This is a genomic window from Catalinimonas locisalis (assembly GCF_038039535.1).
Lineage (GTDB): Bacteria > Bacteroidota > Bacteroidia > Cytophagales > Cyclobacteriaceae > Catalinimonas.
Genome location: NZ_JBBPHP010000041.1, coordinates 1 through 57,671 on the forward strand (window position 1 = coordinate 1; position 57,671 = coordinate 57,671).

42 protein-coding genes, 1 pseudogene and 1 riboswitch (1 of these 44 running past the window's edge) are annotated in these 57,671 nt (G+C 40.8%); of the genes and pseudogenes, 9 read left to right on the forward strand and 34 right to left on the reverse strand.

What is annotated here, in order from left to right:
• On the reverse strand, nucleotides 1-1,319 hold a 1,319-nt coding region (locus WJR50_RS28070; protein ID WP_341296643.1), incomplete at its 3' end, for a PAS domain-containing protein.
• A 796-nt stretch (nucleotides 1,320-2,115) separates the two neighbouring features.
• Between WJR50_RS28070 and WJR50_RS28075 the strand changes: the two genes are divergently transcribed.
• The gene (locus WJR50_RS28075) at nucleotides 2,116-2,658 is read left to right on the forward strand and encodes a YfiT family bacillithiol transferase (RefSeq protein WP_341296644.1); all 543 of its coding nucleotides are present in this window, start codon (nucleotides 2,116-2,118) and stop codon (nucleotides 2,656-2,658) included.
• A 31-nt stretch (nucleotides 2,659-2,689) separates the two neighbouring features.
• On the forward strand, nucleotides 2,690-3,076 hold the full coding sequence (locus tag WJR50_RS28080) for a VOC family protein (protein ID WP_341296645.1): 387 nt from the start codon (nucleotides 2,690-2,692) through the stop codon (nucleotides 3,074-3,076).
• A gap of 161 nt (nucleotides 3,077-3,237) precedes the next feature.
• Here WJR50_RS28080 and WJR50_RS28085 read toward each other — a convergent pair whose 3' ends face one another.
• From WJR50_RS28085 to WJR50_RS28100, 4 genes are all read right to left on the reverse strand, one after another.
• Nucleotides 3,238-5,142 (reverse strand): amidophosphoribosyltransferase, encoded by a 1,905-nt coding sequence (locus WJR50_RS28085; protein WP_341296646.1) that lies wholly within the window; start codon nucleotides 5,140-5,142, stop codon nucleotides 3,238-3,240.
• Nucleotides 5,143-5,185: 43 nt separating this feature from the next.
• On the reverse strand, nucleotides 5,186-6,760 hold the full coding sequence (locus tag WJR50_RS28090) for an NADH-quinone oxidoreductase subunit N (RefSeq protein ID WP_341296647.1): 1,575 nt from the start codon (nucleotides 6,758-6,760) through the stop codon (nucleotides 5,186-5,188).
• Nucleotides 6,761-6,766: 6 nt separating this feature from the next.
• Entirely contained in the window at nucleotides 6,767-8,527 is a 1,761-nt protein-coding gene (locus WJR50_RS28095) for a complex I subunit 4 family protein (protein WP_341296648.1), read from the reverse strand.
• A gap of 217 nt (nucleotides 8,528-8,744) precedes the next feature.
• The gene (locus tag WJR50_RS28100) at nucleotides 8,745-9,392 is read right to left on the reverse strand and encodes a carboxypeptidase-like regulatory domain-containing protein (protein WP_341296649.1); all 648 of its coding nucleotides are present in this window, start codon (nucleotides 9,390-9,392) and stop codon (nucleotides 8,745-8,747) included.
• A 161-nt stretch (nucleotides 9,393-9,553) separates the two neighbouring features.
• On the opposite strand from WJR50_RS28100, the gene WJR50_RS28105 reads away from it, so the two are divergent.
• The gene (locus WJR50_RS28105; RefSeq protein WP_341296650.1) at nucleotides 9,554-9,943 is read left to right on the forward strand and encodes an ArsR/SmtB family transcription factor; all 390 of its coding nucleotides are present in this window, start codon (nucleotides 9,554-9,556) and stop codon (nucleotides 9,941-9,943) included.
• Here the strand turns inward: WJR50_RS28105 and WJR50_RS28110 are convergent.
• Nucleotides 9,940-11,430 (reverse strand): sodium:solute symporter, encoded by a 1,491-nt coding sequence (locus tag WJR50_RS28110; protein WP_341296651.1) that lies wholly within the window; start codon nucleotides 11,428-11,430, stop codon nucleotides 9,940-9,942. The two genes, WJR50_RS28105 and WJR50_RS28110, sit on opposite strands and share 4 nt — an antisense overlap.
• A 73-nt stretch (nucleotides 11,431-11,503) precedes the next feature.
• Here WJR50_RS28110 and WJR50_RS28115 point away from each other — a divergent pair, with 73 nt between their 5' ends.
• Nucleotides 11,504-11,800 (forward strand): ATP-dependent Clp protease adaptor ClpS, encoded by a 297-nt coding sequence (locus tag WJR50_RS28115; protein ID WP_341296652.1) that lies wholly within the window; start codon nucleotides 11,504-11,506, stop codon nucleotides 11,798-11,800.
• A 47-nt stretch (nucleotides 11,801-11,847) separates the two neighbouring features.
• Nucleotides 11,848-12,462, forward strand: a complete 615-nt coding sequence (recR, locus tag WJR50_RS28120) for a recombination mediator RecR (RefSeq protein ID WP_341296653.1) — start codon at nucleotides 11,848-11,850, stop codon at nucleotides 12,460-12,462.
• 1 nt (nucleotide 12,463) lies between these two features.
• Here recR and WJR50_RS28125 read toward each other — a convergent pair whose 3' ends face one another.
• Together WJR50_RS28125 and WJR50_RS28130 are read right to left on the reverse strand one after the other, a co-directional pair.
• Nucleotides 12,464-12,838, reverse strand: a complete 375-nt coding sequence (locus WJR50_RS28125) for a DUF423 domain-containing protein (RefSeq protein ID WP_341296654.1) — start codon at nucleotides 12,836-12,838, stop codon at nucleotides 12,464-12,466.
• A gap of 3 nt (nucleotides 12,839-12,841) precedes the next feature.
• Nucleotides 12,842-13,519 carry a YggS family pyridoxal phosphate-dependent enzyme gene (locus WJR50_RS28130; RefSeq protein WP_341296655.1) on the reverse strand — a complete coding sequence of 226 codons (678 nt, stop codon included), beginning with the start codon at nucleotides 13,517-13,519 and terminating at the stop codon, nucleotides 12,842-12,844.
• A gap of 115 nt (nucleotides 13,520-13,634) precedes the next feature.
• Between WJR50_RS28130 and WJR50_RS28135 the strand changes: the two genes are divergently transcribed.
• Nucleotides 13,635-14,219 (forward strand): DUF6992 family protein, encoded by a 585-nt coding sequence (locus tag WJR50_RS28135; protein WP_341296656.1) that lies wholly within the window; start codon nucleotides 13,635-13,637, stop codon nucleotides 14,217-14,219.
• A gap of 11 nt (nucleotides 14,220-14,230) precedes the next feature.
• Nucleotides 14,231-16,024 carry an excinuclease ABC subunit UvrC gene (gene uvrC / locus WJR50_RS28140; RefSeq protein WP_341296693.1) on the forward strand — a complete coding sequence of 598 codons (1,794 nt, stop codon included), beginning with the start codon at nucleotides 14,231-14,233 and terminating at the stop codon, nucleotides 16,022-16,024.
• A 63-nt stretch (nucleotides 16,025-16,087) separates the two neighbouring features.
• Here the strand turns inward: uvrC and porN are convergent, their stop codons facing one another.
• The 15 genes and pseudogenes from porN to WJR50_RS28220 all read right to left on the reverse strand — a co-directional run bounded on the left by porN (nucleotide 16,088) and on the right by WJR50_RS28220 (nucleotide 33,683).
• On the reverse strand, nucleotides 16,088-17,026 hold the full coding sequence (porN, locus tag WJR50_RS28145; protein WP_341296657.1) for a type IX secretion system ring subunit PorN/GldN: 939 nt from the start codon (nucleotides 17,024-17,026) through the stop codon (nucleotides 16,088-16,090).
• A 24-nt stretch (nucleotides 17,027-17,050) separates the two neighbouring features.
• Nucleotides 17,051-18,637 (reverse strand): type IX secretion system motor protein PorM/GldM, encoded by a 1,587-nt coding sequence (porM, locus tag WJR50_RS28150; protein ID WP_341296658.1) that lies wholly within the window; start codon nucleotides 18,635-18,637, stop codon nucleotides 17,051-17,053.
• Between the two features lie 42 nt (nucleotides 18,638-18,679).
• On the reverse strand, nucleotides 18,680-19,489 hold the full coding sequence (gene porL, locus WJR50_RS28155) for a type IX secretion system motor protein PorL/GldL (protein ID WP_341296659.1): 810 nt from the start codon (nucleotides 19,487-19,489) through the stop codon (nucleotides 18,680-18,682).
• 49 nt (nucleotides 19,490-19,538) lie between these two features.
• Nucleotides 19,539-20,588, reverse strand: a complete 1,050-nt coding sequence (gene porK, locus WJR50_RS28160) for a T9SS ring complex lipoprotein PorK/GldK (protein WP_341296660.1) — start codon at nucleotides 20,586-20,588, stop codon at nucleotides 19,539-19,541.
• A 161-nt stretch (nucleotides 20,589-20,749) separates the two neighbouring features.
• The gene (locus tag WJR50_RS28165; protein WP_341296661.1) at nucleotides 20,750-21,709 is read right to left on the reverse strand and encodes a PorP/SprF family type IX secretion system membrane protein; all 960 of its coding nucleotides are present in this window, start codon (nucleotides 21,707-21,709) and stop codon (nucleotides 20,750-20,752) included.
• Nucleotides 21,710-21,851: 142 nt separating this feature from the next.
• Complete coding sequence (locus WJR50_RS28170) at nucleotides 21,852-22,637, reverse strand: uroporphyrinogen-III synthase (protein WP_341296662.1); 786 nt, start codon at nucleotides 22,635-22,637, stop codon at nucleotides 21,852-21,854.
• 123 nt (nucleotides 22,638-22,760) lie between these two features.
• A complete protein-coding gene (locus WJR50_RS28175) occupies nucleotides 22,761-23,864 on the reverse strand; it encodes a DUF4271 domain-containing protein (RefSeq protein ID WP_341296663.1) in 1,104 nt (367 codons plus the stop codon).
• Between the two features lie 173 nt (nucleotides 23,865-24,037).
• The gene (locus WJR50_RS28180) at nucleotides 24,038-25,783 is read right to left on the reverse strand and encodes a BamA/TamA family outer membrane protein (RefSeq protein WP_341296664.1); all 1,746 of its coding nucleotides are present in this window, start codon (nucleotides 25,781-25,783) and stop codon (nucleotides 24,038-24,040) included.
• 145 nt (nucleotides 25,784-25,928) lie between these two features.
• Entirely contained in the window at nucleotides 25,929-26,882 is a 954-nt protein-coding gene (locus WJR50_RS28185) for an ABC transporter substrate-binding protein (RefSeq protein ID WP_341296665.1), read from the reverse strand.
• A gap of 132 nt (nucleotides 26,883-27,014) precedes the next feature.
• Nucleotides 27,015-27,953, reverse strand: a complete 939-nt coding sequence (locus WJR50_RS28190; RefSeq protein ID WP_341296666.1) for an ABC transporter substrate-binding protein — start codon at nucleotides 27,951-27,953, stop codon at nucleotides 27,015-27,017.
• A gap of 78 nt (nucleotides 27,954-28,031) precedes the next feature.
• Nucleotides 28,032-30,326 (reverse strand): TonB-dependent receptor, encoded by a 2,295-nt coding sequence (locus WJR50_RS28195; protein ID WP_341296667.1) that lies wholly within the window; start codon nucleotides 30,324-30,326, stop codon nucleotides 28,032-28,034.
• 54 nt (nucleotides 30,327-30,380) lie between these two features.
• A riboswitch (TPP riboswitch) is annotated at nucleotides 30,381-30,477 on the reverse strand.
• A 26-nt stretch (nucleotides 30,478-30,503) separates the two neighbouring features.
• Nucleotides 30,504-31,019 (reverse strand): AAA family ATPase, encoded by a 516-nt coding sequence (locus WJR50_RS28200; protein WP_341296668.1) that lies wholly within the window; start codon nucleotides 31,017-31,019, stop codon nucleotides 30,504-30,506.
• A pseudogene (locus WJR50_RS34280) lies at nucleotides 31,003-31,634 on the reverse strand (Uma2 family endonuclease). The gene WJR50_RS28200 and the pseudogene WJR50_RS34280 overlap by 17 nt, the downstream one beginning before the upstream one ends.
• Before the next feature lie 34 nt (nucleotides 31,635-31,668).
• Nucleotides 31,669-32,259 (reverse strand): nicotinamide riboside transporter PnuC, encoded by a 591-nt coding sequence (gene pnuC, locus WJR50_RS28215; protein ID WP_341296671.1) that lies wholly within the window; start codon nucleotides 32,257-32,259, stop codon nucleotides 31,669-31,671.
• Complete coding sequence (locus WJR50_RS28220; RefSeq protein ID WP_341296672.1) at nucleotides 32,232-33,683, reverse strand: pyridoxal phosphate-dependent decarboxylase family protein; 1,452 nt, start codon at nucleotides 33,681-33,683, stop codon at nucleotides 32,232-32,234. Before WJR50_RS28220 ends, pnuC begins: the two co-directional genes overlap by 28 nt.
• Before the next feature lie 133 nt (nucleotides 33,684-33,816).
• On the opposite strand from WJR50_RS28220, the gene hemW reads away from it, so the two are divergent.
• Together hemW and WJR50_RS28230 are read left to right on the forward strand one after the other, a co-directional pair.
• Nucleotides 33,817-34,947 carry a radical SAM family heme chaperone HemW gene (hemW, locus tag WJR50_RS28225; protein ID WP_341296673.1) on the forward strand — a complete coding sequence of 377 codons (1,131 nt, stop codon included), beginning with the start codon at nucleotides 33,817-33,819 and terminating at the stop codon, nucleotides 34,945-34,947.
• 152 nt (nucleotides 34,948-35,099) lie between these two features.
• Complete coding sequence (locus tag WJR50_RS28230) at nucleotides 35,100-35,657, forward strand: outer membrane beta-barrel protein (RefSeq protein ID WP_341296674.1); 558 nt, start codon at nucleotides 35,100-35,102, stop codon at nucleotides 35,655-35,657.
• Nucleotides 35,658-35,764: 107 nt separating this feature from the next.
• Here the strand turns inward: WJR50_RS28230 and WJR50_RS28235 are convergent, their stop codons facing one another.
• From WJR50_RS28235 to WJR50_RS28285, 11 genes are all read right to left on the reverse strand, one after another.
• Nucleotides 35,765-37,156 (reverse strand): NAD(P)/FAD-dependent oxidoreductase, encoded by a 1,392-nt coding sequence (locus WJR50_RS28235; protein WP_341296675.1) that lies wholly within the window; start codon nucleotides 37,154-37,156, stop codon nucleotides 35,765-35,767.
• A 163-nt stretch (nucleotides 37,157-37,319) separates the two neighbouring features.
• Complete coding sequence (locus WJR50_RS28240) at nucleotides 37,320-41,417, reverse strand: CARDB domain-containing protein (protein WP_341296676.1); 4,098 nt, start codon at nucleotides 41,415-41,417, stop codon at nucleotides 37,320-37,322.
• A 162-nt stretch (nucleotides 41,418-41,579) separates the two neighbouring features.
• Nucleotides 41,580-43,508, reverse strand: coding sequence for a hypothetical protein (locus WJR50_RS28245; RefSeq protein ID WP_341296677.1), 1,929 nt, complete (start codon nucleotides 43,506-43,508; stop codon nucleotides 41,580-41,582).
• A gap of 41 nt (nucleotides 43,509-43,549) precedes the next feature.
• Nucleotides 43,550-44,317, reverse strand: a complete 768-nt coding sequence (locus WJR50_RS28250) for a porin family protein (protein WP_341296678.1) — start codon at nucleotides 44,315-44,317, stop codon at nucleotides 43,550-43,552.
• A 699-nt stretch (nucleotides 44,318-45,016) separates the two neighbouring features.
• Nucleotides 45,017-47,890, reverse strand: coding sequence for an excinuclease ABC subunit UvrA (uvrA, locus tag WJR50_RS28255; protein ID WP_341296679.1), 2,874 nt, complete (start codon nucleotides 47,888-47,890; stop codon nucleotides 45,017-45,019).
• A 477-nt stretch (nucleotides 47,891-48,367) separates the two neighbouring features.
• Nucleotides 48,368-49,375, reverse strand: a complete 1,008-nt coding sequence (locus WJR50_RS28260) for a lytic transglycosylase domain-containing protein (RefSeq protein WP_341296680.1) — start codon at nucleotides 49,373-49,375, stop codon at nucleotides 48,368-48,370.
• A gap of 7 nt (nucleotides 49,376-49,382) precedes the next feature.
• A complete protein-coding gene (locus tag WJR50_RS28265) occupies nucleotides 49,383-50,162 on the reverse strand; it encodes an LOG family protein (RefSeq protein WP_341296681.1) in 780 nt (259 codons plus the stop codon).
• Nucleotides 50,163-50,325: 163 nt separating this feature from the next.
• Nucleotides 50,326-51,237: a TIGR01777 family oxidoreductase gene (locus WJR50_RS28270; protein WP_341296682.1), complete on the reverse strand. Its 912-nt coding sequence runs from the start codon at nucleotides 51,235-51,237 to the stop codon at nucleotides 50,326-50,328.
• A gap of 209 nt (nucleotides 51,238-51,446) precedes the next feature.
• Complete coding sequence (locus WJR50_RS28275; protein ID WP_341296683.1) at nucleotides 51,447-52,415, reverse strand: beta propeller repeat protein; 969 nt, start codon at nucleotides 52,413-52,415, stop codon at nucleotides 51,447-51,449.
• Between the two features lie 120 nt (nucleotides 52,416-52,535).
• Complete coding sequence (locus tag WJR50_RS28280) at nucleotides 52,536-55,460, reverse strand: TonB-dependent receptor (RefSeq protein WP_341296684.1); 2,925 nt, start codon at nucleotides 55,458-55,460, stop codon at nucleotides 52,536-52,538.
• A 95-nt stretch (nucleotides 55,461-55,555) separates the two neighbouring features.
• Nucleotides 55,556-57,671 carry the 3' portion of a beta-helix domain-containing protein gene (locus WJR50_RS28285; protein WP_341296685.1) on the reverse strand. The gene runs 17 nt beyond the window's last position, so only the last 2,116 of its 2,133 coding nucleotides appear in the window; its start codon lies beyond the right edge, outside the window; its stop codon occupies nucleotides 55,556-55,558.

Below are 57,671 nucleotides of genomic sequence, written 5' to 3' on the forward strand. Positions count from 1 at the left end.
CCCTTAATCGCTGTGATATCCGTTGCGATCTTGATCACTTTCACAATATTGCCAACAGAATCCCGTACCGGGGTGTAGGACGCACTTAGCCATATTCGTTTTCCGCTTTTCGTAACACGTTCAAATTCTCCAGCATTAGTATTACCTTTTGCGAGATCTATCCAAAAATTCTCGTATTCTGCTGACCTTACATATTCCTGATCACAGAAAATCCGATGGTGTTTGCCTACAATTTCATTCTGGTCGGTATATCCTACGGTTTGAAGAAAGTTATCATTGGCCTTAAGGATAGTACCATCCGGGGTAAATTCAATAGCGGCAAAGCTGGTGTCTACTGCCTTTTGAATTTGTTCTGACTCTGCTTTTGAAATTTGAAGTTCCTCTTCCTTAAGCACTTGCTCAGTAATATCATACCTGACACCAATGTATTTAATAGGCTTTCCATTAGGCCCCATTACAGGCGCAATGATAGCATCTACCCAATAAGGATTACCGTCTTTCTTCCTGTTTTTGATAACTCCTCTAAAAATGTTACCTCTACCGATAGTAGACCACATTTCTTTAAAGATTTCTTTTGGAGAGTCAGGGTGACGAAACAAGCTATGAGGCTGCCCCATACATTCTTCGAGACTGTATTGGGTTACCTCTAAAAGTTTATCATTAACGAAGGTGATATTGCCTTTCAGATCAGACTCAGATACCAGGCAGGCTACGTTGATCTGGTCCATGCGCGTTTCCAGTTCAACCTTCAGGTGCTCCTGTGCGTCAATGTAGTTCTTTTGTTCAGTAATATCCTTAATAAAAGCAGTGTATTGGTAACTTTCTCCTACTTTCACCTTGCTTAAAGACAGATTGCCCCAAAACTTACTTCCATCCTTACGCACCATTTCCAGATCACGACCTTTGCCTACTACTTTGTTTTCCCCAGTTTTAACATTGGAATCCACATATTGGTCGTGCACACCTTTATGCTCCATGGGCACGATCATCTTCACATTCTGCCCCATCACTTCTTCACGTGTATAGCCAAACATGCGCTCAGCCGCTGCATTGTAGAAGATAATTTCTTTGGATGAGTTGATGGTTATTACTGAGTCTACTGCCTGCTCCAGTATTTCATTATTATTATTTCTGGACTGCTCTATCTCAAACTTAGAGGCCATAATTTGGTCCTGTAACTCACCCATTTCCTGTAGACGCCTCTCAAGCTCTTCTTTCTGAGCTTTCAATGCTTTAAGTTCTGAAGAGGGCTCAATATTTTTACCCTTAGCTTTAATTGTTGTCTTAGCAGCTTCTTTTTTACGTGATGCAGTTTTCATTACTATGTGGTTTTGAGAAGTTCACAAAAGCCTTAAACACTGATGAATAAAAGCCTAAGTTTCCTATAGGAAAAAAGTAGTTCTACCCGTTTAAGCTCTTCTATGTTGAGCAAACTTATTGCTAATTTCCTCTCACAACGGTATGATAATAACTGCTTATGCCACAGATGTAATGATGCGTTTATTTCCCACCAAGTCTTTCTTAAATAAGCAGAGATTTGAGACAGGATACAGTTTTCATTCGGCTCATACGTTTAATATTTTAATAGAACATTTAAACATGGGAATTGCGCTCAATGTTAATTGAAGACTTTGGATGAAGTGTTAAATTTTTAGATTTTATGTCTCTTTTTCTAGCTAGTGCTAGCTATAAAGATTTACGGGTTTTGCTTTTTGTTTAAGAAGAGAGGTGGTAGTCTTAAAAAAGGACAGGAACGAGCGATATTCAAATATTAACAATCCTCTACTTATAGATATCAATACTTAAGTATAAATTTCATTTAACTTCTTATAATTAATTGTATTTTCAAAATCTTCATTACATACTTCTTTTAGTTTCTTAATCATTTGCTTAAAATTCCATAATTTCAAGATTCAAAAAAATATAAATAAAACCATATTGATGATTTATTAAGTTATATTTTTTTAAGGTCCTTCCTCTCTCATTTAGCTTAAGTATACATCAATTAAGTATTAACTCTGCTTACCTACCTATTACTAATTATCTCAGGCTCCAAGTATAAAAGTGACAAGAATATGTTATTTTTAGTCATTAAAACCGCTAATATTAATCTTAATGACAAATAATCAGGAATCTCTACGTTACCCAATAGGAACATTTGTGAAGCCCAGTGCCATAACTAGTATGCATAGAGAGGAGTGGATAAAAGCAATAGCTCAATTTCCCGATGCTCTTGCTTCCGAAACAGCAGAGCTTACTGATAATGAGTTACTTTGGCCATACAGACCCGAGGGATGGACGATACAGCAAGTCGTACATCATTGTGCGGACAGCCATATGAATTGCCTGATGCGTTTCAAATTGACTTTGACCGAAAGTCAGCCTGCTATTCGTCCTTATGAAGAGGCATTATGGGCCCAACTTGCAGATACTACCGAAAGCCCCATCGTCTGGTCTTTGCAATTGTTGGATGGATTGCACAAAAAGTGGGTATTTATATTAAAAAGTATGAGTGATGAAGACTTTGAACGTTCATTTGTACACCCCGAACATGGCAAAGTTTTTACTTTAAATGAAGCCCTGGGAATGTATGCCTGGCACTCTAATCATCATCTTGCTCATGTACGACAAGCTAAAAAGTATAAGGGCAACTTTTAGAATTAGTGCGAAACTCACAATAAAAATATCCATGATCAAAATTGAGCACATAGCCCTCTGGACAAAAGACTTAGAGCGTTCCAGAGATTTCTACATAAAGTATTTCGGGGCAAAGAGCAATGACAAATATTTTAATCCCAAAAAAGGCTTAGAAACTTACTTTCTGGAGTTTGGCTCAGGTGCCCGACTGGAAATTATGAAGAGACCAGAAGTACACCACACAGAAGACCTGACTTTCCATGCTGGCTTTACTCATCTGGCTTTTTCGTTGGGAAGTAAAGAAAAAGTAGATGAACTTACTGTAAGGCTGGTAAAAGATGGATACAAGAAAATGGATGGCCCACGTACTACCGGGGATGGATATTACGAAAGTCAGATTCTGGACCCGGATGGCAATCCGATAGAGCTTACCGTTTAATTTTTCATTTTTAGTTTTTGCATTGAGGTTGTGTAGTAGTTCAAATCCTGAATATAGAAGTTAAACACTTTACGCCAAATATACTTTATAGAGAAAAAAGAAAAGCCATCCTCTATAATTGAGAAGATGGCTTTACGATATTTGAAACTTACTTATTCACTCTAATAAGCACGCACCGCTTTGCCTTCCATAAAGTTGACAAAAGCTTTATTCACCACTTTATTACCACCGTGAGTCGGGTAATTACCGGTAAAATACCAGTCGCCTTTATGATCAGGGCAAGCCTTATGCAGGTTTTCTACCGTTTGATATACAATCTCCAGATCAGCTTTAAGATCATCAGGACGCACAATTTTGCCAATCATCTCAGACACCTGCTCGTAGCTAAAGGGCGAGTATAGTTCTTTTACAAAGTTAGGCGCTCCTTTTTTAGTACCTTCCGCTACACACTGTTCGTACACATCATCAATCAGATTTTCCATATGTGCTTCCTTAAGCAAGGCCAGCACTGCTCTGAAGGCTACAAAATCATTCATCTTGGACATATCAATGCCGTAGCAGTCGGGGAAACGAATCTGCGGTGCAGAGGAGGCGATAATAATTTTCTTAGGCTCCAGTCTGTCCAGCATGCGCAGTATACTTTTCTCCAGCGTAGTACCGCGAACGATAGAATCATCTACCACTACGATGTTGTCTACGCCTTTCTTGATCACCTCATAAGTAGTATCATAAACGTGGGCTACCAGATCATCCCTATGGTCATCATCGGTAATGAAAGTCCGCAGCTTAGCATCTTTTACAACCAGTTTTTCTACTCTTGGCCGGAAAGACAGCAAACGGGTGATGTAAGACTCATCAATATTATCTCCTTTTTTCTGAGCTTCCCGTATCGCCATGATACGCTCATTACTCAAATGGTCTTCCAGTCCCTGCAGAATACCCAGAAATGAAGTTTCAGCGCTATTAGGAATATAAGAGAAAACCGTATTCTGCAAGTCATAATCAATACCTTTGAGAATCTGCGGAATGAGGTGTTGACCTAATTTTTTACGCTCATGATAAATATCGGGGTCAGAACCACGGGAGAAATAGATGCGCTCAAAGCTACAGGAGCGTTTTTCCAGTTTTTCAATAAACTGCTGCTCGCTGTAGTTACCTTTTTTATCAATGATCAGGGCATGCGCAGGCTCAATTTCTTTGATACTATCGTAAGGTACATTGAATGCAGTTTTGATGGCAGGTTTCTCTGAAGCTACTACTACCACTTCATCATCGGCATAGTAGTAAGCAGGACGAATACCCGCCGGATCACGCGCTACAAAGGATGAACCACTACCGATGAGACCAGCCATAGCGTAGCCTCCGTCAAAGTCTTTACAAGAGCGCTGTAGAACCCTTTGCAGATTTAGAGTATCTTCAATGATCTCAGTAACCTGCTGATTGGTATGGCTGAATTTGTACTGGTCAAAAAGCTCCTGGTTCTCCTGGTCCAGAAAGTGGCCAATCTTCTCCATTACCGTCACAGTATCTGCCTTTTCTTTAGGATGCTGCCCCAACTTCACCAGGATATCAAAAAGCTCATCCACATTGGTCATGTTGAAGTTACCAGCTACCACCAGGTTACGGCTGCGCCAGTTGTTTTGCCGAAGCATGGGGTGGCAGTATTCTATAGAATTTTTGCCGTGCGTGCCGTAGCGAAGGTGGCCCAACCAAAGCTCGCCGGTAAATGCTACGTTCTTTTGAAGCCAGGCAGCATCTTTGAGCTTTTCACTTCCGTACTGCTTCTTCGCTTTCCTGAACTTCTTATTGATCTTCTTGAAAACTTCCGCGATAGGCCGCTCTGCTATAGAACGATACCGACTGATATAGCGGGAACCCGGAGGCACATCAATTTTAATATTGGCAACGCCTACACCATCCTGCCCACGGTTGTGCTGCTTCTCCATCAACAAATAGAGCTTGTTGACGCCGTAGAGGGGAGTACCATATTTGTCAATATAATACTGCAGAGGCTTCCGCAGACGGATCATCGCGATGCCACATTCATGTTTAATGATATCGGTCATAACAGACTTTTTAGCGCTTTATGTTAAAATACGAAACCTACGGTCAAAAGTGAATAAAATTTATCAGTTCCATCAACCAGTTGGCTTTGAAGAACAGTACCAACAAGGGTATCACCAGTACAAAAGCTAACACCGTATCCCCGGTATTTATCATCCTCAATGAGCCTGAATACCCTTTTTGTGTCTGTTGTATTTCCTCACCATGCTTCTCTTTTTGTTGAAAAAACATGTAATAAGGAATTTTCAAATAATAGAATAATGAAACCACAGTATTTAGCAACCCTATCAACAACAGCAACACCATAATAGTGCTATCTGATGCCTGATAAGTTTGCCACAAAGAGGAAAAAATAAAAAGCTTTGCTGTAAATCCGGCAGTGGGAGGAAGGCCGGTCAACGAAATCATGACAATGAGCAACAGTACACCGATTACAGGAAACTCTGTTCCTAAACCTTTATAGTCTTTAATATACTCATAGCCTGTCTTGCGGCTGATCATTTTGATCAAAAGAAAAGCTGCAAAATTCATGAGCAGATACATCGCTCCATAAAACATGATACTATTAGTACCAAATTCTGAGTACGCCACTATACCTACCAGCAAAAAACCTGAATGTGCGATGGAGGAATAAGCCATCATACGTTTGGCATTAGGCTGAGATAAGGCGGCAAAATTACCCACCACTATAGTGACGATTGCAATTATTCCAGCCACCCATTGCCAATCTATCATCACCACTTGTGATTGTAAAGCTTCAAAGAAGCTGCTAAAGTGGATAAGTACTGCAACTCCCGCCAATTTTGGCACAATGGAAAAAAGAGCTACGATAGGAGTAGGCGCCCCTTCGTATACATCGGGTGCCCAGATGTGGAAAGGTACCGCGGAAACTTTAAATAATAATCCGGCAGCCACTAAAAGCAAAGCAGGAATTAAGGCAAAAGGGGGTATTTGTCCCAGGCTACTTATGAAGTCAGGGTCATTCCATAACAGGGAGCCGCTGAAGCCATATAATAAGGAGATACCATACAGTAATAATCCTGAAGCTACTCCTCCAAAAAGAAGGTACTTCATGCCTGCCTCTGCACTCTTTTTATCAAAGTTAAAGTTTGTAAGGATGTAGGAGGCGATGGATACAATTTCAATAGCGAGATAGAGCATCAGCAGATTGGCTGACATCACCATCAGAGAAGCACCCAGCAGCAAGCCATACAATATTACATAAAACTCACCTAATTTTTTCAGAGCTTCACTCTCTACGCCATCCGCACCACTGCGGTAATGCAAACTTAGCAATACTGTGAAAATTCCTGCCAGAGAGAATAAAGCTTTGAAAAAGACTCCTATGCCATCCAGACGAATCATGTCTAGCAATAATGGAGGTTCTTGCAGCACTGCGAGCATCTCCCACTGTTGGAAAAGCATAAACAGATGCGCACCAAAACCTATCAAAGATAAGCTGATCAGCCAATAAGTACCTTTACGACCTGCAATAAGATCTACCAACAACAGCAATAGCAGGAAAGCGGTAAGCACCGCCTCAGGCATCAGATAGCCCAGGCTCCCTGTTATTTCGCTAAGCTTCTGCGCTAGTAGTCCGGTATCTGTCGTTTGCTGCACGTAAATTTATCTGAATATGAGCTGTAAATTTTCCTGACCTGTAGTGTTTACGTAGTACACAAAGTTACTTACGGTAGTGTCTATCATATCTATCAAGATTTGGGGAAAGAGACCAAAAGCTATAATGGCTAATGCTAAAGGAACTAGCATAATATATTCTCTGGCATTCAAATCTTTGAGTTTGGGGGTCCAACTGCTATCCCGAACATAGTAAACTCCGAAAAACATCCGCTGAAGCGTCCAGAGATAGTAGGCGGCTCCCAGTATTAGTCCAAAGGTGGCTAAGATAGGCATCCAGCGAGGAAGCAACTCATTGAGAGTAGCTGAGTTGAATGCACCCAAAAATATAAGTACTTCTGCCACAAAGCCTGAGAAGCCAGGCAGCCCCAAAGAAGCAAAAAAAGCGATTACTACCAGACCAGTAAAATAAGGCATACGCGATGTCAAGCCTCCGTAGTGTGCAATCATCCGGTCATGGGTCCGGTCATAGAGGACTCCGGCGATAAGAAAAAGCATGGAAGAGATAAGACCGTGACTAAACATCTGATAAATGCTACCGCTGATACCTTCCACAGTAATAGAAGCCAAACCCAGGAGGACAAAACCCATATGCGATACCGAAGAGTAGGCGATCAGCTTCTTCACATCTTTTTGTGCCAGGGCATTCATTCCACCATAGATAATAGCGATCAGGCCAAATAACCCTATCCACCAGGCATAATAAACGGCTCCTTCAGGAAAAATACTGTAAGCTGTACGGAGTATACCATAGGCACCTATTTTTAGTAGTATTCCTGCCAAAACCACTGATATAGGCGTGGGTGCTTCCACATGTGCATCGGGTAGCCAGGTATGCAATGGCACTGCAGGTAGCTTTATGGCAAAACCTATTAGGAGAGCAAGAAAAGCCCAGAGCCTAACAGAAGTCCCTAAGAGAGTAGATTGGCTTAGCAGACTAAGTATGGTGCCAGGAATGAAATTGGCAGAGTCAGTCATTGCCGCCATACTGAAGGTCCGCACCAAATTTTGCGAGGCAATTTGTCCTTCTGCCAGCATGTTTTGTACCTGCTCAATAATCTGCGGCGTAACGGATTCAATATTAGAGGCGAGCCCCAGAGAAACTGCTGTTTCAATAGGGTCTATTACGCTTACGTATAACCCAATTATGGCTATGAGTATAAATATGGAGCCTAATAATGTATATAAAAAGAACTTGATCGCTGCATATTCTCTTCTAGGTCCTCCCCACATCCCTATCAGGAAGTACATGGGGAGAAGCATAAACTCAAAGAATAGGTAGAATAGGAAAAAGTCCAATGCGATGAAGCAACCTACTACTGAGGAACTGAGCAAAAGGTAAAGCAGGAAATACCCTTTAACATTACTATGGATTTTCCATGAAGAAATAGCGCCTATCGTCAATACCAGTACTGACAATAGTACCATACTGATGCTCAGCCCGTCTATTCCAAGATTGTAATCTATGGAAAGTGTACCCAGGTTCCCCATCTCTAGCTGTATCCATTCTACTCTTTCCGATAGCTGAGCATTGATCAACTGCAAAGACAGCGCTTCACCACCTTCAGCCAACTTCTCGGGTTTTTGCTCAAAGTTGATATACACAAAAATGGCTACTCCTAATTGTAGCAGGGTAGCCAGTAAAGTCATCCACTTAAAGACCTGTACATATCGTCCAGGGAGCAGCAACAGGATCAATGCAACTGCCAGCGGTATGAAAATTAAAAGGGAAAGTAGATATGAATCCATGCAATCAAGCTAACTCAGTTTGTACCGCTTGTTAATGAAGCCCCAAAATTAGCTATTCTGATGGAAAGATAAATTGTACAGACATATTTTTATCCATATTCTTGATTTATGACTCCCACTCTTCAACATCAATATCTAAAGAGCCTTAATCATGAGGCCTTTATCCCCCAAATAGATATGAAAAATATTGGCAAAAACGAGTGGATGGTTGTCTATTTTATTTTTTCTTGAAGTCTCCCCGTTTCAAGGATTTGATAAATTCTGCCCAGGCAAATGGGTTAAGCAGTGGATTTGGCCGTGGCCCGGAACCATACTGTAAACGATCAAATTGCTGATTCATAAAATAGCGATGGTTCATACTTCCATCCATAGGCATAGCCTCAAACATACGGGCCAGCAGGTCAGCATTCAGATTTTCATTCATATTATCATACTGATCCTGATCCGGAAGCTCTAAAGCCAGTACTGCTTCTTTAAAAATTTCTTCGGTAGGGAAAGGAAAAACGACTACGCCCGGTAGATAAGTAGTATCAGTCTGTAGCTCCACTACGATGGTTAAGCTTTCTCTCTGATCTTTAGGTACTAAGTAGTATTGTTTTTTATAACCAATAGAGCTAATAATTACGCTATCCCCTGCCAACACTGGCATAGAAAAGTATCCATACTGATTTGTAGATGTACCACGACCGGCAGCAGGCACGTAAATGTTAGCGCCAGCCAGTGCCGCAGTACTGTCTTCTCCTAGAATCAAACCTGAAAGCTGAATGACACTACTTTCGCCCTGTGCCTGTACTGTGCTAACAGTCAAGGTCAATAGGATACTCATAAACACCGTCACCCCTAATATTTTACCTATATACTTCAAATCAGCTTTTGTTTCTTTTGTAACTTTAACGAACGTTCTACTAAAATAGTCACAGAAAATTAATATTAATAGTACACTTACGAGAATTTATAAGTTTTATGTTAAGTTAATTATACTATAAAACGTAGAGCCATAAGCATAGCTACATAGAATAACTTAATATGCGTGTAAAAAATTTCAGCTTAAACTTCGGACTTGGTGTATTTAAAGCTTTCTCTGACGAAGCGAGAGTAAGAATTCTTTTTCTCCTTTATAAACAGGAAGAAATGTGCATCACTGACCTGGAGCACATCCTTGATTTTACGCAAACTAAAACATCTCGGCACCTACGCTTCCTCAAAAACGCAGGCCTGGTTAGTTCCCGAAAGGTAGACCAGTTTGTATACTATCGTATCAAGCACCAGGCAAAAGATATCATAGCCCAGATATTTCAGTATATGAATAAAGATGCAGTTTTACTTAATGACCTGGAAACTTTTCACATTCTTTATTCTAACCGAGAACTTGCAGTATGGAAGCTACACAATCAAAAGAAGCTATATTCCAGCTAAGCTTTTTGTAAACGCTCTTTTTCTACTTTACCCTCACTAATCAGCAATAAACCGATAAAGGTAAGCGCTCCGTTTACAATCAGTATGAAAAAACCAAACTGAAACCCGTTAAACCAAGTAGCAGAGTTGGTATCCAGCACAAAACTGATTACAGGGGCTAATAAACATACCCATGGTACCAGCCGATCTTTGACTTTCCCTGAAGTATAAAGCCCATAAGAGTATAAGCCTAAAAGTGGTCCATATGTATAACCAGCAATTTTAAACACTGCGACAATTACGCTTTCACTGTTGACGGCATTGAAGACAAGAATTACTAAAAATAAAAGCCCTGAGAACATCACGTGAACTCTCATCCTTACGGCCTTATCAATATCCTTTCCTTTTTCTGCTCTGGTTTCAGCACGTTCATTCCCTAATCCCAGAAAATCTACACAAAACGAAGTGGTAAGTGCAGTAAGTGCAGAATCTGCACTGGAATAAGCAGCAGCGATAATACCCAGTATAAATATAATACCGGCATAAGCATCAAAATGATTTACTGCCAGCATAGGATAGAGGTCATCGGTACTTTCAGGTATGGCTATGCCTTTAGCATCGGCATACAGAAAAAGTAATGCTCCAAGCGTCAAAAACATGAGCGTTACGAAAACTATTGTTACAGTAAACCATTTCATATTCTTCTGGGCTTCGCCAAGGTTTTTGCAGGTCAGATTTTTTTGCATCATATCCTGGTCCAGACCGGTCATCACAATGGCAATGAAAGCACCGGAAATAAACTGCTTAAAAAAGTTATTGGCACTTGCCCAGTCCCAGAAAAAAATCTTGGAAATTTTACGGCTTTCTACATTGGCAATCATTTCGCCCAGTGACATGTCCAGTTCCTGCCCGATCAGGAAAATACTGATAGCCACCGACAACAGCATAAAAAGGGTTTGCAGGGTATCTGTCCATACAATGGTTTTGATCCCTCCCTGAAAAGTATATAGCCAGATGAGCACAATGGTGACGAGTACTGTTACCCAAAAAGGTACGCCAAAGCTTGCAAAGATTGCAATTTGTAATACACCGGCAACCAGAAATAAACGTGCTGAAGACCCTATAAGTCGAGAAATAAGGAAGAAAAAAGCTCCCGTTTTGTACGACCAAAAACCAAACCGTCGCTCCAAATAGCCGTAAATGGATACTAAATTAAGCCGGTAATACAGAGGCATCAGTACCAACGCAATGAATGCATAGCCTGGTACGTAGCCTAATACTACCTGAAAATAAGAAAATTGGGAGTTGCCTACTTCACCAGGTACCGAGATAAATGTTACCCCTGATAAAGAAGCACCGATCATTCCAAAAGCAACCAGATACCAGGGAGAAGAGCGGTTTGCATTGAAAAATGTCTGGGTAGTAGCGCCACGGGATGTGAAATAAGAAATCAGTAAAAGGATAACAAAATATCCGGCAATTACGCTTAGAACTAATACTGGTGACATGTGTTATAGTTAAGTAATGGGCACGAAATTGGGTCTTTTTTTTTAAATTTGCTAAATGGATATGTTCGAACCTATGAAATACGCAGCAATTGAAGAAGAAGTAGAAGTATTAGAAGAAGTTTTACAGGCGGAAAAAGAAGAAGTTGTTGAGAACAAAGACCTCATCGTATTGAATGACGACTACAATACTTTTGAGCATGTGATTAACACTTTGATCAAAGTCTGTAAACATAGCCCTGAACAAGCAGAACAGTGTACACTTATTATCCACTATAAAGGCAAATGTTCGGTAAAAAAGGGAAGCTATGAAGAATTAAAGCCTAAACGTGATGCAATTTGTGATGCTGGTATAGGAGCAGTAATTCGTTAATTTTTACCATAAGCTCTATCATCCACTCTCTTATCACCTAAACTTTTATGGAGTACCCTTCTAAACTGATAGAAGATGCTGTTAACGAAATAGCTAAGCTTCCTGGAATTGGAAAGAAAACTGCCCTGAGATTAGCATTACACATGCTTCGGGAAGAAGAAGATTTTACCAAGTCACTATCAGATGCTTTGGTGAACTTACGGACTAAAACGCAGTACTGTAAAAATTGTCACAATATCTCTGATAGTGAGTTATGTGGGATTTGTGCTAATGAAAGACGAGACAGAAGTATTATCTGTGTTGTAGAAACAGTTACTGATCTTATCGCAATAGAAAACACTTCTCAATACAGAGGGCTTTATCATGTGCTGGGAGGCGTCATCTCTCCTATTGAAGGCATTGGTCCAGGCGATTTACATTTACAGTCTGTCATTGACAGAGTTACTGCTCCTGATTCTGAAGTAAAAGAAATCATTCTGGCACTTAGTTCTACGATGGAGGGAGATACTACTGCTTTCTTTATTACTAAAAAGCTGAAAGACCATCCGATAAAAATCACCAGCCTCGCCCGTGGCGTACCTATCGGTAGTGAACTTGAGTATACCGACGAGATCACATTGGGAAGAAGTATTCTGGGACGTAAAGCTTACGAACAGAGCTAGATTAGAGCGTTCTGGCAACTGCCCAAAATAATAGAACCCATCCAATGATCATAAGCAAACCGCCGATTGGAGTGATAGCGCCCAGCCAGCGTACGCCAGTAAGGCATAGAATATATAGCGAACCGGAAAAGATTAATACTCCTCCTACCATAGAAAGGCCTGCATAACCCAGCAATTTATCGCTGAGCTTGTACATTAACAACCCGATTGCCAGCAAGGCCAACGTATGGTAAAACTGGTATTTAACCGCCGTTTCAAAAGTATCCAGCCTGTTACTTGCTTCTAAGCTAGCTCTTAGCGCATGTGCCCCAAAGGCACCTATCATTACGGAAAGTGCGCCAAAAGCTGATGCGCTTAGCAATATTATCTTCTGCATATTTTAATTGTAATTTCTTTCTCCAAATATGGTTGTACCTATTCTAAGCATGGTGCTCCCTTCTTCTAGAGCAATTTGATAATCTCCACTCATGCCCATAGAAAGTTCTTTCATGTCCACATTTTCAGGAAGTTGAGTATCAGCTTTTACTTTTTCAAAGATCTGCTTTAGAAACTTAAATTCTTTTCTCACCTGTTCTTCGTTTTCTGTAAAAGTAGCCATGGCCATTAAGCCTCTGACTCTGACATGTTTAGCCTTTGCCAGCATTTCTCCGTGAAGAATTTCAAACAGTTCATCTTCTGACAAACCAAATTTACTTTCTTCTTCAGCAATGTGCATTTGTAGCAGACAATCTACCGTTTTATCTACTTTTCTGGCCTGTTTTTCTATTTCCTTTAGCAAACGTGCACTATCCACCGAATGAATCATGTGTACAAAGGGAACGATATATTTTACTTTATTCCGCTGCAGGTGACCTATCATATGCCATTTGATGTCTTTAGGTAACTGCTCATACTTATCTACCATTTCCTGCACCTTATTTTCGCCAAAGTCTCTCACGCCTGCTTCATAAGCTTCTTTTAACACTTCTACAGGCTTGGTCTTGCTTACTGCTACCAGCAGGCAGTGAAATGAGCTAACCTTTGGTTGCAGTTGCTCTAAGTTTTTTGCTACACTCATGTGTATATTTAATTTTTAGTATAGACTCATGATATTCAACAATGCTATTACAGCAGTGTTGTTTAAGAGCCGGTAATTTAGACAAAACAGGTTAAGGGTAAAAATTAAGCTATTGATGAAAAAATATATACTCACACTTATCTTTTGCTGGTTTATTTTTCAGGCCTTTGGTCAAACTGAAAATGAGCTTATTAACTTCAACGAGCAGCGAAAACAAATTACTAAAATAGGTATGCTTACGCTCGGGGGTTGGGCAATAAGTAACATTGCTGTCAATGGTTTATTGATGACTAAGGCATCCGGAAGCCGCTATTATTTTTACCAGATGAATACTTTCTGGAATATAGTAAATCTTGGCCTGGCAGGTTTTGGGTATTACAACAGCTTACAGATAGCTCCAGAGACACTCACACTTTCTACTTCTACCGATGAATTTTATGGGTTCCAGAAAACGTTGTTATTAAATGCTGGCCTAGATGTGGCTTATCTCGCTGGAGGAATTTATTTACTGGAAAAGGCAAAAAACAATAAAAAAAACTCAGAAAGATTTACGGGTTATGGCAGAGGGCTTATTCTTCAAGGGGCGTTTCTCTTAGTCTTTGATACGGTTTTGTATTTTATTTTGGATGCTCATTCCAATGAATTATTACCTTTACTGAGCGGCTCAGCCAATGGCATGGGTTTGCGCTTAAGATTTTGATATTCAGCAACATGGAAGTGACTTATTATACTGCAGAAGACATTAACAAGCTTCCCCACCAACCTGGGGTTTATAAGTTTTATAACCATCAACATGATCTCATTTATGTAGGGAAAGCTAAAGACTTAAAGAAAAGAGTCAGTAGCTACTTTAACCGCTCTGCTGGGAGTAGCCGCAAAACCAAAAAGATGGTAAGTGAAATTATATCCATTGAGTTTACCATCGTCAACTCTGAGTTTGATGCACTGCTTCTGGAAAATAGCCTGATCAAAAAAAATCAGCCTAAGTATAACATCTTGCTGAAAGATGACAAAAGCTACCCTTATATATTACTCACCAGAGAGCGTTTTCCTCGCATCATCCCTACCCGAAGAATGGTTCCAGGTGCAGGTCATTATTTTGGTCCCTTTGCCAGTGTAAAAGCCATGAATAACATTCTTGAACTGCTCAGAAACCTCTATACCATCCGTACTTGCCGTTATGATCTTTCTGATGAAAATATCCGTTCCGGTAAGTTTAAAGTTTGCCTGGAATATCATATCGGTAATTGCAAAGGCCCTTGTGAAGGGCTACAAAATGAAGAGGATTACAATCGTGATATAGAGCAGGCTACTAATATTCTGAAAGGTAATTTGGGAGTGGCCCGTGCTTATTTTAAAGAAAAAATGCAGGAAGCAGCCTCAAACTTAGAATTTGAGACTGCCCAGATGTTCAAAGAAAAAACAGAACTTCTCTCTAAATATCAGGCTAAATCGCTGGTGGTAAATCCACAAATCGGAGATACCGATGTCTTTACCATTGTATCAGATGGAAAAATAGCTTTCATTAATTACCTCAAAGTGAATAATGGGTCAATTGTACTCACCAAAACTATTGAAGTAAAGAAAAAACTGGATGAACCTGATGAAGAAGTGCTTGCCTTGATGATTGTAGAACTGCGCAATAAATATCTGAGCACTGCTACTGACCTTTTGACGAATATTGATATCTCCATTCAGATTGACTCGGTGAATATTATTATTCCCAAAATCGGAGACAAACGTAAGCTTGTAGATATGTCAATCAAGAATGTTCTTTTTTATAAAAAAGAGCGCTACAATCAGATTTTGAATACCAAACAAAAAGAAAACAGGGTTTTGGTTACGCTTAAGGAAGACCTCCGATTGAAAAACCTGCCCATGCAAATAGAGTGCTTTGATAATTCAAATATTCAGGGAAGTAACCCTGTAGCTTCTATGGTTAGCTTCAAAAATGGCAAGCCTTCAAAAAAGGATTATCGTAAATTCAATATCAAAACTGTAGTTGGCCCTGATGACTTCGGATCTATGAACGAAATTGTCTACCGTAGATACCATCGTTTAAAAACTGAAGAGTTACCGCTACCCGATCTTATCGTGATTGATGGAGGTAAAGGACAACTCAATGCTGCCTGTAAAGCCTTGAAAGATTTGGAGTTGTACGGTTCCATTCCTATCGTAGGTATTGCTAAGCGATTGGAAGAAATTTACACTCCTGAAGACCCTTACCCTCTGCACATTGACAAGAAATCGGAATCTCTGAAACTATTACAACGCATCAGGGATGAGGCTCACCGTTTTGCTGTTACTTTTCACCGTCAAAAAAGATCTAATGCAGCCCTCAAATCAGCTTTAGAAGAAATTCCGGGGGTAGGAAAAAAAACTGCTATGGCTTTGCTTAAGAATTTTAAGTCTGTAAAAAACATTCGTGAAGCAGACGACCAGACATTAGTTGAACTTATAGGATCAGCGAAAGCAAAAGCTGTAAAGGAAGCTCTCCACACATAAAAAAAGGAGAGGTATCCATTACCCTCTCCTTCTTATAGTATAAACAATTGTGTTATGATTGCATTAATATTCCCAGAGTTCGTGCTCTCTTTCTAGCAGATTGTATTCGTAATTCAACGACTCCATTAGCGCTGATCTTCTATCTCCTCCTGTTTTATCAATAATATATTCATCCTCAGGATTTGAGTACTTAACGATATGAGCATTGAATAATCTCAAATCAAAAGCATGCTTCAAATTCAGATGTTTAGCATCATTGTAAGGGTTTACCCAAACCGCTGTTTCCGGGTTTTCTTCAAATACACGAACTAAATCCATGTACTTAAAAGTAGCTATAGGTTTTTGTAAGCCTGTTAAAGGAAACATTTCAGGAGGTAAGATCATCGTTACTGACTGAATATCGTAATACTGACGCCCACGTTCTTTATCAAAGATGATATCTTCCATAATTTCCAGGATAGTAACATCTGTTGCAAAGAAGAGGTTGTTCATAGCATCCGATGACTCAGAGGATGATGAAGAAGATTCCATAGCTGTACCCTCTGCTCCTTGTCCACTGGATGATGAGGTATCATCTCCCCATCCTCCTCCCCAGCCATCATCTTCCTGGGTTTCTTCCTGCTGCCCAAAGCCCATCGCAATTTCATCTTCAGAAAGGGCAGGACCATCAGTAGGAATAGTCAAGTTCTCAATAAATTGCTCCTTAGACATACGCTCATTCAAGGAATCACTTGTATAAGGATATAAAGTGCCGTTCATGACAGCATTAATCAATACTTGAGTGATCTCCCGATTTGTAGAAAAGAAGGGTTTATTCTGCTTTTCTTTCAGGTCCATACGTCTCCAAACTCTGGTTTTATAGAGTTGATCCGACTCATGGATAGGCCTGATGGAATTAGGATTGTATCCGTCAGACTCCTGTGCGAATAGCGAACTTGAAACACAGAGGGCTACTAAAGAAGCCCCCATGCTGTGTTTAATTATTTTTTTTATCTGCATCATAACACCTGTTTATAACTTTCAAAATTAGTTCAGCGGCACGTTGATGAAAGACTCACTAGCTCCTAAAGGGACATCTTCTAACTCATTTCTAAAATTCATCCGCTGTACTTTCTTAATTTCTATAGATAACCTGTCCCCTGCCTTAGCTTGCGACATCATACGACCTAAATTAGCAGTTTCATTGGATAAAGTAGCTTTATCAATAGGACGGCTACCTCTTGCAAGGATGATATCTGCTTCAATTACTTTATAGCGAGCATCTTTAGGCAAGAAATTAGCAAAATCTTCATCAGGGACAGCTTCTATTTTTATAGATCTCAATCTACTAGCAGTTTCTCCTTTCTGCATATTTACCAACCCTCCTCCAGGACCTTTAACAACTATCATAGGCTTAGGAACTCTCTTTACAGTGAAAGTTTCACTACCAATATTATTTCCACCACTGCTTACTCCGAGGGTTAACTTAGGAGCTTTAGGGATTACAGTAACTGAACCAGTCTTTTGTCCTTTAATTGCAGTACCACCTTGTGCTGAAAATGAAGGGTCGTAAGTGGTTCCTAAAGCAGGAACATTAACCTGAAGCTCATTACCACAGTTTAAATAAAGTGCTTGTACTGACTCAGATTGGATCTGGATTACAGGCTTAGTAACAAAGTAGCTGAAAGTCTCTTCGTAAGTTTCCTTCTTGCCACCTTGCTCAATTGTAATTGCTGCTTTGAACGACTTTTCAGCTTTGTTGCTGGCATCGTATTTATCTGCACTTGCAGTAAACTCAATCTGGCCCATGCCCCCATTTACTGGAATAGACTTACCATTTACGGTCATCACTGGGTCCACAGCACTTGATGAAGCAGCGATAAATAAATCTGCTTTATACTTAGTACCTGCGGCTACCACGTTTGATTCAGGTCTAACCATCGCCACAATGTTGTCAAACTTCATATCTGCCGCACCTACCTGGCGAGCAAGACGATCCAGAGCAACTGTCTCACGAGAAAGCACCTCATTTTTTAACTGGCTCAGTGATGCTAAACCAGCTACCATGGGAGTATTCTGGAAAGTAATCTCTGAGAAACTTTTCATGTTTTGCTCAGGATTATCTTTGAATACCGGGTTTTCAACAGCATCTAGTGCAATTGGAGCCACATCCGAACCAGTAGTACTTGCTAAATAGCTTGCATAACCATTCAAAGCTTTTTTGAGCTCCTCTCCTTTTCCCTGTCTAACCATAATGTCAGCTATCTCGTCTTCGCTTTTTCCTCCTACATAAGTTCCATCTTCCTCAACACCTCCAGTAACCACTACGAACTCATTTTTAAGAGAGTCAAGTGCATTCAAGACCTGATTTGTTTTAGCCCTCACTTCTCTGGCTTTTTCAAGCACGGCTACGTCTTCCTTACGATTTCCAGCATCTTCTACTGCTGACTGAATACGATCAACAGTATTGCTGTTTTGAGACTTGGCACCGTCCGCAGATTGTTCCAAGCTATTGTCAATGAAGATAAATTTCTCCAGTACTGTATTACTTACTTGTAAGGCCAGAAGTGCGGTAAGTACCAGGTACATCATACCGATCATCTTCTGCCTTGGGGTTTCTTTTCCTCCAGCCATATTATTTTTGAGTTAAAATAATGTTTAAATCAATTTAAATAATTAGGCCTTCATGGCGCTAAGCATGTTGCCATATACTCTGTTCAAAGAAGAGATGTTATTGTTCAATGAAGCAAAGTTATTCTTAAAGCTCTCAGCATCTTTGCTCGCCTCAGAAACATTCTCCATAGCACTGCTCAGGTTAGAATAGAACTTATTCATAGCTTTCAAGTGACTATTAGCATCCTGAAGTTCCATTTCATATACTGAGTTCAAAGAAGCTAAGTTCTTAGTCACCTGCTGTACCTGTACATGATACTCTTTTGTATCTTTGCTAGCATCAGACATGGATGACATCGCCTGAATGGCAGTAGAGTAAGACTTGTTCATTTCTGATAATGAAGAAGAAGCTACTTTTACATTTTTAGCATATTCGTCAGTAGCTACTGCTGCATTAGAAAGTGAGCCCATTTTAGCAACTGAGTCAGAAAGGTTTTTCATTCCTCTGCCCAAGCTGTCAATCAATTCAGGGCCTACTTTTGAACTTTCTAACATGGCATCCAGTTTTTTGGTAACAGAATCACCATTGCTTTTTCCATTAGAAATTCTTCTTCTATCACTAGCTTCGGTATCTCCCATCAACTCAGGATATACTAAAGACCAGTCATATTCATTGTGCTTAGGTTCAAAAGCACTGAATAAGAATATAATAGCTTCTGTGGTAAGACCTACACCTAACATGATACCAGCTCCTGGTAAGTGAAGGATTTTAAACATAGCACCAACAATTACAACTGCAGCACCGATACCATAAATTTTGGGCATTATTGTGCCATAAAGTAGTTCTGAGAATCCACCTTTTTTCTTGCTCATTGTTTTAAAATTTTCGAGTGATTTACTGATTTAGATTGTTAAATATTGACTAGAATTCGTTTCCAGATGATCTACCGATGTAAGTCATAGCGCATCTGAAGCCGGTATAAGCTGTTGTAGAATCTTTATGTGAGAAGGTTCTGGTTCCAGTCTGGAGAAAGTATGATACATCCTTCCATGAACCACCTCTCACGACCTTACGAGGCTCATTGACATCATTATAGGTAGGGTTTAAGTCCCATACGATAGCAGTAGCAGCAGGATTGTAAGCATCTTCGCACCACTCTGATACATTACCAGACATATCGTACAAGCCAAAGTCATTGGCAAAATAAGCAGCTACAGGAGCTGTATAGGCAAATCCATCATCAAAGTAGTTTCCGCGTCCTGGCTTAAAGTTAGCTAACATACATCCTTTAGAGTTACGAATGTAAGGTCCGCCCCATGGATATTTAGCCATATCACGGCCACCTCTAGCAGCATATTCCCACTCTGCTTCAGAAGGAAGTCGGAAATTTGGCATCACGAACATGCCATTACTTTCACGGTAGTTGTTTAAATACGCTGTTCTCCACTGGCAAAATACCTGAGCAGCTTCCCAGTCAACACCTACAACAGGATAGTTATCAAATGCCGGATGTGACCAGTAGTACTGTACAAGAGGATCACCCATATGATGAGTATAGTTTCTTGACCATACCGTGGTATCAGGATACAACTCGTCTTCAACGAAATTTGCCCCTTTACCTACAAGAAATTCGTACTCACCCTGGCCTTCTTGTACCTCATAAATGAACTGACGATACTCATTATTGGTGATCTCAGTATCATCCATATAAAAAGCTCCAATAGTAATCTGTTTATTGAAGTTGATCTGGGAGGCGATTGGATCCTCGTCTGACTGTCCGGTGTGGAATGTCCCGGCAGGGATTTGTACCATACCATAGGGAGTAGGCATACCATCATATTCTCTGCCCTGAACTCCAACTAGTTGGCCATAATCCTCACCACTATCACCGAAGAGCCCACAACCCTGTAACGCAAAAAGCAGCGCCAAGGAGAAGATTGCACTCCCGCTTCTTAGAAGAGTTTTGCTCATAACACAAATTGTTTTTATACATACACGAAATATCAACACAAATATTGTGATCCTGTTTCAAACGAACCACTCAAATTCTAGCAATTTTCTGTCTTGTAAGGTTTCATCAGTTTTTAAAAAAATATAACCATTCAAATAATTACTATGATTATATCAACTTATTATTGCCTGAATCTAGGCGTTCTGATGATCTTCTTATCACTGGCAGAAGACATAGGTAAACTATAAGTTACCATAATTTCATGAGAAGTAGCAGCTTTTGCTTCCTGAGCTATTAGTGTGTAATCAAAAGCGTAACCTAGTTTAAGCGATTTTTCCTTAAAAAAGCTATACCCTATCATACCTACTAATGCTTCCTGTTGTCTAAAAGAAACTCCTCCCCACATGGTATCATCATAGGTAGCTAAAATACCAATATCAAATGAGTAAGAATTCAAATCTGACTGCACCAAAAAAGATGGAGTTAGACGCACTTTATATGTGGGTTCATAATCAAACCCTCCTGTTACAGTAATGTGACTTTCTAATGGATTGTTCAAAGTATCTACTCCAACAAACTCAAATTGACTATCAATCAAATGTTTAAAACCTACACCAAGGTAATACTGTCTTGCTCTATAGAATACTCCTGCTGAGAAGTCAGGGCGCAACTGAGAAACTCTTCCATTGCCCTGCAGTAATTCATCGTCAGGATCTACAGGGCGGTATTGATCATAATCTACGGTTTGAGAGAACGCTCCTACTCTTACTCCCAAACTAAGTTTTCCATCTCCAACGCCAAGATGATAAGCAAAAGAAGCCTGAGCTTCCAAGTTGGTCAGGGGTCCAATATTGTCATTGACAATATGCAAACCAAAACCACTTCTTAGTCGTAAAATGGGCGCATTTAAACTTACCACTTGAGTATTGATACCTCCAGCATTGTCAAGGGTAGGCTGATAGCCTGCCCACTGTGTTCTATGAAATGCAGTAATTGTAGTAACACCCTCTACTCCTGCATAGGCAGGATTATAAAAAAGTGTATTAAACATATATTGGCTAAACTGCGCACTTTGTTGCCCCTGGCTATTGGTTAAGCCAATAATCGTAATACAAACAAGTATAAGTAATATTCTATTCATACGCGACTGCAAGAAGCACTGATCAAGCCCAAAGGTAACAGTTCAGCAATAATTAATTAATTCAATTACGGTTATAACATACAACGTATACTAATGTATCTAATTGTACCTCTGTTTACAATAATCCAATTAAAAAAAATAATTATTGTTTATTTGCTTCTTTAATATAAGCTTCCAGTGCTCCTGTCATAGATGGGGCATTGGGCATAGGCGCCTGAATATCCAAAAACAGACCTGCATCCTCTACCGCCTTAGCAGTGGTAGGGCCAAATGCAGCAATTCTCGTTTTATTTTGTTTAAAATCAGGAAAGTTTACGAAAAGAGAATTAATTCCTGACGGGCTAAAGAAAGCAATAACATCATAGTTTACATCTGCTAAATCTGAAAGATCTGCTGCCACCGTCTCATACATTACAGCCTCAGAATACTGATATCCATTTTTTTCAAGAAAATCGGGAATATCATTTTTACGGATACTTGAACAAGGAAACAAATATTTTTCTCCTTTGTGCTTTTTGAGAATTTCAATGAGATCCTGTGCTGTCCTGAAACCTGTAAAAATCTTTCTTTTTCTGATTACTATGTACTTTTGAAGATAGTTGGCTGTTTGCTCTGAGATGCAGAAATATTTCATCTCAGCAGGCATTTCAATTTTGAGCTCTGTGCATATACTAAAAAAATGATCAATAGCATTTCTGCTAGTAAAAATAATCGCCGTATGCTCAAGAATATCTACCTTTTGCTTCCTAAAGTCTTTCACACTTACCGGCTTAACTTCTATGAAGGGTCTAAAGTCTACTTTAATATTATATTTCTGTGCAAGATCATAATAAGGAGACTTCTCATTTTGTGGTTCGGGTTGTGAAACAAGGATACTTTCTACTTTGTATAACCTGTCCTTGGGGATTTTGATCGTGCTTTCGCTCATACTAACACCTATTTATTATGGTAAATTTTATACAACGGGCTTTATTGATGAATAACACACCCAATGAAACAAAGAATGAATCATATTAATTCTGTTTCATTATTTATACCTGTAATAAGGATATTAAATAACAAGTACTTCAAGGCCTATTAATAAGGGTATGACTTCTGCGACGCAAATGTACGAAAATAAATAGATATTTCTAAATGAGGCGCTCCTGAAAAGCCTGAAATACAGAACGATAACTCGTAGGGAAGCCAGTAAAATAAAGAGGTAGATGATTAGATTAAAATAGTGGTCATTGTAATATCCTATGCCTGCAAAAATAATGATAAGTAATACAAAAAGAAAAGCACTATAAATCAATGACATACGCATATAATCAAGCATATAAAGAAAGCGTAATTGTCTGAGTTTAAAAAGTGTCCCAAAGAGCATCACTATGATATACTTCAGCCAAATGGTAGCCAATACTAACAATGCCACTTGTCCCCACAACAGTATATAACCTACATATGTAGGGGGCTTGAAGTCAAGATAAGGCACTTCTACCTGCATCAGATCAGTGGTGGAAACCAACATGATGAATAAAAATGCTAACAGTAAACAATGCTGAATCAAAAACATGATATGTGCCTCGTTGATCAGCCGGATTCTGCTGTTATCTTCCCGTGCTTTAAAAGAAAAGACCCGTGTAAGGCTATATAAATTTTTGTAAATTTTAGGATACTGGTTGATAAGTATTGCATAAAAAATCAACAGAACCAATATACCTGTGGTAAAGAAGTCTTGGAGAAGGCTAATATCTCTTTTATAGGATAGGTTAGCTCCCTGCTGCGCAGAGGTAGTCTTAGATTGAACTACCCAAAGTCCTACATCTTCAAAATCTTTTTGAGCCTGAAATACCGAAATAAGTATGCTTTCTTTATTATGGGTTGCTCTCAGGCTATCAATATCGAGAAGCACGCAAGTCTCTTCCTGATGGTAGGAAGATATTTTTTTCTCTATCAATACGGCACTACTAGCAGGAGCACACACCAGCAATTTATTACTACTATACCTTGTTGCTTCCAGTACAACTCCAACTACAGGTACTTCTGCCATACTCTTATCTATGTAGGGTACATAGCGGTTGTTTTCGTCAATTGTCACCCACTCCCTGTTCAGGTTTTTAATGACTTCATACTGACTCTTCCAATCCCTAGATAGAGACTGTCCCTTCAGCATGTTGGTACTGAGTAAAAGACATATAAAGATTAAGAAAAAATTTCTCATAAGATATCTACCAAACTAGCTTAATCTGACATACCGCAGCAGTTATTATACCGCAAATGTAATGTGCTTCACTATAATGATATGAGTTTGATGTAATAAATTATAACTCTCTCAGCAAAACATAATTAAAATCGGCTTATATATCCAAAATGGATTTTTGATAAGCTAAAGTCAATGGGTTGATTTTGCACCTTTCCAATTGCATACGCGAAGTTAAACAAACCAACGTCTGTGGTAATACTCAGCCCCAAGCCTAAACCAAGCGGAGTTCCCTGATAATGCCCAGCCAACTGATATCCTAAAACAGACTGATCATAAAAAACATACAAATAAGACTGAGTCTGGGCTGCCTGCTCTAACAACAAACGAAGCTCCAGATTAGAAATACCATAATAGGCGGCATAAAAGAAATTATCATTGAAACCTCTTAAGGACCGCAAACCACCCACACGGTATAAGTCGTTCAAATACAGATTTTCTCCCGACAAATAAGCGCCACTCAAGCGATGATAGAGCACCCAAAGTTTCCCTAACGGATAGTATTGACGCAATGTCAGTTGAGAAAATGGTTGCCAGCTAATATCTCTATTAGCCTCTCTACCGTTTGAGTGACTACTTTTTCTTCCTACTCCAACAGTACCTTCAAAATTCCATCCTCTTGTGGGTAATACTACATCATTCAATCTATTGAGTTGTAAGCTAAGGCCTACATTCAGTAAGTCAAAATCACCTACCTCACCTGATAGACCAGTATCTGTTGACGGCAGCACTACATTACTAAGCACACTACTACTACGGAAGTCAGTATTTACACTAATCATGCTTGCCTGGGCAAGGGGATAAGCAAAATTAAAAGCAAGGCTACGATTAATAAATAACGTATCTTCCTTCAAAAGATTGAATGAAAAACCAGCCTGATAAGGGGTGCGAAAAAGGTAAGGATGCTGATAACTGATGGATAACCGCTGCGATTCCACCTGCAGGCGCTGCCACTGCAGACTCAGTTGCTTACCACTTCTCATCAGGTTATTGAGCAAAATTTCCAGACTACCGGTAAGCAGTACGCTACCTTCTTCATTCTCATTGGGCAGCAGGTTTACCAGCCCATCCATCTGATTTACCTTGCGGTCTGTCAATGTCAAACGGACTTCGGCTTCATCATTTTGAAAACTTACTTCTAATGGAACTGCCATTTCGACATATGGCAAAGCTCGCAAGGCCTGAGTAATTTGATCTACTTTCTTCTCACTATAGGCACTTCCAGAAGGAATTTTGAGGTAAGAGGCCAGAAATTCAGCTTTTATTTTATCCGTTCCGCTAAGCTGCAACTCCCCAAAAGTAATGTAAGGGCCAGATTCATAGTGAAGGCTTGCACTTACTTCTTCTTGATGCACTTTTACTTCTGTGAGTTGAACACTGGCAAAGGGAAAGCCCTTATTCTCAGCCTCTTTTATGATTTGCTCTATCATTTGCCCCAAATCGTCGTGGGAAAAAGGGCGGTCCAGAAAAAGTTTTTCTCTAAATCCTGACTGCTCCTGCATCAATGGATCAAGATTGCCGGGATCAAGATATGTCCACTGGTATTGTTGGCCAAGAGCGATATGAGCCTGCCAATGGCTGCTGTCTACTTTTTCTAATACCGTAGCATTGGCAGTAAAATATCCACCTTTTTGTAAACGGCTGATAAGTTCCTTAAGAGATTGTGCAGCACTCAGACTATCAGTGGCCTCTGCTTTAAAAGGATAGTTCTTTAGTATTTTTCTGCCCTCTGCTGAGCTATTCAATATTACAGCCTGTGCTTTTCCCTCCTGGGCAGAAAAAAGCCATATCACTAAGGAAACAAAAACTACTGATAACTCCCTGATCTTCATTCAAATACGTTGTAACAGGAACACTCGTAAAGCTCATCAAAAAAGCTTGAAAAGCAAAAAAGTAAAACACTATCGTATTTGAAATGTAAGAATGATCAGCATAATTTATAGCATTGACCACTAAATTGGTGACTTAAATCCAAAACTACACTTCTTTGAAAAACTCATTGGTATACAGCATAGAAGAATCTATCTGTCCGTGGTTCATGGGTATACCTTCTTCATCTTTCAGGATTTGATGTTGTATCATCCAGTCAATAAAATCCACCCAACGTTCGCCTTCCATAAATCCCCAACGATCATCAGAAGTAGTAATGGCAGGCTGAAGAATTTTTAGTGATTCCTCAACAAAAGATAAGTTTTCAAACTCAGGCTGTTTGATATGCTTATGCAAGGCTTTGGCGGCTTTCCCAGGAGATTCATACACATAGCGCCAACCTTCTTCTACTGCTTCTAAGAACGCCTTGATGACTGCTCCTTTCTGATCTACTATATCCTGATGACTAATGATTAACGGAGAGTAACCATAAGGAATATCATAGTTAGCTAACTGAAAAGCGTGAAATTTCAGATTATCTCGTTCATATTTTGCTTTCATACCTTCCCAGGGCAGAAAAACCCAGGTAGCGTCAGCCTTACTTTCCAGCAATGCATCCCACATACTGAGTATCGCAGGATTGCTGATTTCAAATTCTCCTTTACCTCCATCATTTTTGACCAACTGACGTATGATATCATTTTCAAACCTCGCATCGTAGGAGGCGAATGTTTTACCATCCATTTTTGCAGGTCTGTCAATACCACTGCGCTCTAATGTTACTATCGCGCTGGTATCTTTTTGCAGATTGGCAGCTACGGCTACCAAAGGAGTTGGCGCTTTGCGCATATGATAGCTTATCACACTTTCAGAAGGTGCAATGGCCAGATCTACCAGTTTCTGTGAAAGCTTTTTGGCCGGAGTGGTGGCATAATTATCCGAAGCAGGATCAACAATTTCCAGTTCAAGACCATTGTCCTCAAAATATCCTTTTGCCTCGGCCACCAATATTCCCGCATGCATGGTATTGGGCGTCCAGTCAAGGGCTAATGTAAGTTTCATATCAAAAAAATTTATTTTCGGCCTCTGTGGCTTTAAAGTCCGAAATGAAAAATGAGTTTATACTTTACGCTCAACCTCTTAGTAGAAGAAATACATAAAAACAGCCGAAGAACTTCATTGCTCTCCATCAAATTAATCCAGCAGCGTATTGGTGAAAAAACTTTCCGTATCAGCTTCTTCCAGTAAATTACCATCTGCTTTTTTCAGCATTTTATGTTTGATCAACCACTGGGTATAATCATTCCATCGTTCACTACTCATAACTCCCCAACGGCCATTTTGATTTAGAAATGTAGGAGCAATGGACTGCATCGCATTCATAATAAAGTTGATATCCTCAAAATTGCTATGCGCTATACCCTGAACTAAAAATGCAGCGGCTTTTTCCGGCTCATTCGCCGCCTGAATATAGCCTTGTCCACTTGCCTGTAAAAATTGCTGTAAAGCTGTCTTCTTTTCTGCAATTGTATTTTCTAATGTCATCAATATGGGAGAATACCCGTACGGCACTTGAAAATCTTTGAGGTGAAATGCATTCAGTTCGTATCCTTTTTGCTGCGCAATAACACCCTCCCAGGACATAAATACCCAACACGTATCTGCTTCTCCCTGTAGAAAACCATCAAATACACTAAGACGAGGCGGGGTAATCAGCTTAACCTCTCCCTTTCCTCCATCGTTGCGAATCATGGTCGTGATCAAGTTTTCTTCCAGCACTGTCTTATATCCGGCATAGGTTTTTCCATCCAGTTTAGCCGGACGATCAATACCACTGGATTTTAGCGTGACAAAAGCACTGGTTTCTTCCTGCATTACCGTGGCAATGGCTTTGACAGGAAATCTTTCTTCTTTAAGCAGACGATAGTTAATCAGATGTTCCGAAGGGCCAAGGGCAATGTCTACCTCACCTTCAATAAGGCGTTCAATCGGTTTTTTAGTATAATTATCCACATCGGTAGGAATTAATTCTACTTCCAGACCATGTTCTGCAAATATATTTTCAAGCTGGGCCAGGTACATTCCGGCATGGATGACATTGGGGGTCCAATCCAGCGCTATTTTTAGTTTCATATGAATAGTTTTGATGTGAAAAGTTCAGCATTCCCAGCCTGAAAAACCGTGAACGCTGAACTATAAAACTTTGAACTACTAAAACCTTAGTCTTAGGATAGCATAAAAATTACGGGGAGGCTGCACAAAATAACCGGGCACTAATTGATCATTATAACTTACCGGCTGGCCATAGCTGTAATACTGCTTGTCCAGCAAATTATTGAGTTGCAGGCTTAGCGCATGTTTTCCGAAAGAAAGCGTAGCTCTGGTATCCAGCAGAAAAAATTCAGGCATTACCAAATCCTCTTGATTAGTAGGCTCCAAGTAAGACTCACTTACATAGCGTGGGCTCACGGCTAAAGTTAGCCATCCGGCTGGCCTATACTCCAAGCTCGCATTGACAATCCACTCCGGACTGATGATAGGCTCTACATTGGTATATACCAGATCAGCATCTTCAGGAGCATACTCATCAATCTGGCTTTGCATATAGGTTACATCCCCACTGAAGGAAAACTGAGCCACCGGACGATATTCCCAGTCCACTTCTATCCCACGACGATAACTGCTGGGCATATTTTTACGTAATTGGACAAAGCCTTCGGGAATAGCTTCGCCAATAGGCGCGATCTCATTCTCAAACTGCATGTAGAAAACATTGGCCTGACCGGAAAGCTGGCTATTGCTGATGCGTACCCCCCCTTCAAAATCGTTGACATACTCAGCTTTCACAGCATCCGGGTCCTGGGCATCTGCAAGATTAAAAGCGTTGATCTGCGTAGAGCCCAAAATATCCGTACGCGTAGGTTCACGGCCACTTCTACCATAAGAAGCATACAAATTCATGTTGCTATTCAATTCATAGGTCACCCCAACTTTAGGATTAAAAAATGTCCAGCTTCGGGTAGGGATGCTCGCTTCCTGACCGAGAAAGGCCTCATCGGGTGTCATGTCCAGTTGTACTGTGCGGAATTGTAAATCTCCAAAGAGAATCAATTTACCTAATTCGTAGCTGGCTTTAGCAAACAGGCTCAGTTCATCTTTTTGCGACTCATCCTGATAATAAGGTGTGGCATAATTGGGCACTATAGCTTCTATATTTTCCCGCTGAAAAGTGTAAGCATGCAATCCTCCGTTGATCTCCCATTGACCATTATCAGAAGTATGGTTCAGATAAGACATGAAACCATAATGATCGTTGAAGAGAGGGTAGTTAATCTGCATAAAGTTACCTTCTTCATCCGGAAAACCTGCCGGAAAATCACCTCCCGCTCCTCCATAGTAGAGTGAAGATACCAGTGAAGTTTGTTGACTCAGAAAACGTGTGTACTCTAACTGAATCAGATGCTGTCCAAAGTCATCGGTATCATTTTCAGAAACATAATTGGTGCGAGGATCAGCTTCAATATCGGGTAGGGCAACCGGCAGATAAGCCAGGTCATTTTTGGTACGACCCGTAAAGCCGGTAATCTTCACCATATCTTTCTCTCCAAAATAACCTCCGGAGAAGAAGAAAGAGTAAGCGTCTGTACCGGTATGATAGCGATAGCCTTCTGAAGTGGTACGGGTAAAGCGGGTGTAAAAGGCAAATTTATCATTGAGCAAACCTGTTTTTACCTCACCACTGGCACGGTAAGTATCAAAAGAACCACCCAACAGTTGTACTTCAGCAGTCGCTACGCTATCTCTCAGATTGACCGATTCAAAGTTGATAGAGCCAGCATAAGAAGCAGTTCCGTTGGTACTGGTCCCTACGCCGCGCTGCACCTGTACTGACTCAATGCTGTTACCAAAATCCGTGAAGTTGGAGAAAAATACGCCCTGATCAATCATATCATTAAGGGGCACACCATTCAGCGTGATATTGATACGTGTCTGATCAATACCTCGCAGACGCATTTGCCCATAGTTGGTCAGATTAGTCCCTGACTCAGAGTAGGCCAGAATGGAAGGTGTCTTTCTTTCTAATACAAAAAGCGCATCCTGACCTACATAAACTTCTTCAATCTCCTGTCGGGAAATGGTCTTTTGTGTCACAGGGATTTTTTGATCAGCGCGAATGGCTTTGATCATCACTTCTTCCAGAGAACGGGCCACAGGAAGGCTAAAATTCTGAGTTACACTTCCTGTTTCAGTGTTTAAAGTCACTTCCTGTGTTTGAAAACCAACAAAGCTCACTTTAAGAGTAGCCGGTGTTTGATTTACCTGAAGGCGATATTCACCTTCGGAGTTGGTCACTGTACCCTGTGTGGTACCTGCCACTGTCACATTAGCACCTGCTAATGCTTCATCGGTTTGCGCATCCGTTACTTTTCCACTAACGGTCACCTGCGCCCATGCTGCTACCGGCAATACAAAAGCTGCCAGCACCTGCAATAGAAAAATTCGCATGTTAAAAAAACTTAAAATGGTTAGTAAACAGGAAGCCAGGGGATAGCTCCCAAATCTTTATTTACTATACCTTCCCTTCGCCCGCATTACCGGGATCAGGTTCAATGGGTATAATCTCAGCCCGTACCATAGGGCACCCCTTATACTTAGTAAAGCAACAAAGCTATGAAGGAAATGTTAAGGAAGCAAAGCCCGAATAGCTTCTACTGCGTTTTGCAGTCTTTTTTCTTCTACACCCCAGATTTCTTTAACCTGCTCTCCTAAAAGTTCCTGCTGGTAAATTTCAAAAAGTTCTTCCCGATCATCAGGATTTTCACGCTGCGGGTCATAGGTCCAGGGAATGTCAGGTGCGCAAAGTAGGTATAAGCCAGCTTTACGTTTTTTTTGCTGTTCTATAATCCAGGGATGGCACCTTTTGAATTTAAACTCACTCCAAACCTTAATGACTTCCAGACTGGTATCACAAAAATAGATTTGGCTGGCTTGTTGGGCATACTCATGCTCTCGGTTTACCTGCCCTTTGGCAATTTCCAGCAGATCGCTTTCCTGATAAGGTCGGCTGAGCTGATTGATGTAATCACGGGCATATTCAGGCACCCAGGGCTCATCAAACACGTCCGATAACTGCTGTGAAAGTGTGCTCTTGCCCGTGGCCTCCGGACCGGTGATAATTACTTTAAGAGGGTCTTTCATTTAATAAAGCAGGCAAGTCCTCTACGTTTTCATATAAGGTTTGCATATCCAGTTTAATATCCAGTGAAGCTAAAAAAATTTGCGCGTCAATGCCTTCATAATGGCGAAACTGCCATAAGTCAGTATTCTGCTGACGCTGCCATACCTCTGCGGCTATTCGGTACTGATGAATCAGTAAATACTCCTGAAAGCTATCCAATTGGCGATAAAACCGAAACTTATCACCACGATCATATGCCTCTGTTGTTTTGGAGAGCACTCCTACAATTAACGTAGGATTAGTAACAGCACTAGGATCTTGGGGGGGCGTTTGGGTTTGCCACACACGACTAAAGCATCCGGATAGACAAAGCGACTCTGCTCAGGGATATATATTTTTCTGTTTTCGTTAGCTGCTACACAATGCTCATTCACTCCATCATTTCCATCTTTCTTTTTCCGAAGCATGAGTTTAAGTTCTGTGAAAACGTTGCCGCTAATTGTAGTATGGTCATAAGAGCCACCAGCCATAGCTACTACTTCTCCCTTATGATACTCGTAGCGTATGCCAGTATCTTTTTCCAGTTGGAGATAATCTTCAATAGTTAGCCCTGTATGTTGTACTTGTTCTGACATCCTGTTTTTATCTAATATACAAAATTACGGTTTTCTAAGCAGTCTGTTCTTTGTACATAGACTTTCTCCAGTTGATAAAACCATAGGTAGCCAGACCGAGATACAGGAAATATAACAAAGACAGCAGGAAAAGTTCTTTGTACATATAAATACCTGCTGCTACAGCATCTACTACGATCCAGAGTATCCAGTTTTCTATTCTTTTCCGGGCGAGCATGTAAGTGCCTATAAAGCTGAAAGAAGTGGTAAAAGCATCCCAGTAAGCCAGATCAGCATCCGTATAGTTGTCAAAAAAGTAACCGAATCCTGCCCAACCCAGTCCGCCCAGTAGCATCAGGAACAGTAATCGGCTTTTGCTTAGTGTGCTGACTTTTAGCTCTTGCTTATTTCGCCCGCCGGATCGCCGGCCGCCATATAGCCACTCATACCAACCGTAAAATCCCAGGATCACATAAAATATGTGCAAAATCAGGTCAGAGTACAACCGAGCTTCTAAGAAGATAATTCCGCTAAGCACAGTACCAACAATACCTGTTGGCCAGCCCCAGACCAGTTCCCTGGTATTGAACCATACGGAAAGTACGCCAAAAACTAATGCTAATAATTCAATGTAGTTGATTTCCATGTGGCAGCCACCTCTTCTATGCGCTCCAGCAGAGCATTGAGTTCTTTTTCAGTAGTAAAAGGATTCATTAAAGTGGTGCGAAGATATAATTTATTTTTTAAGCGCGTTTGCACAATATAAAACTCCCCTTCTTCCAGCAACTTTTGTCGCACGAAAGCATTGAGCGACTCTGTTTCCGCTTCTTCAAGCTTTTCTAGCTGATACCGAAAGCAGACAATATTGGTAGCAGGGGACATCGCCAGTTCCCAATTTTGCCGCTTCTCAATTATACTGGCAAAGGTCTTTCCCAGATTATACTGACGAGTTACATACTCATTGATGATCTCCATTCCGTAGCTCTTGAGCAGTGCATAAGCCTTCAGTCCCATCATGAGCTTGGTGCATTCCATAGTACGTTTGCCCATATTATACCACTCATGCTCCTCCTGATCGCTCCAGAGATACTGTGCCTGCTGTGCAAAAGTCCGATAAGAATCCGCTTCATTTTTAAAGAGTAAGGCAGTAGTCAAAGCAGGCGTCAACATCATTTTGTGCAGGTCTATCACTACCGAATCTGCCCTCTCCATGCCTTTTACCAGGTGACGGTATTGGGGAGAGAAGACTGCTGCTCCGCCATGCGCACCATCTACATGAAACCAAAGCTTATGTTGCCTGCAAAAATCGGCAATACTTTCTAAGTCGTCGTAAGTACCTGAGGAAGTAGTGCAGGCACTGCCTACTACCGCGATCACTTCTATGCCTTTTAACTGAGCCTGTTGGAGATAATCTTCCAGAAGTTCAGTCCGCATGCGCAGACGTTCATCAGCAGGAACCTTAATAATCCCTTCATCACCCCAACCCATGACACGGGCCGCACGGTCTACACAATAGTGCGCCTCTTCTGACACCATCAGGGCTAATTTTTTACCGGAACCTTTGAGCCATACATCTTCGGGAGACTTGGCACGACGAGCAGCCAGCAGGGCAGTAAGGTTAGCCAGCGTACCACCCGATGTCAGGAAACCACCCGAATCATGATGCCAGCCGATTTCACGGCAGATGCGCTGTACAACTACCCTTTCTATCGCAGTAGAGACTGCTCCCATCTCATATACTGCTCCACCGTTATTTAACATACTACTTAGCAGACTGGCCAAGGTAGTTACCGGGGCAGGAGGCACCACCTGATGTCCCATATACTTTTTATGGTGAATATGAATTGAGTCTTCCATGACCTTTTTAAAGAGCTCCATCACAGTGTCTTCTCCTTTGGCCTCATCCTCCTGCCAGTACTTTAACTGATCTTCCGGTGATTTCCAGGGAATGGTTTTGAGGGTAGTATCTGACTGTGTTTTATGTAAATAACCAGCCAGCATATCAATCAACTGATGCCCCTGCTGACGAAATTCTTCGGGATCAAAAGCTTTGTGTAACAAATCGCTCATAGCTTCGGTAGTAAAAAATTTTATGAGATGCAGCAAAATTAAGGATTAAGGTGTTATAGTGCGAAGTGTTATGGTGTTATAGTTTTGCACGTATTTATTAACCATAACACTAAGAACTATAACACTAAAAATCTTGGCAGGAATTTACATACATATACCCTTTTGCAAACAGGCTTGTCACTACTGTGATTTTCACTTTAGCACCAATACCAGTCGTAAAACCGAAATGGTACAGGCGATTGTTCGTGAGTTACAATTGCAGAAAAATTATTTGGGAAGTGAGCCGGTAAATACTATCTATTTTGGCGGAGGAACGCCCTCACTTTTGTCCGAAGCAGAGTTACAACTTTTATTAGAAACTCTCTACCAGCATTTCTCAATCACTGAGCATGCCGAGCTTACGCTGGAAGCTAATCCGGATGATCTGAATACGGATAAGCTGAAAATGCTGCATAAGGCAGGGGCTAATCGGCTGAGCATAGGCATACAATCATTTCATGAACCTCATCTCAAATTTCTGAACCGTGCCCATAATGCTGTAGAAGCCAGTAATTGTGTACAACTGGCTCAGGATGTAGGTTTTGATAACATCAGTATTGATCTTATTTATGCCATTCCTTCTGAAAATCATCAAATCTGGGAAAGTGATTTAGCCAAGGCAATAGCACTGCAACCTCAGCATATCTCTTCTTACTGCCTGACCATTGAAGAAAAAACTGTTTTCGGCAACTGGCTAAGAAAAGGGAAACTAAGCGAAGTAGGAGAAAATTATGCTGCTGAGCAGTTTGAAATGCTGCTCTCTTCTCTCAAAGCAGATGGGTATGAGCAGTACGAGATTTCTAATTTTTGCCTGCCAGACTTTCATTCACGCCACAATAGTAATTACTGGTGCAGAGAACCTTATCTGGGGGTTGGACCAGGAGCACATTCTTACAACAGACAAAGCCGTCAATTTAATATTTCCAATAACAGCATTTATTTGAAATCTTTAGCAGAAGACGAGATTCCTGCCGAACAGGAAATGCTATCGCCCCAAGACCAGATCAATGAATATATCATGACCGGACTGCGCACCAAGTGGGGATGCGACCTGCAAAAAATTAAGGATGAGTACAACTATGACTTATTTCTGGAAAACAAAAACTACCTCAACAACTTGCTAGCAGAAGGAAAAATCAGCATGCAAGATCAGCACTTAATTTTAACAGATTCCGGCAAGTTACTGGCGGACCGTATTGCTTCCGACCTTTTCGCAGTCCAATAAAAATATTTTTTTGTTTGATAAAACGCTGATTTTCAGATATTTGATTTTATTCCTTAGCAAAAATCATGCACTTTTTATTTTTCCTAGCAAAATTTAGCACAGATGTTGCCCATGTAAGTTTGTAAAAGATTACACAAAGTAACATCAATGCTATGAAAAAGATACTATTCACAATATGCTTCATAGGGCTTTTTGCTACTGCTCAGGCCCAGCTTTCTATCACTCCACGTGCTGGATTATCCATGCCTCAGGGTATGTTAGACAATGTAGCCGGAAATGGCTTTAGCTACGGCTTAGACCTGGATTATGCGATCAATGATAACTTCAGAGTTGGCGCTTCATTCAGTCAGCATCGCTTTAATGATGAAATTGCCGGCTTCAGCTTTAACGTAATTGACTTTAGCATTACGCCTATCACTGCTTCAGTAAAGTATGTACTTCCCGGCACTAAACTTCGTCCTTACATCGGTCTGGAAGGTGGTTTGTACAACTTTAAGGTAGGGGCAGCAGGTTTCAACATTACGCGTGAATACTGGGGGCTAGCTCCTTCTTTGGGAGTATTGTATCCTGTCAATGAACGGATAGATTTCTTTGCCAATGCGCAGTACCACATTATGTATATCAATGAGACTATTCCGATTGCAGACTTTCAGATCAATCAGGATATCAAGTTCATACCCGTTAACCTAGGGTTTTCATTTAAGTTTTAGTAGTCTGAATTCACCGACTAAAGACCGGACGCTTGTCTGGTCTTTTTTATGCAAAAAAGCCGGAATTTCCGGCTTTTTTAGTTTACAAATTAAATGACAAAAGACGTTTACGCTGTTTCTTTAGCTTCACTTTCTTTCTTGAGCTGCTCTCTTTTTTGGTTTATTGTTGAACGGTAATCAAAAGGACGAATGATTAATCGTGTGCCTTTATCATAGGTAAAGTAATTCCAAATCCAGTTACCCAGGGTAATCAGCTTCTGACGAAAGCTTACCAGGTACAGCAGGTGAACAAACATCCAGATGATCCATGCTACAAAACCTCCAAACCTCAGTTTTCCGGGCAAATCAGCCACAGCACGATTACGGCCAATGGTGGCCATAGTACCTTTGTCTACATAACGAAAAGGCTTCATATCTTTTCCTCTGAGCTGCCTGCTTAGATTTTTTCCCAGATTTTCTCCCTGCTGAAGCGCTACGGGAGCCAACTGAGGATGACCATCAGGGTAGTCCTCAGTAGACATTTTAGCTATATCGCCCACCGCATAAATATTATCGTAGCCTTCTACCAGGTTAAATCGGTTAACGGTGTACCGGCTTTTCTCAACTTGTGCTTTGTCCAGACCGGGAAGCGTAACGCCCATTACACCGGCAGCCCAGATCAGCGTTTCTGTTTTGATTGTTTCGCCATTGTTAAGTTTCACCTCATAACCGTCAAAATCTTCCACCATGGTTTTGAGTTTCACTGTTACCTTAAAGCGTTTCTCAAGGTCTCTCTGGGCCCTTTCTCCTGCTTTTTCAGACATTGCTGGCAGCAGGCGCTCCAGACCTTCTACCAGGTAAATATTCATCTTGGTATTAAAATCCAGCTCAGGATAATCGCGGGGCAACACCTGTGCTTTGAGCTCACCTAATGCGCCTGCAAGCTCTACTCCGGTGGGTCCTCCACCAACGATTACAAAATTGGTAAGGCGAGCAATTTCATCTTCATCATCAGAGGTGACAGCACGTTCAAAATTTTGCAGAAAGTGACTTCTGAGGTTAAGCGCCTGTGGCACCTGTTTGAGCGGAAAAGCCAGTTCTTCAATAGACTTATTACCAAAATAATTTGTCTTGGTTCCGGTAGCGATGATCAGATAGTCATAATGGATACGGCCAATATTGGTATTCACCATGTTTTCATCAGGACTTACAGATTCTACTGTAGCCATTCGGAAGAAAAAGTTTTCCTCATCATCAAACACCTTGCGCAGCGGCCCAGCTATAGAATCGGGCTCCAGACCGGCAGTGGCTACCTGGTAGAGAAGCGGTTGAAAAGTATGGTAATTATGGCGATCAAGCATTACCACCTGCACATCTTTCATACGCAGATTTTTAACAATTTGAATACCTGCAAAACCTCCGCCAATGATTACTACGCGAGGTTTACCAATATCAGGCAACTGGGTAGCCAAATGCCTGTTTTCATAACCATATTCCACTGGGGTTTCTATTGCCGCCATATATATTGAAGTTTATTAAGTTCAAAAAATAAAAATTTGTGTTTCACACTCTAATTCAACGTATCCGGCGGTCATGTGTTTATGCAACTAACCTTTAAGCGCATATTTGTACAAAAAAACCCACGAATGGCTCCGTGGGTTTGAGAAACAATTATTTGTTATGTCACTTTTTCAGGAGACGTAACACTTTTTGTCGTTCTCCTAGCTGAAGTTTTACAACATACAGCCCAGAAGAGCGTGCCGACAAATCTATTTTGATTTCTTCTGTAGTTAATACTCCACCTTGTATCTTTCTTCCGTTAGGATCAAATACAGATACGCTTGCTCCCTGCCATATATCGTCTACCTCCAATACAGCCTCATCTAGCGTAGGGTTAGGATAAAGCCTGATGGTCATCATCTCTTCTTCGGTGAGCAAAATAGCATCCTGCTGCCCTGCCTCCAACAATTTAGGATCTACAGTAGTATTACGCGTGACAGGAGCAGGTGCAGCTACACAGCTGAATTCAGCTTCCCAGCCAGAGCGTACGACTGAACCATCAGTAGTAAATACAAAGGTAAGTGTACCATCTACATTTGTTGCAGTAACTGTACCCGGACTATTTGTATTGGTATACGCTCCTATCAACGGAGCAGATGAATCATTACCATCATAGATATAAAGATCATCATAGCCATTTTCGATATTGAACTCAGTAAAAGTTACCTGTAACATATGATCCGAAGTTGCCGGTAAGAAAGTTTGCTCAATGTTATGGTTATTGTAGTAGTTAAACTCTCCACCCGGATCACGATAGATCGCAGAACACACAGTCTTATCACTTGCATCCATGTCTATCACTTCCAGTACTTCTATGGCCACTGCCGTCTCATTGTTGAGTTCATCAGTTTCTGTAGTCTCTTCATTAATATCTGCTACTGCGATAAGATACCACATACCTGCTGTTGTACTTCCAGGAATACTAGCCTGCACATCAAACGTATAGCTATCCGGAGCTGGATCCATACCAAATACGCTTTCTTCTCCTAAGTAAGTGTCACCTATATCATAAACATTATCCGCTGACAGATAAAGTGCAGTAGTATGCCCTTCCTCAGCAATGGTAGTTCCCTGATTTTCTACAGTAACAGTAACTGTTAGAGGAGAACTTTGTCCCAACTTAGTTGCAGAGGGAGACAATGAACTTACTATTAAATCCACGTCAGGATTGCTTATGGTAAGAGCCAGCGCAGTTGTATTATTTGCTTCGTCAGTTTCAGCGATGTATCCATAGAAATCAGTAACCGCAAGCAAATATTTTGCACCTATACTGGTGGCAATAGGCACATAAAAAGTATTACTATTTGCATAATCTTCTCCCGCTTCTAAAACAGAGGTATTCATATAGTTGTCGCCTATGTACGTGTCCTCACCACTATAAACGTCATCATCGGATAAAAAGAATCTTGTATACAGAGTTCCAGTAGCGGCAGTAGTACCACTATTGCTTATCGTGTATTCATAATCACTATACTGTCCGGGAATCAGAGTAATGTATTCAGAGGAAAGTGCACTTACATTAAGATCCACATCAGCATCTACTACACTAATCGTAGTGCTGGTTACGTTGTTTTCCTCATCTACTTCTTCAATATCATTATTTGGGTCTGCCACCAGCAATATATAGTAAGTACCATTGGCTGTATTAGCAGGCATATTGAACGAAAAATTCATGTTGACGCTATTTTCTGCACTGATGCTTTGCCAATCTTCTTCCAATTCAATATCACTTTCGTCAAACTTATTATCTGAGGATATGTATAAACTAACATTGGTATTAGCATAACTATAACCTTCATTAACAATGGTAAAACTAGCGGGAATATACAACTCACCGGCTGCTACGGGACTCCGGCTAACCGCAACATTAGTTATTGTCAGGTCAGCATAAGCAGGAACTACTTCTATCTCTCCTACAAAAGCTATATTATTTGATTCATTTGTTTCAATGACCTCCTCATCGGCATCAGCCTGAGCAAAGAGATAATACGTTCCTATACGCGAACCTAAACCAGGAATGTATACATCAGCACTGACATATTCTGAATCCCCGGCATCAATGTCTTCCACATATTCCTCACCCAGGTAGTAATCATCATTGCTCCGGTTTTTGTCAGGAGAAAGGTAAAATTTAACTTTACTACTACTAGAACGGCTTTCCCCAAGGTTAGTAATCTCAGTGTCTATTTCCGTATGATAACCGTTATTGGGCACTTCATCCTTAAAGCTGGTATTTTCACTATCCACCGCCAAATCAATCTTTGAACGGGTAAATACCACCGGCACTATTGCCAGGTTATCATCTTCATTAGTTTCATCCTCACCTTCTATACCATCTGCTTTAAAAATAATATACTTACTTCCTACTGCATAAGAAGCAGGAATAGTCATCGTAATAGTGGTTGTAGTCTGATCATCTACACTTAGTAAACGGGTAAACCCTCCATCATTCATTTCAAAATCGCTATTATCCAATGCTTCATCATCTGAGATAAAGTAGGTCATCAGAGTGGCATCAGTCATAGGTCCTTCTCCTATGTTATGTACTTCGGCCTCAAAAGTGAGTTGCTCGCCCGGCTGCACCGCATCCTGGCTAAGAGAAGCTGCTATGATCGTCAGGTTGGGCAGTTTACGGTTGTTAATGGTAATCGGGAAAGCTTTGAAGTTATTGTCTTCATTGGATTCCGTGATGGATCTGTTACCGTCTACTTGCAGAAGTAAATAGTATTTACCGGAAGAAATATCTTCAGGAATCGTAAAAGACCAGTTATTAATGCTTTCTTTATCTCCACTGTTTAATGCTGCGAAACTGTTATATGCATAATCCTGATATTGATAATATTGCATATTTTTTCTTTTCTCGTATTCATCAGGAGTGGCTAAATAGGCATATAAACGAGTGTTATTCATTATGTTTCCACTACCTATATTGAATATTTCAGCATTGATCAAAATATTTTCACCTCCGCTTACTTGGTCTTTGCTAATACTTGCTTTTCCTAGTGTTAGATCAGATAGCTCTGCTTTGGTAATTCTAATGGGGGTCTCTCCCACACTCAGATTATTTTCTTCGTCTTTTTCTGTCACATAGCCATAGTCATCTGCCTTTACCAGCAGATAATAGGTACCTGGATTCAATTCATTAGGTATGGAATAAGACCTGTTACTTATAAAGTCAGCACCACTTCCCAATGAGCCTGTGTAGTATGTTCCTAAGTCAATAGCCTGATCCAAGCTTCCGTTACTTGATAAATAAATGCGGGTATAAGAATAACCTGCTCCACCATCTCCTTCATTTTTGATGGTGTAATTATAGCTAAGCTGTTCACCCTGCTTCAGTATGGTACTGCTGGTAATATTTTGACTGCTGACTATCAAGTCTGCTTGAGGAGAAGGCGTATAGTTGACCTGAATAGGGACAGAAATGCTGTTATTGCTTTCATTCTGATCAGTTATATCATAAAACCTGATGCTAATACTGAAATCTTCTGCGTCTTCTTCTACATAAGGTATACTCAAGGTACGAGAACGAGAGGTTTTGCCAGGTGTAATGTAGGAGTAATTACCAGTCAAATAAATATTTCTGGAATATCCAGGGACTGTATAATTCAGATGATAAGAAACGCCTACTCCCTTAGAATCTGTATTTTCACTGCTAAAGTTGACATCAAAGTTTATGGTTACATTTTCATTAGCTTGTACTACCGGCTTATCCAGATATACATTGCTCAATGCCATGTCAAAAACTTCTTCTTCAGTTTCTTCCACTACAAGCACAATAGGATCAGAAATATTATCCCGCTCATTCGTTTCGTCTATCTGCGCATCATAGTCGGCTACCACAAATAAATAATAACGTCCGGGCGCTAAGCTCTGACTAACCTCCAGTTGATCAAATACCTCTTTAGTACCTACCTCCATCTGACCCAACCATTGCGTATTTAACTGGTTATCGCTATATCTAGAATACTCTGCATCGGTAGAGGTGTAGATTCCTACATTGCTACCATGTGCAGGCGCACCTCCGACATTCACTACATTAAAGGAGAGGTCAATGGACTCTCCCTGATTGATTCGTGTTTTATTTAAGGTTACGCCCGAAACGATGAGATTAGAATACTCCTGAGCCAGGGAGACAGGATTGATCCCCAGGCACATGAGTATGATTCCCAGCCAGCGTAGCCTTCTCCCACGAGAAAACGAAAATGATTGGCTATTCATGAATTTTTGGTTTTGAGTCTACACGAGAATTAGTAATCTTTATAACTATACAGATTAGTATTTGTATTTTGCTAATAATATTTCTGCTTTTTGCTAGTGTAAAAGCCTAAAAAAGGCCTCTATAGATGCCTATAGAAGCCTTATTAAAATCATCAGAAAAGCTTATTCTCTGATACCAGTTCCGTAATTGTAATTTACAACAGCAGACTCACCGGCAGCTACGCTCTGAGAAGGCATGCTTCCTGCACTCGCCTGAGTTGCTCCGTTAGAAGTAGTCTTATAACCGCTACCTTTAGCAACTACAGTAATTGACTGGATTTCACCATCCTGATCAATATCACTTTCAGTAATATAGGCAATCGCCCCGCTTCCTGCTCCGGTCGGAGAAGTGATCTCTAAATCAATACGCTGACCAGGAGTATATCCCTGACCACCATCAATCACTGTAATTGAAGTAAGTTCTCCTTCAGAATTAATAGTAGGCAGTATCTCAGCTGCTACTCTTTCCATAGGCATAACTTCTACAATCTCAAATGATACTATCTCCTGATTAGCTAAAAGTGCACTTGAAGCATTGGGTAATTGGGCATTGTTTACAAGAAACATTGTTCCATCTATCAACTCCATTCCATTGATATCATTAAGACTCATTACCTTGTATGCAGTTTCCAAGCTAAAATCTGAAGCATTTCCACTACCACTACTCATTGTCATATCATTGTAGTAAGTATATTTTACTTTAACCGAAGGAAGAAAAGTATAACCTGCACCTCCGTTAGCCAACTCTAACTCATAATCAGACATGAACTTCACCTTAAACTTAGCACCAGAACCATCTGTATCATCAGTAGTACCACCGTCAAAGTCATAAAGAACGCCTAATACAGGTTCGCTTGTAAATGTATCATCAGCATCTGATAAGGTGATATCTACACCCGTATAATCTGTAAAGCCATCAAAGTTAGTGATCTTACCATCAGCATTTACTTCAAATACTGCCAGTGTATTCTCAGCACCTTCAATAGTAAACCTTACTTCACCACCTACTCCTACATAACCAGCGCCACCATTGATTACTTCAACATCAAAGTTATCTCCCAGATCTAATCTTGTTTCAACCCGGCTAACTGTCAATTCAGCACCAGTTCCGGCAGCGGTAAAATCAGGAAGGCTAACCAATACACCGGGATCGTTAGGGATCACAGAAGATCCTCCACCGGGAATAAACATGGTAGAAACAGTATCAACACTGTTGTTATGTACTAATATTTGCTCAGCGCTGTAGTTAGCAAACTTAAGTGCAATAGGAAGACCTTCGTTGCCATTGCCAATACCAGCAGGAACAATTAGTTCGTAAGTACCATCTTCACCTACAGTAGTAGACACGGTAGCATTTTCATAAGTGATGCTAGTAATCACTCCTGCTCCATCATTTAAAAGGAAGTTGTTCTTGAAGTTGTTATCACTAAGGTCAATAGAAGCAGTTACTTTTGCTCCTACAGCCATTTCAGGGTCATCGTTTAGCAGGTTGGTTTCTGCATAAACTTTACCTGTAATTCTACCTGCTCCAGCCTCTACAGTAATAGGGAAAAGGGGTACAGTAGTAGAAGCATTGTGTACTGTTTTGTTATCAGCATAGCTGGGAGTAATATCAGCGGTAAAGAAAGCTGAAGTATAATTTTCAATTTTAGCAGTAACATTCACCTGACCAATACGCATATCGTCAAATACAACGATACCATTCTCGTCAGCAGTTTCTGAGATCGCTACGCCATTCTGGATGACAGTAACAGTAGCTCCTTCTACCATCGCCTTGCGGGCATTGGTTGTATTGGCATTAGCCGCATCCATTACACGAACTGAGTAGACAATAACCCCACCGATTCTTTCCAATGAATCCTGTAAGCGGGTATAAGCCATCAATTGTTCGTGGGTAAGGTTTTCTAAGGCAACAGCGTTTTCCTGCTGCTTATTAAGAAGTTCTTCTTGTCTCTGAAGTGCGTCTTCTTCGGTAAACTCATCTTCGCAAGAAGTTAGAATACCAAGACCGAAAATAGAGAGGCCTAGTAATCCTAAAAGAGATTTTTTCATGATTTGAGATGTTAGAAATTTAGTTATGAATTTGGTAATAATTAAAAGCTCATGCCCAAAGTGATCATGTAGGAATTGGTACGAACATCCGTAACATCACCTATCAGGTTTGTGATATCCATACCATTATTGATTGCATTAACACCATAACGATATCTGAAATCAACCGACAACTCATTGGCACCCATAGGAATCTCAATACCAGCTCCGGCATATGCACCGTACTGAAGAGACCTAAAATCCGATCTTACATCTTCTTTTCCGCTGCCAGTGGCAAACTGATCACCATACTGAAAAGAGATATCCTGAGATTCTATACTTGTTATGTTATATCCTAAGGCAGGGCCCACTATCAACTGAGGTTTGATCGTGGTGCTGATTCCTGGTATGTTGAATTTAAGAAGTAAAGGCACTTCCAGATTATGTAGGTAGGTATTAGCAGTAGTAGCGATAGGGCTTTCGTCTACTGCTGAATTTCTCAGTTGGGTACGGGCTCCACCTTGCTGCATATACAGCACCTCCAGTGACACATCCAGCAAGCTTATCGGGCTGTAGGTTACAAAACCTCCTACTGTAACACCTGTAATACTTCCTGTGTGTTTATGCTGAGTCAGATCCTGGTGGTAAAACCCACTGGATGTTAATCCTGCCCTTACACCATACTTGATAGCCTGAGGACTTGAGTTATCCGTTTCACCACTTTCCTGTGCCATAGAAGAAGTAGTTATACTCCAGGCTACTATGGTGAAAAGAAGCCAGGCTAATCGCATGGGAATGTGAAGCATGCCTCCTAATAAGCGTGTTTTCATAAATGAGGTAAATCTTTAATCGTTGATGTAATTATTATTTAGGTAAATACTTCTCTGGATATGCTGCAATGTCTATTACATATTGGGGTTCTACAGCAAAGCACATTAGGTATGGTGGAGTATCTTTTTTAATGGAGGCAAAGCAAACGCTTTAAATAATAATAATATACTATAAGCTGTCCGCTTTATTACATAAGTAAGCTTAGCATTGGAAGAATATATGAGTCTGTATACTTATGCTTATAATGAGTTATTCACTATTGAAAATAGAGTTTCTTCAATTGAACTATTATTTTATCACACAGAAATACGGAAGAGAAAATGGTAAGGAAGTAACTGACTTATAAACCTTTATCAGAGAGAAAGTAAAAATAACTGATAAGACAAATTGCATTATTCACCAAACATTATTCGGTAGGAGGAACGAGGGCTTATTTTGGTTTATAAGGTGGTACATATTGGTAAATACCTTTAAAATGCTTTTAAAAAAGCTTTATGCTTAAAAAATTACACGACTCTTCAAATACCGTATGAATTACTTTCAATACTTCAGCAATGTATTCTGTCATGAAAAGCAATGTTAAGTCAAAAAAAAATACCTAAGGCAAGGTGATTTGCTTTAGGTATTTTATAGAGTGTGCTAGTTTTTTAAACTAAAACTTAGAACTCATTGCAAAAAGTATATCCTAAATATACTCGCTAACTAATCTCTTGCTTTAAAAACTTTCCGGTATACCCCTTTTTACATTTTGCCACTTCTTCCGGCGTGCCTTCACAAATAATCTCACCACCTTCTCTTCCACCTTCAGGACCCAGGTCTATGACATGATCCGCCACTTTGATCACATCCATATTATGCTCAATGATCAGCACAGTATTCCCTTTGTCTACCAGCTTATTGAGCACATCCAAAAGGTGTTGGATATCTTGAAAATGCAGGCCGGTAGTAGGTTCATCCAGAATATAAAGCGTCTTTCCGGTATCTTTCTTTGAGAGTTCGGTAGAAAGCTTCACCCGCTGCGCTTCTCCTCCGGATAGCGTAGTGGCATGCTGCCCCAGACTGATATAGCCCAAACCTACATCATCCAGTGTCTGTATCTTCCGCAGAATACGAGGCTGATTCTCAAAGAATTCTACTGCCTGTTCCACGGTCATATCCAGCACATCTGCTATAGATTTTCCTTTGAAACGAATTTCCAGCGTTTCACGATTGTATCGCTTGCCTTTGCAGGTAGGGCAGGGCACGTGTACATCAGGCAGAAAGTCCATTTCTATCAGCTGCATACCGGCTCCTTCGCAGGTTTCGCAGCGTCCACCTTTGACGTTGAAAGAAAAACGACCTGGCTTATAGCCCCGAATTTTAGCCTCCGGCAACTGTGAAAACAATGCGCGAATGTCTGAAAATACTCCGGTATAGGTAGCCGGATTGGAGCGAGGGGTACGCCCGATAGGGGACTGATCTACCTCAATTACTTTATCAATATTTTTAATACCTTTAAAATCCTTATAAGGATAGGGATCAGTGTGCGAACGATAAAAGTGCTGGCTCAGCAACGGAAACAGTGTATTATGAATAAGGGTAGACTTTCCACTTCCTGACACTCCGCTTACACAAATCATCTTGCCCAGTGGCAAAGTTAGCGTTACATTTTTCAGATTGTTACCGCTTGCCCCACTCAGCTTTAACTCTTTCCCACTTCCTTCCCTTCTCTTTTCAGGTACTTTAATCTGGCAAACATTGTTCAGATAATCAGCGGTAATGCCTCCGTTTTTGATAAAATCTTCAGGGCTACCCGAGGCAATCACTTTACCCCCATGACGACCCGCCCCCGGACCAATATCCAGAATGTAGTCTGAGTGAAGCATCATATCTTTGTCGTGCTCTACTACAATTACTGTATTACCCAGATCACGCAGATCCTGCAGAGCTTTGATCAGCTTTACATTGTCGCGCTGATGCAGACCAATGCTGGGTTCATCCAAAATGTAGAGTACGCCTACCAGTTGTGTACCAATCTGGGTAGCCAGACGAATTCGCTGCGCCTCTCCACCAGAAAGCGTTTTAAGCGGACGGTTAAGGCTCAGATAAGTAAGTCCCACATCCACCAGGAAGCCAATACGTTTTCGTATTTCTTTCAATACCTCAGTAGCAATGATACGCTGCCTGTCATTGAGCCGGTCTTCCAACCCAACGAACCACTGGCTTAGGTCATCTATATTTAACATGGCCAGCTCAGCGATATTTTTATCGGCAATCTTGAAGTGCAGAGATTCTTTTTTCAGTCTTGCACCTTCACATTCGGGGCAGGTGCGGCTGCTGACAAACTGCTTCACCCACTTCTGCGTTTTGTCCGTACCGGTTTCCTGTTGTTTTTCCAGATAACCTATTACTCCCTCAAATTTTACGTTATAGTTAGAACCGGGATATTTGATAGATTTTACAGCTACCGTTTCCTTGTCGCCATGCATTACCACTTTCATCACATCTTCAGGAATATCTTTGATAGGCGTGCTCAGCTTAACTTTGTGCTTCTTGAGTACTGCTTCCAGCTTCTTGAATATCCAGATATCACGGTACTCCCCCAGAGGTGCGATACCTCCCCGGCTAATGCTCAGGTTATTGTCAGGAATGATGGCCTCCATGGCAAATTCGTCAATCTGGCCTAGTCCATGACAGGAAGGACACATTCCGTAAGGTGAGTTGAAGGAAAAAGTATTGGGCGCAGGCTCATCATAAGAAAGGCCTGTCTCCGGGTCCATCAAAAATTTGGAGAAGTGGTGTACATTACCCTCCGTATCAGAGACCATCATGATGCCCTTACCATGATTGAGTGCCGTTTTGATGGATTCAGTAATCCGGTAGCGATCTTCGGTGGTTACCAGTATCCTATCTATCACTATCTCAATATCGTGGGTTTTGTAACGGTCTACCTGCATTTTAGGCACCAGGTCCGTTACTTCACCATTTACCCGTACTTTGGCGAAGCCCATCTTACGAATCTGCTGAAACAGCTCTCTATAATGTCCTTTACGGCCTTTGACTACCGGGGCCAGGATGATCAGCTTCTGCTGGTCAAAGCTTTCCAGTATATAGTCAATAATCTGGTCTTCCGATTGCTGCTTCATCTTCTTGCCTGTCAGGTAAGAATAAGCCTCTCCGGCACGGGCAAAGAGCAGACGCATGAAGTCATAAATCTCCGTAACCGTACCTACCGTGGAGCGAGGGTTCTTGGAAGTGGTCTTCTGTTCAATAGAAATTACCGGACTCAGCCCATTGATCTTGTCCACGTCAGGTCTTTCCAGGTTCCCTATGAAAGAACGGGCATAAGCCGAGAAGCTTTCCATGTAGCGGCGCTGCCCTTCAGCATAAATGGTATCAAAGGCAAGAGAAGACTTTCCGCTACCACTGATGCCTGTTACTACGATCAGCTTATTGCGGGGGAGCCATACATCTATATTCTTAAGGTTATGTTCTCTGGCACCAAAAATTTCTATAGCCTCCTGATCATAAGAAGTAGAAAGCCCATGCTCAGAAGTGGGTGATTGTACAGTTTGTGCTTCTGTTTGCTCCATACAAAGATTACATTACAATTTCGGTCTATACCCTAACTAAAGGAAGGTACAAAAGGTGCTAAGTTATTATTTTTTATTATGCGTATTGTACATACTTCTATTTCAGGCAACGTTTATCTTTTATCACGCTAGCCTGATAAAGACGCAGTACTACTCATGCCAACTTCTACTTAGAAAGCTAAAAATCAGCATATTCAATCAGCTTAACCGAAAAATAACGAATTCTTTCCGCTCAGGAGATTCCTGCCATGAGCTTTGCCATAAGGGAATACTTATATTCAAATATGGTCCCCTGGCAATTTTTGGGAGTTGCTTTTCTAATTGAGAATTTACGCAAAAAATTAAGCTTTTGTTTAGTTGTGATTGAGGTTTGTTATTAAAACTAACTTATTCCTGCCTGATAAGTAACAGAAAAGAAAAAGCCATTCATGCTTAGCATCAACGGCTTCTTACAGAAGGTTTTTTCCTTAGAAACGCTTAGTCGGCCAGCTTTTGCACTATGTATTGCTCCACCGGATCTTTGGAGATCAGAATTTCATAGGTATTCTTCTTCACTGTCAGCTCATCATCGCGCAACCAGGGGTTATAACGCTTGAGCGTTTTATAGGTAATTCCGTGCTCATGCGCAAAGTCTACCAGATCAGGGATAGTTTCTTCTACTTTTATCGTATCAAACTCCGGCTGATTGTAACGTGCTGACTCAGGGATGTTAAAGCCATATAAACCCGGATTTTCCAGGATAGCTTTGGCTGCCAGTACTCTGAACATATAACGAGCGGTCTCATCATTAAGCAATACATCAAAATAAGAATCTACATTTTGCTCTTCAAGTCGGCGTTCCAATCCCCGCATACCTACATTGTAAGAAGCAGCTACGCTGGTCCAGCTGCCAAACTTATCGTAAGCATCCTGAAGATATTTGCAGGCTGCTTCAGTAGACTTCATCGGGTCACGCCTCTCATCCACCTCTCCGTTCACTTCCAGACCATACTGCTCAGCAGTACCTTCCAAAAGCTGCCAAAAGCCTACCGCATTGCGGTGCGACATGGCGCTTTCTTCAAAATTACTTTCAATCGCTACGATATACTTGAAGTCGTCAGGGATATTGTTCTTTTTCAATACTTCTGAAATCTGCGCCATCCAGCGATGGGAGCGTTTGATCATCAGAATGGTATTGGAATGCCAGTTGGCATTTACGTGAATTTCACGATCAAAACGCTCACGCAGGTCCGGCTCTTGCAGCGGAATCTTCTCACCGGCAAATGTCACTTCATCGGGCGTGGGCACAATAAATGCCTGGTAATTAGGAAGCTTATTGGTCCCTGCCATTTCCCTTCCATCAGCAGTCGTCTGCTCTCCGCTCAGAGAGGCTTCCTTTACTCCTGAGCTTTGGTTTTCATCCATAAACTCTCTCCATCCCAGGTAAAAAACCAGGAGTAAAATGATGACAAACTGAATTCTGACCTGCGTTCTTAATGTATTCAAAGTGATGTTAGAAGTTTGGTGATAAAGTATATTTTGAATAAAAATTATCGATCACCTCTACTGCTTCTTCAGGGGTATCCACCAGATTGATCAAATCCATATCAACACTGCTGATGTTCTGCTCTTGCTTGAGAACGATATCTTCTATCCATTGCAGAAGTCCCTTCCAGTAGTCTGTGCCGACCAGTACAATCGGGAATCTACCGATTTTTTTAGTTTGTATCAGCGTTAACGCTTCAAAAAACTCGTCTAATGTGCCAAATCCTCCGGGCATGACAATGAATCCCTGAGAATATTTGACAAACATCACCTTCCTAACAAAAAAATAATCAAAAGTGATCAGTTTATCCGGATCAATGTAAATATTACTGGATTGTTCAAAGGGCAATATGATATTTACCCCTACGGATTTACCCCCTTCTCTTTTCGCTCCCTTGTTCCCGGCTTCCATGATTCCCGGCCCTCCTCCGGTGATCACACCGTAGCCATGCCTTACCAGCTTGGCCGCGATTTCTTCTGCTGTCTTATAATAAGGATGGTCATTCTGGGTACGGGCGGAGCCAAAAATAGTAACGCAGGGGCCTATTTTGGAAAGTTTTTCAAAACCCTCCACGAATTCTGACATAAACTTAAATACTGCCCATGAATCGTTGATCTTGATTTCGTTCCAGTCACGTTCTCTAAAGGCTTTTTTTATTCTTTCTCCGGGGGTAGGAATATGCTCAGGTAATTGTTTGGTTGATCCGTTGGCAGGCGTTTCATTGTGGCTATCAGTCTCACTTTTCATATTATTCTTCTTCAATTTTGTTTACTTGTATTATACCGCAGAACAGTCTGGTGGAAGAAATATTATTCCCTCGCATGACCATAATATCAGCATTTTTATTGAGTGCATTATATTTAACGGAAATGTTACTGTTAACATTCCCGGACTATGGCTATCTCATCAATTACTTCAGAAGGTCGGTCAGCGCAGCTTCTACTCTTTTGTACCTGAAGTCAAATCCGGTACTTTCTATTTTTTGGTTAGAGAGCTTATTACCTCCTAACACAATTGATGCCATTTCGCCAAAAGCAAGCCTGAGGGCAAAGGCAGGCACATTAGGGAGGATGAGGGGTCTATGTAATATTTTGGCGGCGGTTTGGGTAAGTTCCTTATTGGTGACTGGGCGGGGGGCTACTGCATTGTACACACCATGCACATCTTCCTTTTCCAGGGCATGTATATACATACGGCAGATATCGTCTATATGAATCCAGCTCATGTACTGCTCACCACTACCCAGCGGAGCACCTGCCCCCAACTTGATAGGCTGTACAATTTTGGGCAATGCGCCTCCCTTCATACTGAGTACCACTCCTGTCCTGAGCTTTATGGTACGGATGTTCAGGCGGGAGATTTCATCTACTGAAGCTTCCCACTGTTTCACCACGTCTGCGATAAACTCATCGCTCTTGGGACTGCTTTCGTAGATTTCTGTACTTCCGGTATCAGAGCCGTAAATGGAAATTCCTGAGGCGGATAAAAAAGCTTTTACTTTATGTTGTCCCAGCTGTGCCAGACCGTCGTGCAGGAGGCGGGTAGTTTCCGTGCGACTTTTAATGATGATTTGCTTACGGCTCTCCGTCCAGCGGCTATCAGCAATCCCTGCCCCTGCCAGGTGGATGATATAATCGGCCTGCTTGAGCGCTTCGGGTTCTATTTCTTTCTTCTGGATATCCCACACATAGGTTTTTACTGCTTCTTTGCCTGTGCGGGACCGACTCAGGTGACTTACCTCATAGCCTTTTTCCTGCAGCATAGGCGTAAGTCTACTGCCAATCATACCTGTACCTCCGGTGATGAGTACGTTTTTGCTCATATTGAATCATTTAATGTGCGCTTATTAAAAACGGCTCTCTCATTATTATGTTTATGCACAATCAAACACAAAAAAAGCGGCGCTATAGCCGCTTTATGCCTTATATTTAGACACTCCTATTGTAGTTGATACTGTTATTTGTTGTACTTGGTTAACTTGAAGGTAGCTAAACATCCCTGTTGTAGCTGTTCCCTCTGACGGTCTGTTAATTACCTAATGGGTTTGTTCAGAATAAGTCCATCATTACCTACTGCAAATAGCCCATGCTTAGGACTATTCCAAATACTATTAATTCCTGTAACTGTAGAAAATTCCTGGACTAATTCTATGCCATTATAGTGGTGTATTGCCCCATAGTTTGGATATTCAGAACTTACTAAATAAACATCTCTACTGCCTAATACCGTTAAATCATCAAAATAACCTTTTGTATCCTCTGCTATTTCTTCCCAATGCTCTCCATCAAACCGTAAGAACCTATTACTTCCCACAGCATAGATTTCATTATCTGAAACTCCCTCTATAGCAGTTAAGAAACTACTAGAAAATTCACCTGGAGAAAGCATGTTAATCCACTTTTCTCCATCAAAATGAAGAATAAAATCTTCTTCCCCACTATAGTCTACGGCATATAAATTATCAGATGAGGCACCCCAGATATCCATGATGTGAATAAGATAAGGAGCATTTAAATTCTTGAGTTCAGAGTCTTCAATTGTATATACCCCTCCTGATGAAGTCAGATAGATTTCCCCCTGAATGTTCTTTACATTTGTAATGAAATGAAAATCAAATTGAGTTAATAATACCCACTCTTGATTACTATAGACCAGTATTTCATCATTATGATTTTGATTTTCATCATAAAGATTCGCAATCGCGTAGGTCGTTTGGTCATTACTGGCTCCACCTATTACTAAAGATCTGCTCTTCCAGTTTACATTTTCTTTAATAAGCTCGTGTCCATCAAAGCTCATAATAGCCCCTAAATGTTCGTTAGCTTCAACCCCTACACTTCCACCACCAAAAAATATCTTATCCTCGTTTTCCCAAATACTGATTAGTGGCAGCGTATTATAGTTGGGAATTAACTGCCAATAAACAGGATTGACAACCTCCTCCTCTGAGCATGATAGCAGACAGAGAGATGAAAGAACAATTAAAAGCGTTTTTTTCATAAGCTTAATCTATTTTGGTCTAAATAGTACATGACAGAATATAGTTATATGCATAATGAGATATATAGTGCTAAAAAAAGCGGCGCAATGGCCGCTTTAGAGTTAAATCTGTTCAATTAATTACTGTCCAACTTTATATCCTAGAGACAGGACGAAAGTTCTACCAGGTTGAAATACTTCATTGTTATAATTTGTGTCTTTATAATCAATAAAGCGGAAAGTAGTTGCGTTTAGAATATTCTCAACCCTGAAGCCTACGCTAAAATTATCTAAAAAGGACTTTTGAATATTGAGTCTTAGATCAGGAGTAGGGATTTCACCATCTCCTTGTACTTCATATACATCAGGAAGTCCTCCAAATCCATTATAGAACAAACGCTTACCATACATATTGGCATATAAGGTAGTCTCAAAGCCTATTTCAGGATTATAATAGGTTAGGTTAGTATTTACAATAAAAGGGGATTGTGCCTGAAAAGGACGTGTTGATTCCGGATTAGGATCACTCAGCCTTAAGAAAGAAAGCTCTTCTTCTGTAAGGTCCACTTTAGAGACAGTATAGGTAAAGTTCGCGCTGAATTTAAAGTTAGTCAGAGCCGGGGTTAAGTCTTCCAGGTTCTTTCTGAACTCAAGTTCCGCTCCATATAAGATACCTTGATCAACATTTACGTAGCGAATCTGACCACCCGACGCTGCAGGTATCAATCTCCTTTGGATAGGATTTGTAAAGTCTTTATAGAATGCACTTATAGCGAACATTTCACCAGCACCGGGGAACAACTCGTAACGCAAGTCAGCATTCCAAACCAATGTTCTTTCCAAATCTGGATTACCACTATTGATAAAACCACCAATGAAGTCAAAAGAAACAAAAGGAGCTAATTCACGCATATTTGGACGCGCCAATGTACGGCTTCCAGATAATCTTAGGTTTGACTTATCTGTTAATGCGTAGATAAGGTTCAATGAAGGTAAAAGGTCTAGTTCATCTATTTCTCCAACGGGATCAGTAGGATTTCCTGACTCTACTTCAAAATCTGTTTTTTCCAATCTCACTCCTCCTACAGCTTTAAGCTTTTCGTTCAGTTGTAGCATTGTCATTACATACCCGGCAAGCACTTGTTCATATCCGGTATATGCATTAGAAGCAAGGGTCTGGTTAGAAAAATAACCTCCTAAGTTATAGCTTCCATTCTCATTTTGACTCAGCACACCTGAATTTCCAGGGCTAAAGTAAGTATCATAGTCTCCTTCTGCTTCTCTAAAGGTCACAAAATCTTCGCTATCGCCTGGCTCCTGATGTTGATAGCGCTGTTCATCAAATGTTCTCTCTTTTCTATTTCCAAGAAACCCAAACTTTATTTTGTTGTCACTTTCTTCTCCCAGAGGGATTTCAATATCTATTTTTCCACTAAACTGATCGTCATTAAGCGCTCTGAAAAAATGAAAAGGGCGATCGTATTCTGCCTGTCGGATTTCATATAGACCACTATTAGTGATATTGTTCGCCATAATCCGGGTATCAGGCTCATCTTGAGCAGAAGCTACGTACCCTAGCACCCAATCAATCTTAGTATTTTTCTGTGTGCCAAGTGCATGTTTTCCACTCAATTGAACATTGCTTAACTCCCTCTGTACGTAGCTGATATTTCTACCCTGGTAGGTATGACCAATAGATATTGCACCAGGCCATATGCCTTCAAGGTAGGCAGCAGTTGTTTCAGCATCGTTATTGTAAGTGTAATTCAAAGAGATTTCGTTGCTGTTACTTAACTGGTAAGCCAGACTGGCAAACGCTCCTATGCTCACAGCTTCCATACTTTGCTGCCCTTCAGTATCTAAAAAGGGAAAAAGCAAATCAGTTGATGTGTTACCAGGCAGTTCCCATATATTCAGCTCTCTGTTTGAATAATTGGTGAAATTTCTATTGTAGTTACCTCCCAATGTGAAACCAAAGTTTCTACCAAAAAGAGATTTACGATCACCGAGAGATAATTGATAGCTAGTATTTAAACCCGGCGTTTTGGTTGCAGGAATAAAAGAACGATCAGAAAGTGCATCAGCACTACCTTGTAGTACACGACGGTCATCATCAAATTCTTCTCCGGCATTATCAGCCCTAGAACCCAAACTGTTTGAACGAAGTGCTTCTCTGTTTGCCTCATTTTCCAAAAACTCAGGTAAGGCACGTGAGCCATCGTCAAAACCTAACCAGTCCGTTTTCCCATTAACAGGGTCAGTTAAAAAGTTTTCATTAAAAGTAGCTTCGGTATTATAACCAAGCGATACATTTGCTGTCAGAAAGAATTCATCCGGGATAGACCTGGTACTGATATTTACATTACCACCAGTGAAATTACCGGGTTGGTCAGGAGTAAATGTTTTAGTAGTAACAATATTTTCAATGATTGACGTGGGTATCAGGTCCAGGCTAACACTGTTACGATAAGGGTTCGTGCTGGGCAGCGTTACGCCATTAAGTTGTGAAAGAGAATAACGGTCTCCTAATCCACGCATTACTACATATTTACCGCCTTCCACAGAAGCTCCGGTCACACCTTTTACTGACTCGGCTGAGTTGCTCGCGCCTATCCTTCTAATTTCTCCGATTGAAATTCCATCCTGAACAGCGAAAGACTTTTGTTGTAGTTTAAGCAAGGCTACTTCATTATTATTGATCTGTTCTGCCTGTACTACCACTTCTTGCAACTGTACATCTGAAGATTCTAAGGCAATATCTATCCTTGTAGCTTTACCCTCTTCAACAACAACTCCCTCAACAGTTTTTGAAGCGTAAGAGACATAACTATAAACCAAAGTATAAGTACCTGGTGCTAAAGGGAGTTGATAATAACCAGAAATATCGGTTATAGTACCTGTTGAGGTGCCTTGTACTTGTACAGTGGCTCCTATTAATTCTTCAGCTGTTTCTGAATCAATGATGGTACCGCTTACAGTACCGGTTTGAGCATATAATACTCCACTTCCTAAGAATAAGCTTAAGAAGAAAATAATACTAGAGATTTGATTAAAATGACATTTCATTCTTTTGGACGATTAAATAAATATCATAGAATTTGAAAAAGGCGGACATTGGAACCAATGTCCGCCAAGCTTATAACTATTCTTATTATTCTTAATTAATAACCACCGGTAGGATAAACAATGCCTGTGCTCTCTTCTGCATCCAGATCAAGATAAGAAGGATTCACATTCCACACATTGTTAAGCAGTTGAAGCTCTCTGTTGATCAGATGGTTATAGCTGTCAACATCATCACCTGGTTTATCTTCAACTTCGATACCTTTGCCATTGAAATCAGTGATGATAGAGTTGGCTAAAATTCCAGCAGTATTATCACGCATCAAGATAGCGGGAGCCGTTACGTCTCTTCCGGTAGAGCTTTGACCTCTTCCCACTAATGTCAGGTTATAGAGGGTAGGATTTGCATAAGGAGTAACATTATCCTGAGGGCCTGTTCCATCCCATTCTCCCCCGTGGTCTGCATCAGTCTGAATATCAGATTGGATACTAAACCAGAACTGTCCTTTACCTATCCAGCCTTCATCATAGTCAAAGTTATCATCATCAACAAAGGCAGCAATTGCATATTTGATATTTACTGTACCTCCGAAGATCTCTATGCCATCGTCACCACTAGAGAAGATATCTATATACTCTAAAGTTGTTCCTGCACCTACTCCACCTAATGATAATCCTTGAATTTCACTACCAGGATTGATACCTACACCAGAGTAACGAATTGATACATAAGTCATGATACCAGAATCATCATCTGCATCCGACCCACCATACTGACCTCTAGGCTCATTAGGGTCAATACCTTCAATTGAGTTAGTACCGGCAGTACCAAATCCTATTGGTGCAGTTCCCAGAACTATTACACCTCCCCAGTCACCAGCTTCATCAGGTAATTTTGCACCATCATCAGTTTCTGATGTGAAAATAATAGGCTCTTCAACCGTACCCTGAGCGTCTATCATACCACCAGTAGTAATCACAAGAGCAGAGGTATTGTCACCAGTAGTGGGCTCAGTTTCAGCAATTATCACTGTTCCTGGCTCAATTAGAAGTGTTCCACCTTCTACATAAGTTAATCCATCAAGAACCCAAACTATATCGCTTGTCAAAGTAAAGTCTTCAGTAATTGAATTCGGGATAGTCTCCAAAGTTGCTGTTGCCGGATCATATGGAGCCTCAGGAGTAGCAGGCGAGCCAGTAAGGTATCCTAATTTCCACAGTGTAGACCAGTCATTCATCCAATTGTCACCTGCAGGATCAAATGCTCCTTTATAATTAGCTTCAGTAAAGAAATCATCTTCAGGTAAAGCCGCTACATTCGCAGTGATAACATCTGCGCTGGGTACTGGATTTAATGCTTGGTTGGGAGTACGAGAAATTGCACCCAGTGTAGGATCAGCAACTACGTTACCATTAAACTGCAAATGACCACTTACCCAAGGGGCAAGATCATTTTCAGGAATCTCAGCACCTATTACTACAGCGTCTACAATATGTACTACACCATTAGATGCGGTAACATCAGCAGTAGATACCTCGGCGTTGTTAACAAAAACTCCATCATCGTTTGAAGTGAATAATAAGCTGTTTTCACTCAGAGCCGCAGTAATCTGACCATTCTCTATCGCTGAAGAAGCTACAACAGAACCTAATAAGTGGTCTTGGAGTACTGCTACAAGGGCATCATCTGGTACATCATCTAAAGAAGCAAATCCATTTGCGGCCAAAAACGCTTCAAATGCGTCATTGGTAGGCGCGAAGACTGTAAGTGTAGCATCAGGATCGGATGCAGCATCTAGTAAGTCAGAAGCAGCGTCTCTGCTAAGGGCCGCTACAAGTGTTGAAAGCTCATCAGTAGCACTCGCTATATCAGCTATTGTTTGGTCGCCTGGCTCTGTCACTTCAAAGCTTGCTGCATTGGAAGTTTCGCCTCCGGCAGTGACTGTAACGTCAACTGCTCCCAGACCTAAGCTTGCTGGTACTTCAACAGTAATAGAAGTTGCACTTACATTACTGGTAGTAGCAGTAGTAGTTCCAAAACTTACTGAAGGAGAAGTACCAAAGTTGGTTCCTGCAATGGTTACTGGTGTTCCTACAGGACCGCTGCTAGGAGTGAGGCTGCTGATAGATGGTGTTGTATCCGGGTCCGGATCATCCTCATCATCGCAGGCCGTAAAAAAGGCGGCCATCAGGCCAAGGGTTAATAATAGGGTA

Coding starts and splice junctions, on each gene's coding strand:
- WJR50_RS28275 (WP_341296683.1), bottom strand. CDS start 52,415: ATGAAAAAAACGCTTTTAATTGTTCTTTCATCTCTCTGTCTGCTATCA.
- WJR50_RS28170 (WP_341296662.1), bottom strand. CDS start 22,637: ATGAGCGAAAGCACGATCAAAATCCCCAAGGACAGGTTATACAAAGTA.
- porN (WP_341296657.1), bottom strand. CDS start 17,026: ATGATGCAGATAAAAAAAATAATTAAACACAGCATGGGGGCTTCTTTA.
- uvrA (WP_341296679.1), bottom strand. CDS start 47,890: ATGGAGCAAACAGAAGCACAAACTGTACAATCACCCACTTCTGAGCAT.
- WJR50_RS28280 (WP_341296684.1), bottom strand. CDS start 55,460: ATGAAATGTCATTTTAATCAAATCTCTAGTATTATTTTCTTCTTAAGC.
- WJR50_RS28240 (WP_341296676.1), bottom strand. CDS start 41,417: ATGAATAGCCAATCATTTTCGTTTTCTCGTGGGAGAAGGCTACGCTGG.
- WJR50_RS28180 (WP_341296664.1), bottom strand. CDS start 25,783: ATGAAGATCAGGGAGTTATCAGTAGTTTTTGTTTCCTTAGTGATATGG.
- uvrC (WP_341296693.1), top strand. CDS start 14,231: ATGGAAGTGACTTATTATACTGCAGAAGACATTAACAAGCTTCCCCAC.
- WJR50_RS28265 (WP_341296681.1), bottom strand. CDS start 50,162: ATGAAAAGTGAGACTGATAGCCACAATGAAACGCCTGCCAACGGATCA.
- porM (WP_341296658.1), bottom strand. CDS start 18,637: ATGGCTGGAGGAAAAGAAACCCCAAGGCAGAAGATGATCGGTATGATG.
- WJR50_RS28115 (WP_341296652.1), top strand. CDS start 11,504: ATGAAATACGCAGCAATTGAAGAAGAAGTAGAAGTATTAGAAGAAGTT.
- WJR50_RS28075 (WP_341296644.1), top strand. CDS start 2,116: ATGACAAATAATCAGGAATCTCTACGTTACCCAATAGGAACATTTGTG.
- recR (WP_341296653.1), top strand. CDS start 11,848: ATGGAGTACCCTTCTAAACTGATAGAAGATGCTGTTAACGAAATAGCT.
- WJR50_RS28095 (WP_341296648.1), bottom strand. CDS start 8,527: ATGGATTCATATCTACTTTCCCTTTTAATTTTCATACCGCTGGCAGTT.
- WJR50_RS28185 (WP_341296665.1), bottom strand. CDS start 26,882: ATGAAACTTACATTAGCCCTTGACTGGACGCCCAATACCATGCATGCG.
- WJR50_RS28200 (WP_341296668.1), bottom strand. CDS start 31,019: ATGAAAGACCCTCTTAAAGTAATTATCACCGGTCCGGAGGCCACGGGC.
- WJR50_RS28190 (WP_341296666.1), bottom strand. CDS start 27,953: ATGAAACTAAAAATAGCGCTGGATTGGACCCCCAATGTCATCCATGCC.
- WJR50_RS28175 (WP_341296663.1), bottom strand. CDS start 23,864: ATGCTGAAGGGACAGTCTCTATCTAGGGATTGGAAGAGTCAGTATGAA.
- WJR50_RS28220 (WP_341296672.1), bottom strand. CDS start 33,683: ATGAGCGATTTGTTACACAAAGCTTTTGATCCCGAAGAATTTCGTCAG.
- WJR50_RS28235 (WP_341296675.1), bottom strand. CDS start 37,156: ATGGCGGCAATAGAAACCCCAGTGGAATATGGTTATGAAAACAGGCAT.
- WJR50_RS28270 (WP_341296682.1), bottom strand. CDS start 51,237: ATGAGCAAAAACGTACTCATCACCGGAGGTACAGGTATGATTGGCAGT.
- WJR50_RS28165 (WP_341296661.1), bottom strand. CDS start 21,709: ATGAATAGAATATTACTTATACTTGTTTGTATTACGATTATTGGCTTA.
- WJR50_RS28080 (WP_341296645.1), top strand. CDS start 2,690: ATGATCAAAATTGAGCACATAGCCCTCTGGACAAAAGACTTAGAGCGT.
- WJR50_RS28250 (WP_341296678.1), bottom strand. CDS start 44,317: ATGAAAACACGCTTATTAGGAGGCATGCTTCACATTCCCATGCGATTA.
- WJR50_RS28110 (WP_341296651.1), bottom strand. CDS start 11,430: ATGTCACCAGTATTAGTTCTAAGCGTAATTGCCGGATATTTTGTTATC.
- WJR50_RS28130 (WP_341296655.1), bottom strand. CDS start 13,519: ATGAGTGTAGCAAAAAACTTAGAGCAACTGCAACCAAAGGTTAGCTCA.
- WJR50_RS28105 (WP_341296650.1), top strand. CDS start 9,554: ATGCGTGTAAAAAATTTCAGCTTAAACTTCGGACTTGGTGTATTTAAA.
- WJR50_RS28135 (WP_341296656.1), top strand. CDS start 13,635: ATGAAAAAATATATACTCACACTTATCTTTTGCTGGTTTATTTTTCAG.
- WJR50_RS28230 (WP_341296674.1), top strand. CDS start 35,100: ATGAAAAAGATACTATTCACAATATGCTTCATAGGGCTTTTTGCTACT.
- porK (WP_341296660.1), bottom strand. CDS start 20,588: ATGAGCAAAACTCTTCTAAGAAGCGGGAGTGCAATCTTCTCCTTGGCG.
- porL (WP_341296659.1), bottom strand. CDS start 19,489: ATGAGCAAGAAAAAAGGTGGATTCTCAGAACTACTTTATGGCACAATA.
- pnuC (WP_341296671.1), bottom strand. CDS start 32,259: ATGGAAATCAACTACATTGAATTATTAGCATTAGTTTTTGGCGTACTT.
- WJR50_RS28245 (WP_341296677.1), bottom strand. CDS start 43,508: ATGAAAAAATCTCTTTTAGGATTACTAGGCCTCTCTATTTTCGGTCTT.
- WJR50_RS28195 (WP_341296667.1), bottom strand. CDS start 30,326: ATGCGAATTTTTCTATTGCAGGTGCTGGCAGCTTTTGTATTGCCGGTA.
- WJR50_RS28125 (WP_341296654.1), bottom strand. CDS start 12,838: ATGCAGAAGATAATATTGCTAAGCGCATCAGCTTTTGGCGCACTTTCC.
- WJR50_RS28085 (WP_341296646.1), bottom strand. CDS start 5,142: ATGACCGATATCATTAAACATGAATGTGGCATCGCGATGATCCGTCTG.